Origin of the sequence: Neobacillus sp. NPDC097160 (genome assembly GCF_044762155.1) — a bacterium.
Lineage (GTDB): Bacteria > Bacillota > Bacilli > Bacillales > Cytobacillaceae > Neobacillus.
Window position 1 is genome coordinate 402,111 of record NZ_JBIWDU010000002.1, and the last position, 50,900, is coordinate 453,010.

Annotated in this window: 52 protein-coding genes (1 of these 52 only partly in view); 12 read left to right on the plus strand and 40 right to left on the minus strand. The window is 37.6% G+C overall.

The genetic code is table 11. The features are described 5' to 3' along the window. A protein-coding gene (locus ACIQXV_RS03995) for an alkaline phosphatase PhoX (protein ID WP_402956211.1) crosses the window boundary here: on the minus strand, nucleotides 1-2,213 show its 5' portion. Its footprint begins 271 nt before the window's first position; the window shows 2,213 of its 2,484 coding nt (coding positions 1-2,213); it begins with the start codon at nucleotides 2,211-2,213; its stop codon lies beyond the left edge, outside the window. 216 nt (nucleotides 2,214-2,429) lie between these two features. Here ACIQXV_RS03995 and ACIQXV_RS04000 point away from each other — a divergent pair, with 216 nt between their 5' ends. Next, nucleotides 2,430-3,629: a CynX/NimT family MFS transporter gene (locus tag ACIQXV_RS04000; RefSeq protein ID WP_402956213.1), complete on the plus strand. Its 1,200-nt coding sequence runs from the start codon at nucleotides 2,430-2,432 to the stop codon at nucleotides 3,627-3,629. 151 nt (nucleotides 3,630-3,780) lie between these two features. Here ACIQXV_RS04000 and ACIQXV_RS04005 read toward each other — a convergent pair whose 3' ends face one another. Further along, nucleotides 3,781-4,239 carry a GNAT family N-acetyltransferase gene (locus ACIQXV_RS04005; RefSeq protein WP_402956215.1) on the minus strand — a complete coding sequence of 153 codons (459 nt, stop codon included), beginning with the start codon at nucleotides 4,237-4,239 and terminating at the stop codon, nucleotides 3,781-3,783. A gap of 176 nt (nucleotides 4,240-4,415) precedes the next feature. Between ACIQXV_RS04005 and ACIQXV_RS04010 the strand changes: the two genes are divergently transcribed. Continuing rightward, the gene (locus ACIQXV_RS04010) at nucleotides 4,416-5,330 is read left to right on the plus strand and encodes a phosphotransferase (protein ID WP_402956216.1); all 915 of its coding nucleotides are present in this window, start codon (nucleotides 4,416-4,418) and stop codon (nucleotides 5,328-5,330) included. A 388-nt stretch (nucleotides 5,331-5,718) separates the two neighbouring features. On the opposite strand, the gene ACIQXV_RS04015 is transcribed toward ACIQXV_RS04010, so the two are convergent. Further along, a complete protein-coding gene (locus ACIQXV_RS04015; protein ID WP_402956218.1) occupies nucleotides 5,719-7,023 on the minus strand; it encodes an alkaline phosphatase in 1,305 nt (434 codons plus the stop codon). Between the two features lie 209 nt (nucleotides 7,024-7,232). Here ACIQXV_RS04015 and ACIQXV_RS04020 point away from each other — a divergent pair, with 209 nt between their 5' ends. Then, nucleotides 7,233-7,805, plus strand: a complete 573-nt coding sequence (locus ACIQXV_RS04020) for an HAD-IA family hydrolase (RefSeq protein WP_402956220.1) — start codon at nucleotides 7,233-7,235, stop codon at nucleotides 7,803-7,805. A gap of 80 nt (nucleotides 7,806-7,885) precedes the next feature. On the opposite strand, the gene ACIQXV_RS04025 is transcribed toward ACIQXV_RS04020, so the two are convergent. The 3 genes from ACIQXV_RS04025 to ACIQXV_RS04035 are packed head-to-tail and all read right to left on the minus strand — an operon-like array spanning nucleotide 7,886 to nucleotide 9,353. Continuing rightward, on the minus strand, nucleotides 7,886-8,185 hold the full coding sequence (locus ACIQXV_RS04025) for an RNA polymerase alpha subunit C-terminal domain-containing protein (RefSeq protein ID WP_402956222.1): 300 nt from the start codon (nucleotides 8,183-8,185) through the stop codon (nucleotides 7,886-7,888). Between the two features lie 49 nt (nucleotides 8,186-8,234). After that, nucleotides 8,235-8,690, minus strand: a complete 456-nt coding sequence (locus ACIQXV_RS04030; RefSeq protein WP_402956224.1) for a GNAT family N-acetyltransferase — start codon at nucleotides 8,688-8,690, stop codon at nucleotides 8,235-8,237. Nucleotides 8,691-8,735: 45 nt separating this feature from the next. Further along, nucleotides 8,736-9,353 carry an NUDIX hydrolase gene (locus tag ACIQXV_RS04035; protein ID WP_402956226.1) on the minus strand — a complete coding sequence of 206 codons (618 nt, stop codon included), beginning with the start codon at nucleotides 9,351-9,353 and terminating at the stop codon, nucleotides 8,736-8,738. 751 nt (nucleotides 9,354-10,104) lie between these two features. On the opposite strand from ACIQXV_RS04035, the gene thrS reads away from it, so the two are divergent. Beyond that, nucleotides 10,105-11,316, plus strand: a complete 1,212-nt coding sequence (thrS, locus tag ACIQXV_RS04040; RefSeq protein WP_402956227.1) for a threonine--tRNA ligase — start codon at nucleotides 10,105-10,107, stop codon at nucleotides 11,314-11,316. A gap of 159 nt (nucleotides 11,317-11,475) precedes the next feature. Here thrS and ACIQXV_RS04045 read toward each other — a convergent pair whose 3' ends face one another. The 5 genes from ACIQXV_RS04045 to ACIQXV_RS04065 all read right to left on the minus strand — a co-directional run bounded on the left by ACIQXV_RS04045 (nucleotide 11,476) and on the right by ACIQXV_RS04065 (nucleotide 15,245). Next, entirely contained in the window at nucleotides 11,476-12,048 is a 573-nt protein-coding gene (locus tag ACIQXV_RS04045; RefSeq protein WP_402956339.1) for a nucleotidyltransferase family protein, read from the minus strand. 25 nt (nucleotides 12,049-12,073) lie between these two features. Beyond that, complete coding sequence (locus ACIQXV_RS04050; protein WP_402956229.1) at nucleotides 12,074-12,850, minus strand: CPBP family intramembrane glutamic endopeptidase; 777 nt, start codon at nucleotides 12,848-12,850, stop codon at nucleotides 12,074-12,076. A gap of 35 nt (nucleotides 12,851-12,885) precedes the next feature. Then, on the minus strand, nucleotides 12,886-13,980 hold the full coding sequence (locus ACIQXV_RS04055) for a metallophosphoesterase (RefSeq protein ID WP_402956230.1): 1,095 nt from the start codon (nucleotides 13,978-13,980) through the stop codon (nucleotides 12,886-12,888). A 191-nt stretch (nucleotides 13,981-14,171) separates the two neighbouring features. Then, nucleotides 14,172-14,759 (minus strand): GNAT family N-acetyltransferase, encoded by a 588-nt coding sequence (locus tag ACIQXV_RS04060; RefSeq protein ID WP_402956232.1) that lies wholly within the window; start codon nucleotides 14,757-14,759, stop codon nucleotides 14,172-14,174. Nucleotides 14,760-14,783: 24 nt separating this feature from the next. Further along, the gene (locus ACIQXV_RS04065) at nucleotides 14,784-15,245 is read right to left on the minus strand and encodes a GNAT family N-acetyltransferase (RefSeq protein WP_402956234.1); all 462 of its coding nucleotides are present in this window, start codon (nucleotides 15,243-15,245) and stop codon (nucleotides 14,784-14,786) included. A gap of 202 nt (nucleotides 15,246-15,447) precedes the next feature. Here ACIQXV_RS04065 and ACIQXV_RS04070 point away from each other — a divergent pair, with 202 nt between their 5' ends. Then, on the plus strand, nucleotides 15,448-15,675 hold the full coding sequence (locus ACIQXV_RS04070; protein ID WP_402956236.1) for a spore germination protein: 228 nt from the start codon (nucleotides 15,448-15,450) through the stop codon (nucleotides 15,673-15,675). A gap of 139 nt (nucleotides 15,676-15,814) precedes the next feature. Here ACIQXV_RS04070 and ACIQXV_RS04075 read toward each other — a convergent pair whose 3' ends face one another. Both ACIQXV_RS04075 and ACIQXV_RS04080 read right to left on the minus strand, forming a co-directional pair. Continuing rightward, a complete protein-coding gene (locus tag ACIQXV_RS04075; protein ID WP_402956238.1) occupies nucleotides 15,815-16,399 on the minus strand; it encodes a general stress protein in 585 nt (194 codons plus the stop codon). A 484-nt stretch (nucleotides 16,400-16,883) separates the two neighbouring features. Beyond that, a complete protein-coding gene (locus ACIQXV_RS04080; protein WP_402956240.1) occupies nucleotides 16,884-17,429 on the minus strand; it encodes a GNAT family N-acetyltransferase in 546 nt (181 codons plus the stop codon). A 182-nt stretch (nucleotides 17,430-17,611) separates the two neighbouring features. Between ACIQXV_RS04080 and ACIQXV_RS04085 the strand changes: the two genes are divergently transcribed. Then, nucleotides 17,612-17,737: a hypothetical protein gene (locus ACIQXV_RS04085; RefSeq protein WP_402956344.1), complete on the plus strand. Its 126-nt coding sequence runs from the start codon at nucleotides 17,612-17,614 to the stop codon at nucleotides 17,735-17,737. A 130-nt stretch (nucleotides 17,738-17,867) separates the two neighbouring features. Here ACIQXV_RS04085 and cysK read toward each other — a convergent pair whose 3' ends face one another. The 4 genes from cysK to ACIQXV_RS04105 form a co-directional block, all read right to left on the minus strand. Beyond that, nucleotides 17,868-18,791: a cysteine synthase A gene (gene cysK / locus ACIQXV_RS04090; RefSeq protein ID WP_402956242.1), complete on the minus strand. Its 924-nt coding sequence runs from the start codon at nucleotides 18,789-18,791 to the stop codon at nucleotides 17,868-17,870. 154 nt (nucleotides 18,792-18,945) lie between these two features. After that, on the minus strand, nucleotides 18,946-19,944 hold the full coding sequence (locus ACIQXV_RS04095; RefSeq protein WP_402956244.1) for an aliphatic sulfonate ABC transporter substrate-binding protein: 999 nt from the start codon (nucleotides 19,942-19,944) through the stop codon (nucleotides 18,946-18,948). 14 nt (nucleotides 19,945-19,958) lie between these two features. Further along, nucleotides 19,959-20,720, minus strand: coding sequence for an ABC transporter permease (locus ACIQXV_RS04100; RefSeq protein ID WP_402956246.1), 762 nt, complete (start codon nucleotides 20,718-20,720; stop codon nucleotides 19,959-19,961). Beyond that, the gene (locus ACIQXV_RS04105; RefSeq protein WP_402956248.1) at nucleotides 20,704-21,489 is read right to left on the minus strand and encodes an ABC transporter ATP-binding protein; all 786 of its coding nucleotides are present in this window, start codon (nucleotides 21,487-21,489) and stop codon (nucleotides 20,704-20,706) included. The genes ACIQXV_RS04100 and ACIQXV_RS04105 overlap by 17 nt, the downstream gene beginning before the upstream one ends. A 257-nt stretch (nucleotides 21,490-21,746) precedes the next feature. Here ACIQXV_RS04105 and ACIQXV_RS04110 point away from each other — a divergent pair, with 257 nt between their 5' ends. Next, nucleotides 21,747-21,944: a hypothetical protein gene (locus ACIQXV_RS04110; protein ID WP_402956250.1), complete on the plus strand. Its 198-nt coding sequence runs from the start codon at nucleotides 21,747-21,749 to the stop codon at nucleotides 21,942-21,944. A gap of 689 nt (nucleotides 21,945-22,633) precedes the next feature. On the opposite strand, the gene ACIQXV_RS04115 is transcribed toward ACIQXV_RS04110, so the two are convergent. The 13 genes from ACIQXV_RS04115 to ACIQXV_RS04175 all read right to left on the minus strand — a co-directional run bounded on the left by ACIQXV_RS04115 (nucleotide 22,634) and on the right by ACIQXV_RS04175 (nucleotide 36,013). Continuing rightward, nucleotides 22,634-23,377 carry an amino acid ABC transporter ATP-binding protein gene (locus ACIQXV_RS04115; protein ID WP_402956251.1) on the minus strand — a complete coding sequence of 248 codons (744 nt, stop codon included), beginning with the start codon at nucleotides 23,375-23,377 and terminating at the stop codon, nucleotides 22,634-22,636. A 12-nt stretch (nucleotides 23,378-23,389) separates the two neighbouring features. Continuing rightward, entirely contained in the window at nucleotides 23,390-24,073 is a 684-nt protein-coding gene (locus ACIQXV_RS04120; protein WP_402956253.1) for an amino acid ABC transporter permease, read from the minus strand. 11 nt (nucleotides 24,074-24,084) lie between these two features. Continuing rightward, nucleotides 24,085-24,903 carry an amino acid ABC transporter substrate-binding protein gene (locus ACIQXV_RS04125; RefSeq protein WP_402956254.1) on the minus strand — a complete coding sequence of 273 codons (819 nt, stop codon included), beginning with the start codon at nucleotides 24,901-24,903 and terminating at the stop codon, nucleotides 24,085-24,087. Nucleotides 24,904-24,970: 67 nt separating this feature from the next. Then, on the minus strand, nucleotides 24,971-26,416 hold the full coding sequence (locus ACIQXV_RS04130; protein ID WP_402956256.1) for a sigma-54 interaction domain-containing protein: 1,446 nt from the start codon (nucleotides 26,414-26,416) through the stop codon (nucleotides 24,971-24,973). A 133-nt stretch (nucleotides 26,417-26,549) separates the two neighbouring features. Continuing rightward, entirely contained in the window at nucleotides 26,550-27,728 is a 1,179-nt protein-coding gene (locus tag ACIQXV_RS04135) for a MalY/PatB family protein (protein ID WP_402956258.1), read from the minus strand. A 45-nt stretch (nucleotides 27,729-27,773) separates the two neighbouring features. Further along, complete coding sequence (locus ACIQXV_RS04140; RefSeq protein ID WP_402956260.1) at nucleotides 27,774-28,937, minus strand: trans-sulfuration enzyme family protein; 1,164 nt, start codon at nucleotides 28,935-28,937, stop codon at nucleotides 27,774-27,776. Nucleotides 28,938-29,132: 195 nt separating this feature from the next. Further along, nucleotides 29,133-29,474, minus strand: a complete 342-nt coding sequence (locus ACIQXV_RS04145; protein ID WP_402956262.1) for a thioredoxin family protein — start codon at nucleotides 29,472-29,474, stop codon at nucleotides 29,133-29,135. Between the two features lie 14 nt (nucleotides 29,475-29,488). Beyond that, nucleotides 29,489-30,454: a thioredoxin-disulfide reductase gene (gene trxB / locus ACIQXV_RS04150; RefSeq protein WP_402956264.1), complete on the minus strand. Its 966-nt coding sequence runs from the start codon at nucleotides 30,452-30,454 to the stop codon at nucleotides 29,489-29,491. Between the two features lie 200 nt (nucleotides 30,455-30,654). Continuing rightward, nucleotides 30,655-32,130 (minus strand): Na+/H+ antiporter NhaC, encoded by a 1,476-nt coding sequence (nhaC, locus tag ACIQXV_RS04155; protein WP_402956266.1) that lies wholly within the window; start codon nucleotides 32,128-32,130, stop codon nucleotides 30,655-30,657. 27 nt (nucleotides 32,131-32,157) lie between these two features. Then, nucleotides 32,158-33,330 (minus strand): MalY/PatB family protein, encoded by a 1,173-nt coding sequence (locus tag ACIQXV_RS04160; RefSeq protein WP_402956268.1) that lies wholly within the window; start codon nucleotides 33,328-33,330, stop codon nucleotides 32,158-32,160. A 132-nt stretch (nucleotides 33,331-33,462) separates the two neighbouring features. Continuing rightward, the gene (locus ACIQXV_RS04165; protein ID WP_402956270.1) at nucleotides 33,463-34,443 is read right to left on the minus strand and encodes a 1-aminocyclopropane-1-carboxylate deaminase/D-cysteine desulfhydrase; all 981 of its coding nucleotides are present in this window, start codon (nucleotides 34,441-34,443) and stop codon (nucleotides 33,463-33,465) included. A gap of 16 nt (nucleotides 34,444-34,459) precedes the next feature. After that, nucleotides 34,460-35,632, minus strand: a complete 1,173-nt coding sequence (locus ACIQXV_RS04170; RefSeq protein WP_402956272.1) for a trans-sulfuration enzyme family protein — start codon at nucleotides 35,630-35,632, stop codon at nucleotides 34,460-34,462. 15 nt (nucleotides 35,633-35,647) lie between these two features. Further along, entirely contained in the window at nucleotides 35,648-36,013 is a 366-nt protein-coding gene (locus tag ACIQXV_RS04175; protein ID WP_402956274.1) for a RidA family protein, read from the minus strand. A 323-nt stretch (nucleotides 36,014-36,336) separates the two neighbouring features. Between ACIQXV_RS04175 and ACIQXV_RS04180 the strand changes: the two genes are divergently transcribed. Next, nucleotides 36,337-37,053: a helix-turn-helix transcriptional regulator gene (locus ACIQXV_RS04180; RefSeq protein ID WP_402956276.1), complete on the plus strand. Its 717-nt coding sequence runs from the start codon at nucleotides 36,337-36,339 to the stop codon at nucleotides 37,051-37,053. Nucleotides 37,054-37,316: 263 nt separating this feature from the next. Here ACIQXV_RS04180 and ACIQXV_RS04185 read toward each other — a convergent pair whose 3' ends face one another. After that, nucleotides 37,317-37,826 carry a DoxX family protein gene (locus ACIQXV_RS04185; RefSeq protein ID WP_402956277.1) on the minus strand — a complete coding sequence of 170 codons (510 nt, stop codon included), beginning with the start codon at nucleotides 37,824-37,826 and terminating at the stop codon, nucleotides 37,317-37,319. Between the two features lie 361 nt (nucleotides 37,827-38,187). Here ACIQXV_RS04185 and ACIQXV_RS04190 point away from each other — a divergent pair, with 361 nt between their 5' ends. Further along, nucleotides 38,188-39,882, plus strand: a complete 1,695-nt coding sequence (locus tag ACIQXV_RS04190) for a ribonuclease J (protein ID WP_402956279.1) — start codon at nucleotides 38,188-38,190, stop codon at nucleotides 39,880-39,882. Nucleotides 39,883-40,017: 135 nt separating this feature from the next. On the opposite strand, the gene ACIQXV_RS04195 is transcribed toward ACIQXV_RS04190, so the two are convergent. Beyond that, complete coding sequence (locus ACIQXV_RS04195; RefSeq protein ID WP_402956281.1) at nucleotides 40,018-40,572, minus strand: HD domain-containing protein; 555 nt, start codon at nucleotides 40,570-40,572, stop codon at nucleotides 40,018-40,020. A gap of 496 nt (nucleotides 40,573-41,068) precedes the next feature. Further along, nucleotides 41,069-41,578 carry a DoxX family protein gene (locus ACIQXV_RS04200; RefSeq protein ID WP_402956283.1) on the minus strand — a complete coding sequence of 170 codons (510 nt, stop codon included), beginning with the start codon at nucleotides 41,576-41,578 and terminating at the stop codon, nucleotides 41,069-41,071. Nucleotides 41,579-42,087: 509 nt separating this feature from the next. Between ACIQXV_RS04200 and ACIQXV_RS04205 the strand changes: the two genes are divergently transcribed. Continuing rightward, entirely contained in the window at nucleotides 42,088-42,369 is a 282-nt protein-coding gene (locus ACIQXV_RS04205) for a CD3324 family protein (RefSeq protein ID WP_402956285.1), read from the plus strand. 204 nt (nucleotides 42,370-42,573) lie between these two features. Next, on the plus strand, nucleotides 42,574-43,230 hold the full coding sequence (locus tag ACIQXV_RS04210) for a FusB/FusC family EF-G-binding protein (RefSeq protein ID WP_402956287.1): 657 nt from the start codon (nucleotides 42,574-42,576) through the stop codon (nucleotides 43,228-43,230). Nucleotides 43,231-43,342: 112 nt separating this feature from the next. Here the strand turns inward: ACIQXV_RS04210 and ACIQXV_RS04215 are convergent, their stop codons facing one another. The 4 genes from ACIQXV_RS04215 to ACIQXV_RS04230 form a co-directional block, all read right to left on the minus strand. Beyond that, nucleotides 43,343-43,852, minus strand: a complete 510-nt coding sequence (locus ACIQXV_RS04215; RefSeq protein ID WP_402956289.1) for a DoxX family protein — start codon at nucleotides 43,850-43,852, stop codon at nucleotides 43,343-43,345. Nucleotides 43,853-44,599: 747 nt separating this feature from the next. Next, complete coding sequence (locus tag ACIQXV_RS04220) at nucleotides 44,600-45,085, minus strand: DUF2690 domain-containing protein (RefSeq protein WP_402956291.1); 486 nt, start codon at nucleotides 45,083-45,085, stop codon at nucleotides 44,600-44,602. A gap of 377 nt (nucleotides 45,086-45,462) precedes the next feature. Then, nucleotides 45,463-46,854: an MFS transporter gene (locus tag ACIQXV_RS04225; protein WP_402956292.1), complete on the minus strand. Its 1,392-nt coding sequence runs from the start codon at nucleotides 46,852-46,854 to the stop codon at nucleotides 45,463-45,465. 244 nt (nucleotides 46,855-47,098) lie between these two features. Further along, nucleotides 47,099-47,671, minus strand: coding sequence for a cysteine hydrolase family protein (locus tag ACIQXV_RS04230; RefSeq protein WP_402956294.1), 573 nt, complete (start codon nucleotides 47,669-47,671; stop codon nucleotides 47,099-47,101). A gap of 113 nt (nucleotides 47,672-47,784) precedes the next feature. Between ACIQXV_RS04230 and ACIQXV_RS04235 the strand changes: the two genes are divergently transcribed. Next, a complete protein-coding gene (locus tag ACIQXV_RS04235) occupies nucleotides 47,785-48,393 on the plus strand; it encodes a TetR/AcrR family transcriptional regulator (protein WP_402956296.1) in 609 nt (202 codons plus the stop codon). 519 nt (nucleotides 48,394-48,912) lie between these two features. On the opposite strand, the gene ACIQXV_RS04240 is transcribed toward ACIQXV_RS04235, so the two are convergent. The 3 genes from ACIQXV_RS04240 to ACIQXV_RS04250 form a co-directional block, all read right to left on the minus strand. Then, nucleotides 48,913-49,377 carry a hypothetical protein gene (locus ACIQXV_RS04240; RefSeq protein WP_402956298.1) on the minus strand — a complete coding sequence of 155 codons (465 nt, stop codon included), beginning with the start codon at nucleotides 49,375-49,377 and terminating at the stop codon, nucleotides 48,913-48,915. 374 nt (nucleotides 49,378-49,751) lie between these two features. Beyond that, a complete protein-coding gene (locus ACIQXV_RS04245) occupies nucleotides 49,752-50,171 on the minus strand; it encodes a GNAT family N-acetyltransferase (protein WP_402956300.1) in 420 nt (139 codons plus the stop codon). A gap of 276 nt (nucleotides 50,172-50,447) precedes the next feature. Beyond that, nucleotides 50,448-50,705 (minus strand): hypothetical protein, encoded by a 258-nt coding sequence (locus tag ACIQXV_RS04250; RefSeq protein WP_402956302.1) that lies wholly within the window; start codon nucleotides 50,703-50,705, stop codon nucleotides 50,448-50,450. Nucleotides 50,706-50,900 lie beyond the last annotated feature (195 nt).

The window sequence follows — 50,900 nt, forward strand, 5'->3', positions numbered from 1 at the left end:
TCTGTTCCGTCTTTCACCCAGCCGGTTTTCATTTCACCTGATGTTGCAAGGTAATACCAATTTGCTCCATCCTTCACCCAGCCGCTCTTCATTTCACCCGATGATGCAAGATAGTACCATTTCGATCCATCCTTCACCCAGTCGGTCTCCATTTCACCGGATGATGCAAGATAGTACCATTTTGTTCCATCTTTCAACCAGCCGGTTTTCATTTCGCCGGAATCCTCAAGGAAGTACCACTTTGGCCCAACCTTTACCCAACCAGTTTGCATCACACCATTTTCATCGTAGAAGAACCATTTACCGGAAGTGAAATGCCAGCCAACATGAAGATCATTTAACTGTGGCATTCCAGCAATATAACCGATACCACCTTTTTTCAAGATGCCGATTCCCTCTTCCATTGCCTTCTCTAATGCTTGTTTATCAACTGCTGTTCCTTGGAAATTTTTAAGTTCATCCCCAGGATGCTGATAGTTGCTTAAAATATAAGAGAATCCATTAAAGTTATCAAGAACTCGTAATCCTGTTGCTTCTGCTCCAACAGGTACTGAAAGCACACGGGACAACTCTTTTGTATCGATGTTATAGCCCCAAACAAAGTTATTGGTATGCTCCACGCCATCTTCACCAATGAATAAGGTTCTCATTGTTTCCGAGTAGCTTAAGTTATCTGGTTTAGAAACTTTATTTGGATTTGCTTTATTGCCGTATGCATCTGGGGCAGATAAATCCTCACCCACAACAAGTGCTTTCATTGTAGAGGCAACATAACTACTATTAATGGTATTGCCATCCTTATCTTTTTGCCCGCCAGTTAGGCTCAATTCATAAGTTCCACCTGCAAGAATCTGTGGTAAGCGGATATCATCAACAGGATCTGCCATCTTAGTATCTTCAAGCATCCCTTTTCCGATTTCAGACATGGCCATATAGACTTTCTTATCTTTCGCGTTTACCGCTAAACCTTCCATTTTACGGAATTCAGCTGTTGCCCCTTTTAGAGCTGCATAACGACGGGATTCTAAGAACGCCGCTGCCTTTTCCATCCCTGGTTTTACTTTTAGATATTCTACTTTTGCTCCGCTAGAATCGGTTTTAACGGCCGTATAGCCTTCTGTTGGCTGGCTGGCTGTTTCAAAAATATCACTGAATTTTGTTCCATTGTCAATAATCGCTCTGACTTCATCGTCAGTCGCATGGCCAAGCTTGATCCATTCAAGATTTCCTGCTCCGCCATTTTCTGTACTCGTTTGTCCAAATTTAGCAGCATATAGAGTTCCTGCAGATAAGTCTTTTTCTTTGTCAGCAACATACATGAACGAGACGGTGTAGTTTCCATCATCGCCAAAGAATGCTGTTTTATTATCCGGCATTACCTCCATCATTTCATGGGAGAAACGGCCAGTACTATAATGTTTTACGACACTTGAATCACCATTTGGCTGTACCGTCACTTCAGGAATCCAACCATAATTATATGGATTTCCTTTCGTTTCATCACCAAAGTATAGCTTAGCAAAACCTTTCACATTCGTTGAATCTTTATCTGTCCCTATTTCTGCTTCAAATTGACGAGCATTTGGCTCATATTCTTCCGATCCTAAATGGGTTCCCCAAGGAGAGGTAGAGCCATTACATGGAATCCAAAGTCCATTTACGAGGGAAAAGTCAACCTTCTTGGCTTCTTTTATCGATAATTCGCCATTCTTTTTATCTTGATTTAATGAAGTTAAGGTCATCGAGGCCGGAACTACTCCGTAAGCCGAATTCCCTGCACTATCAAGTGTTTGATATTCAAAATGGGATACTAGGAATAGATTTCCGCCAACATTCATTAAACTATTAGAATCTGGTGCATCGGAAATATAGTATGATTCTTGTCCTGGGATGCTTTTATCCATGATCGGATTCCCTTTAGCGTCGATTGGGGTACCTGCAGGGATTTTCACCCCTTTATTTGTCACAATTTTTTCATCAGAAAGGTATAGCTGTTTATATGAAAGTGGGAAATTCTTTGTTGCTCCATTACTATAGGTAACATCCATTGACGCACCTGTGTATGTTTGTACCATTTCTTCGATGGTAGCTGGAGCTTTCATGGAATTAAATTTGATAGAATTGATTGTGAGGTCCTTCCCTGCCGCTGCTGCAGGAGTTACTGCTGGAATCATTAAACTAAGTGCTAATACAGCTGTTAATCGCTTTTTCATGTCTTAATTTCCTCCCCCAATTTAGATTACCTCTCTATTAAAACCCAAGAATATTAAGCTAAGGTTAATAGGATGTTGAGGGGATGTGAAGAATTGTAAATTTTACAAACATTTTTCGAAGTGTATATTGTCGAATTACCGTTTGGGGAACAGTGACTGTCAATGTTTGAAATGATATACTTTAAGAACTTTGTTTATTAGAGAGGAGTTTTATTTGTGGAGTTACAAAAATCAAATGCTCAAACAAAATCGACATATACATTTTTACTGGTAACAGGGATTATCCTTGTCGCATTTAATTTGCGTCCAGCCATTACATCATTAGGTCCTTTAGTTGGTAATATTCAAGAAGATGTTGGGCTGGCACATTGGAGTGCAGGCCTATTAATGAGTCTGCCCTTAATCGTTTTTGCGATTATGTCACCTATCGTTCCCAAAATTGCTAATCGAATAACAAATGAGAGGACATTACTCGTTGGTTTGATCTTACTTTTTATCGGTATAGGGATCCGTTCCATTCCAATGACGTTTTTTCTTTATACTGGAACCCTTTTTATTGGGGCAGGTATCGCCATTGGAAATGTTCTTTTGCCAGCCGTTGTAAAGGATAAATTTCCACAGAAATTCGGTCTCATGACAAGTGTTTATTCAACCTCAATGGGATTGATTGCATCACTGGCATCAGGAGTTAGTGTTCCTCTAGCAGATGGGTTAAACCTCGGCTGGCAGGGAGCCCTAATCGTCTGGGGGATACCGGTAGTAGCAGCTATCTTGGTGTGGGCTTTTCTACTCAAATTTAATCAAGGAAGTCAAAAAGGAATAAAAAGAGTTAGTTCTACCTCTAGTCACATCTGGCGTTCGCCGCTCGCCTGGCAAATCGCGATATTTATGGGATTTCAGTCCTTTTTATTTTATGTAACCATTTCTTGGTTACCTGAAATCTTACATAGTCATGGAATGAGTATGGAAACAGCAGGCTGGATGCTTTCATTTACCCAAATAGTGGGGCTGCCCGCTTCTTTCTTGATTCCTGTCATGTCGGGCCGTTTCCGTTCACAAACTTGGATTGCCTTCATGGTAACGGTGTGCTCACTCGTTGGATTTGTTGGCTTACTGCTAGGGTCAGCCTTTTACATTATCATCATCAGTATTATATTAATTGGGATTGGATTAGGAGGAACCTTTCCATTAGCGCTAAGCTATATTGGACTTCGGGCTAGGAATGCCAGCCAGGCTGCAGAGTTATCTGGAATGGCACAATCATCCGGTTATATTCTTGCAGCAGTAGGCCCTTTGTTTATTGGATATTTATTTGACAAGACCCATATGTGGACAGTACCACTTATCACACTCATCGTCATTTCTGTAGTCGTGATGATTTTTGGGATGTTGTCGGGTCGCAATCGGTTTGTCTAAGGATCCCATATCTAAAAGCCCGTTCTTTTTACCTTAGAGACACTTCTACATCATTTGCGGGCATTATAAGCCCGTTCTTTTTCATTATAAGGTTTCTTAAGGACATTTTTGAGCATCTGACCGCTAGTTTTGTCCTTAAGAAAGCCCTTTACTACTGGTATGGAAATTGGCGAACTTTTTGCATGAGTCGCTCGGGATTACTAATCTCTTCAAAGCCAAATTTTTTATATAATGAATGCGCATCGTTTGTTGCTAGCATGAACCTGCGGACCTCTTTTAGTTCATGATGGTTACAAATAATATCCATTAGCCATTTCGATAATCCTAATTTGCGATATTCTGGTAAAATAAACACATCCGACAGATAAGCAAAAGTAGCTAGATCTGATACCACTCTGGCAAATCCAACTTGTTGACTACCTCCATGATCAACCTCGCCTTTATAAACACCAAAACATAAGGCAGTATGTTCAATTGACTTTATTACTGTTTCCTTTGGAATCCCCTTTGACCAGTAAGCTTCTTGACTTAAAAAATTGTGTATTAACTCCACATCTAAATATTCTTTTTTAGTAGAAATGGAGAATCCTTTTGATTTCCAAATATCCATTGCAAATCCCCTACCTTTTTTGAGTTACTTTTTACTCAAACTGTTTTATACTTTTTCTAAAGATTCGTTCATTCAATTCTAAATATTCATTATTTTACCACATTATTTGTTACGATGTTCAATATAAATGGCAATGATATTATAATAATTGAAGGTATAAAATGGAGGTGGATGAAATGAGTCAGCCTTGGTCTCCTGAGCAGGTAATTTCGGAAAAGAGAGCGAGTATGATCATTGAGAACCAATTTCCAGAGTTTAAGCCAGTAACAGTGAAGGTATTGGGTGAAGGGTTTGATAATTCCGTTTTTCTCATAAATGATCGATATGTTTTTCGTTTTCCTAGAAGAGAAATTGCTGCACAGTTAATTCAAACTGAAAATCGGCTCCTTCCTGTGTTAGCTCCCTTGCTGCCAATTCCTGTTCCAAGTCTACAATTTCAAGGAATTCCAGAAGATCATTATCCGTGGCCATTTGGAGGATACACCATCTTATCAGGAATAACACCCACTAATTTGACACTCGAACAGCGAATGTCTTCGGTAGAACCTTTGGCTCAATTTTTACGAACACTGCATAATTTTCCAATAACAGATGCAGAAAAGCTCCAAGTTCCTTATGACCAACTGGGGCGGATCAATATCACTAAAAGAAAACCAATGCTGGAAGCAAATATCGAATCAGCCAGGGAGAAAGGTTTAATCGACCTAGATGCAGTGGAGCAGCTGCAATTATTTCTTTCATCCATAAAGAAACCTTTAGAGGATGAAACCAAAACACTCGTTCATGGTGATTTACATATTCGCAATATGCTTGTAAATGAAGATGGCATAGTTTCAGCAGTAATTGATTGGGGCGATACGCATATTGGACACCCGGCGGTCGATTTATCGATTATTTATAGTTTTCTTCCTGCGGAAGGCAGGGAAGCCTTTTTCACAATATATGGTGATGTTCAACCTGAAATTAAAAAGATCGCAAGGTTCAAAGCAATATATACAACCCTCATACTCCTTTTATATGCTGATGATCAAAAGGATGATGAATTAGTAAACGAATGTCGTTCAACATTGCTTTTAGCATTAAACGGATGAACTTTTTGCGAACAGTACCAGTCACTGTTCGCCTATTTCATTTTCACAGGAAATTTGACAATAAATTTACAAATAGAAAATAAAGAGTTAACAAATTTCATATATACTTAGTTTATAAAAAATCAAATCCTAAAGGAGTTGTTATCGATGAGAGATTTCATGATTCGACTCGTTATTTTGATTCCTTGTTGTACACTTCTTTGTCCTTAATAACCACATAGGCTAATGATGCGATTATACTACATTCCACTTTTGTTCCCCCGGATCACTCTTTTCCCCATTAATCAAATATCCTATAAGAAGAAAATACACCATCCACATTCAGATGGTGCCCCTAGTTTCTATTTATGCTCTCTAGGTTATTAGTTGGTCTCGATTTCAATGTTTTTTAATCCATTATTTGAAAAAGAATCCTTGGAATATCACTGTTTTCCATTCTACCGCTAAACAAATGTCTATTTAGGCCATATGCATACACGGGTACATCCTCACCTGTGTGCCCTTTAGTTGTCCAGCCCGTACTGGAATAGTGATTGATGATGTTAATGAGTGTTTGCTTGGTGTCTTCTACGTCCATTTCTAGCGTTGATTGGATGGATTTCAAGTCCTCTTCATGAAGTGGAAAGGGCATATGATGCTTTAATATGGTCATATCTTTTGTATCATGCAATCTTCTAGCAATCACAGAAGGTGTGGAGGTAATGGATTTAATGACACCTGGATTCCATTTATAATTATCATTTCGATCGATGCTCATTCCCCCAGTTGAGTGATCAGCTGTTGCAATGACAATCGTATCCTCACGATCGGAAGCGAACTGAATCGCGGCTTTAAAGGCTGCTTCAAAGTCTTTAACCTCACTCATAGCCCCTACAATATCATTATCATGCCCCGCCCAATCAATTTGACTTCCTTCCACTAAAAGAAAAAAACCATTTGGATTCTGCTTTAAGCGCTGAAGGGCCGCTTTCGTCATTTGGGAAAGGGAAGGAACAGTCGACTCACGATCAATTTGTTTCGGCAGTTCAATCGGTGCAAATAAACCTAGCAGCTGCTCCGTTCTATTCGTGACAAGCTCATGTAAGTTGCTCACATAACCAAAACGATTTTTTACAAACTCTTCGACTATATTTCGGTCATTCCGAACGAAATAGGATGTTCCACCCCCGAGCATCACATCTATTTTCTGTTTGCCTTCTATACGTTCATCGAGATAATCATCAGCAATTTGATCATATTGTTCCCGAGACTCCATATGCGCAGCAAACGCCGCCAATGTTGCGTGATTGATCTGACTTGTTCCTACAAGGCCAGTAGACTTACCACGAAATTTTGCATACTCTAATACTGTCGGAACAATTTGTTTATCAAAATTTAAACCAAGAGCTCCATTATAGGTTTTATACCCCGTCGCTAATGCAGTACCAGCTGCGGCGGAATCCGTAATATTACTTTCACTATCCAATGAATAGGTTGATTGGGTGCCGACAAAGTATTGATCAAATATAGTGGGATTCATGAATCCTTTTTGGGAAGCATGATTGAAGTAGCGAAGGCCGGTGGTATAAGAAAAACCCATACCATCTCCGATTAGAAAGATGACATTTTTCACTTTCCTCGTTCCATTGTATTTTAAAATAGGATGGAATGAATTCAGTTTATACTCATGTTGAAGGACGGTGGAATTTAACAATGTTTAAAAACACCCTTTCTTTTTAACGTAGTAATCAAAACTGAAACCACTTATTCACACTCCTTTTATAACATACAAAAAGAAGATTTTATTAGAAAATACAATAATTTTACAAAAATTATAAAAATTTTTAATATTCATCAGACTTAGAAATTGTAACTATATGTGGTAACATCTTTAGAGTAACTTTTTTGAAGGGTGAGATTTTGATGAATATATTGTGGGATTTCGATGGAACATTATTTGATACCTATCCGGCACTTGTTGAAGGGTTCGTGAACTTGAGTCAAAAAGACCTCGACCGTAGCGAAGTGTTAACATGGCTAAAAATTGATTCCAAAACTGCCTTTAAACACTATGGTATTAGCGAGGAGCAAAGAATAGAATACCAAAAATTACATAACCATTACTCAAAGCTGTACAGCAGGCCATTTGATCACCTAGAGGATGCATTAGCTGCTGGTAAAAACAATATTATTGTGACTCACCGAGATAAGGAATCCACCATTTATCTACTTGAAAAATTCCATTTGGCCACATACTTTAAAGAAATTGTTTCGGTTGAAGAACAAGGATTTACAAGAAAACCTCATCGTTCTTCCTATGAATATGTCCTGAAAAGCCATCATATTGATTTGGTCGTGGGTGACCGCGACTTGGATTTAATTCCTGCAAGAGAATTACAGATCAAAACTGTCGCCTTTCAAAATCGCAACATTGAAGCAGATTTTCATATTGACAGTTATGCGGATTTTATTACGATGGTTTTAAATCAACTTTAAGCAACGGAAAAGATCCCCTTTGTTCATGGCCACAAGGGGATCCAACCTTTTCCTGCTAAAAATTTTGAATTTATTTTTGTTTATTTTTCATTACAGAATGATAATCCATTTTCGTTCATAGCAGACTTAAGTTTCGGTAAAGAAGCAGGCCCCATTCCGTGAAATTGTAAAATTTCCTTTTCGCTATATTTTGCTAGCTCCTGTAAAGAAGTTATCCCATTGTTCTCCAATGCCCGTCTAGCTGGTGCTGACAGCAATGAAAGAAAACCATTTTCAGGTTTGCGCTCCTGCTCACAAGTCGGACAAGTTGGACAATCGCTGCTTTTATAATATTTGTGTCCTTGGTTGCAAGTCCTTAAATTCTTTTCTGAAGTTGCCATTATAAAATGTCTCCATTCCCTATGAATTTAACTAGAATTTCCCGCAAGTTTACCATTTGTTTGCAACCCATTCATATTGAATATCGGGTAAATTTTCTTCATTTTCATGTCCCCTGCCAATGATTTCAAATCCATGCTTTTCATAAAATCGTTGTGCATTCTTATTTATTTCAAACGTGTATAATGTTAATCTTCCACCTGATTGGGCCTTTACTTTTTCTAGTAATGTTTGACCTATACCGATTCCTTGATAGTCTTTATGAATATAAAGTTGGCTTATTTCCCTGTCATTATAGGCAGCCATGCCAACTACTTTTTCATCAATTAACGCTAAATCTATTTGATACTGTTCAAGTAATATATGATTTAAAAAATAGATGTGATTTTCAAAACTATGAATTTCTTTCTGACCGATAGCCTGTTCCTTACTATCTCGCCACATCCTCACTGTTTGTTCAGCATACTTCGGATTATACTGAGTAATAATGATCTTATGCTGCTCCACACCAATACCTCCCATCCGTAAAACTTTCTGCTTAATTAAATTCATTTAGTCAAAATAGACAGGTTCTTGTGGATTATGTAAATGCTTAAAGACCAATTTTATTTGTGATTCCGTGTTTCTGGCAATTGATAATGCCGGTAGTTCTTTTTCAGCAAAAAACTCAACTGCATTTGTTTCTATTCCTTTAGTGGCTTGCCCGCCAGTTATTTCACATTGGATAAACATCTTATAAACGTGATATGGAGAAGGTGGATGTGGATGGCACTTTTTATCAAGTACTCCTAATAATTTTATTGCTCTCACATCAAACCCTGATTCTTCCTTGACTTCTTTAACGGCAACTTCACTTGGAGTTAAGCCAATGTCACCCCAGCCTCCTGGCAATGACCAATTACCATCCGTATTTTCTCTGACCATTAAAATTTTTTGATCCCTAAATACAACAGCCCTAATATCCACTTTCGGTGTTGCATAACCAGTTTCATTTGCAAACAGATCCCTTAAAACCAGTTGATCCATCCCTGTATAGTGCGACAAGATTTCAACGCTTATGTTTCTGATTTGTTCAAATCTCTCCAAATCATAAACATCTTTAGAATACGTTAATCCCGCCTGGGAAATGGATTGCAGTTGTTTTGCCCATTCCAGCCATTTAGGCCCCATTCATCATCACCCCCATTCAATTATACCAAATATTACCTCACACCTTACAAGATCTCAAACAGTTCTAATTCAACATTAACAATACACAATCCTCACAATGAAAATTTATTTATATCTAATAAACATCTATTGACCATTCCAAATATTTGTATTAAAATTGACAACAATCATAAAACAGAAATCAAAATAAGCTATGAAAAGGACATGAATCATTCGTACATTTTCTTACTAGAGAACTGGGTCATTGGCTGGAAGCCCTGAAGAATATGCAAATGGTTTACCACCTTGGAGCTATTATCGGGAAATGGGGAAACCAGAGTATCTTTAATCGGTAAATCCGTTATCTTTTCGAGCAAAAAACATGCTTGATTGTATGTTTTTTGGAATTAGGGTGGTATCACGACCGCACTCGTCCCTTTTGTTGGGATGAGTGCGGTTTTTTTTTTCAAAAAATTATAAGTCACCGTGTTGAAAAGGACATGAATCATTCGTACAATTTCTTACCAGAGAACAGGGTCATCGGCTGGAAGCCCTTAAGAATACGCAAATGATTTACCACCTTGGAGCTATTATGGGGAAATGGGGCAACCCAAAGTATCTTTAATCGGTAAATCCGTTATCTTTTCGAGCAAAAAGCATCCTTGATCGGGTGTTTGTTGGAATTAGGGTGGTATCACGACCGCACTCGTCCCTATCATTGGGATGAGTGCGGTCTTTTTTTATACATTTTTAAAAATCAGGAGGAATTAGCATGTCAAATCAAATGGAAGCTGAAAAAAGAAATCATCGAAAGTTAGGTCAAGAGTTAGAACTGTTCACTTCAATGGAAGAGGCTCCCGGAATGCCTTTTTTCCTACCAAATGGAATGGTGATTCGGAATGAACTCGAAAATCTATGGAGAAAAAAACACCAAAGGGCAGGCTATCAAGAAATTAAAACACCGATTATGATGAAGCAGGAACTATGGGAACAATCGGGACATTGGGATCACTATCATGAAAATATGTACTTCTCCAATGTGGATGAACAAAATTATGCGATTAAACCGATGAATTGTCCTGGGGCTATATTAATTTTCAACTCTAAGCGGAGAAGTTATCGAGAATTGCCAATCCGTTTTGCAGAACTTGGCTTAGTACATCGACATGAACTTTCCGGTTCATTAAATGGACTTTTAAGGGTCCGTTCCTTTACTCAAGACGACGCCCATTTATTTGTTCGACTAGACCAGATTGAATCCGAAATTGATCAGGTTTTAACTTTATTAGATGAGTTCTACTCCCACTTTGGTTTTGAATATAAGGTGGAGCTTTCTACACGACCGGAAGAATACATGGGCTCTGAAGAAATTTGGGATCAAGCAGAGCTAGCGTTGGAATCTGTTTTAAAGGATAAAAAGATAAATTATCAACTAAACCCAGGTGACGGAGCTTTTTATGGTCCGAAGATTGATTTTCATATTTTAGATTCACTTGGACGCAGCTGGCAATGCGGGACTGTCCAATTAGATTTTCAAATGCCGCAAAAATTTAATTGTGCTTATGTCGGTGAAGATAATAAACCTCACTGTCCAGTCATGATTCATCGAGCCATCTTCGGTTCTGTTGAGCGTTTTATGGCCATTTTAATTGAACATTTTGCAGGGGAATTTCCACTTTGGTTGTCACCAGTTCAAGCAAAAATCATCCCTATTTCTGATTCACAGGCAGTTTATGCAAATGACGTGAAATCCCAATTAGAATCAGCAGGAATACGTGTAGAAATTGATTACAGGACAGAGAAAATGGGGTTGAAGATCAGAGAGGCAGAAAAGCAGAAAATCCCATACATGCTTGTTATTGGTGAAAAGGAGGTGGAGAACCAATCCTTGGCATTAAGGAAGCGCAAAGAGGGCAACCTTGGTGTGAAGAGTATTCCTGAAACAATTGAATTGTTTGGGAAGGAAATCAATAGCGGTAGGTAAACAATATCAAAAGCCTAAAAGAATCAGCGTTCTTTTGGGCTTTTCCTTAAAAACATCTCTCAAAATTAGTACATCTTTACAACTATTCGGCTCCATTAGCTCGACGAGGGAAATTGACCTTTGAAGGTAACTGTCTATTAAAGAAACACCTTCGTTAACTTACCAAGAACTATGAGTATGAAATACCTTTAATTTACTCCAGGTCGCCTGCCAATTCTTTTTTGCCATCCGTTCTTCGTATATTTCCACTCGTTCCTTAGTCTCTGTAAAAAAAGCTGTCGGCCTTACCTGTAAATGAACGACATCATAAATTCCACATGGCGCTGTTAGGATCACATTGTCTTTTTCATCCAGTTTTACTCCTAAAGCTGTCGCTGTTTCTGGAAACTTGGATATGGCATCAACCGAGGAAGAATAGGGAGGCATATTGCTTTTAATGTGCATCCTGGCTTCGTTCTTTATTGACCATGGAATGTTGGGAATTAGGGATGTTAGCTTTTTTTCCAGATTCTTTTCTACTAATTCATCCACATTTGTCGGGTCAAAATAGATTACATCAATATCAGGGAGTGGAGTTCTTTCACTGAAATGGTGTAATGTATCCCATATTTTTGAGCGAACAAATCCAGCACATATCCACCAATCAGGTAAATTCAATGATTTTGCTGCTTTTAATATTTCCATCATCCATTGATCTTCATTAATAAGAGCAATAATTTTTTCCTCATTCATCACAATACAATTACTCCTTATCTAATTACCTATTTTGATTATTGTAAAAAAGATCATTTCTACTGCCCTCTACATTCCGGATTAAAAATAATCTTGAATAAAAAACAACAAATAAAAGGAAAAACAACATGGTAATAATATATGTCCAGTCCGTGGTGTGATCGATAATTTTAAAGTCACTCATATTGCCAATTTGACTCTTAAAAAGAGAGACAGTGTTCCAACCCCAATGGCAGCCTATTGTGAACCAAAGGGACCTTGTTACTGCAAAAGGAATGGCATATGTTAACCCCATTAAGAAAAGCATAATCCATTGTGTATAGCCATCATCAATTCTCCAAATGTGATTCAGTACATAAACTACTGAGGAGATGACCACTAATACTGTCATTGATATTTTTTGCGGCAGGTATTTAAAGACATATCCACGCGTTAAAATATCTTCACTTGCCGATGAAAGGAACGTTAGTAAAATCATACCGAGGAGGGGAAGGATAATTTGTTGAATGGAAAAGATGCCTTCAAAGGATATTTCCCCTGTTATTACGGAAACGACCATACTTCCCCCATAAAATAATAGACCCAGTAAATAGCCAGTAAAAAGAGTTTTAGAGGAACCTGTATGTCGTTGCAGCCCAAAGGCCGAAATTCCATTTTCACCAAGCAATTTTGCCACAATATGAGCAATAACAAAAAAGAGGAGAAAGCAGCTCAAAATCAAAACAGGTTGATTACCTAAAACTTCTGACGTATGATATGCAGCAAACAATACTATAAAACCTATTAACGCTTTTAATTTCATATGGATACCCACTTTGTTATTATTAATAGCTGGGTTTAACCCAGAATGTCTTTCGCCACCCAGCCCACAACGCCATCTTTTTTTATCAAGCTATATCCCGTACAGTCATCGTCGATGATAGAGACGATATCTCCTTTATTTACGGAAATTTGCGCGCAGGATACATCTGTTTTTGCCATGAATTGCGTCGTCTCCTTTCTATGAATATATTCATTTTTAACATTACGCATTTGATGCGTTCCTGGGTGCTCACTTAATGTAAAATGCTCGCCTTTTTCAACTGGCACAATTTCATAGAATGGGTATGAAATTGTACCGAACATTTTTGGGTCACTCACAAAATCTTCTTCTACTTTACATAAAGGGTAATCATCAACATATGTGTAGGAATAAGCAGTTTCATTGTTCGTCCTATGAATAATCAAAGCATTTAATTGTCCGGTCTCTTTAACGTTGTTTCCACCGTCAATGGCAATTATTTTTCTCTCATGATGAATAATCGGATTATGTACCAATATATCGGTAGAGTAATTTCCCACGGGCCAGTGCCCAACCACCACATATTTACCGGAACGATGTGATTTTTCTAAAAAGGCTGGCAGAGAAATGGCGGTATCCCGATCGGTTTCTTTCCAAACGTCGATATCGGCTAATCCCGCATGGACAAAAATATACTCATCGGTTTCAATAGCCGTCGGTAATGCTGCCAGCCATTCCATTTCTTTAAAAAAGTGCTTTGTCAGGCATTCCTTGATTTCTTGGATCGTAGTTTCATCGGTTAGTTCCACTCCAATATGTTTCAGCCATTCCAGGAAGATGGAGTTCGGTCTCGCCCGTAGATAGCCCAGTAATTGCGGATTTTCGTTTAAAAGTTCTTCCACTAACGCTTCACAATTTCCTTCAATCACATGAACCTTTGGATTCGTTGCTGCAAGTTCCATCACATAGTTGACAACGCCCCTACTATTGCTGCCTTTTTCACACAGATCTCCATTAATAATTAAGTAATCCTTTTGGCAAAAATGAACTTTTTCTAATAGCGCCTTGAAAAGTTCTAATTCTCCATGGATATCAGAAATGACAATCACTCTTGATTCCTTTGGAATAGATATTTGTTTAATTTTGTGCATTGATATACCCCTTTAATCACCACAACCTCTAACTTGATTGTGACGCTTCTACTAGTTTGGTATTTTCCTCCAACTCATATTATTCATTTTATCTCAGGTGATTGCTTTTAGAAACGTTAAATTAAAAAGGGAGACTTCACTCTGTTTTTTAGTTTTAAATGGAACCCCAGTATGGCAGCCGTGATTCACGATCATTGTCGAACACTTTCATGAAGTTGTTCATAATCTTCTTTAAGAAGGCCATAAATCTCCAAATCAACAATCCCTTTTCCGGACCATAGTGTTGCTTGTCTCAATGTCCCTTCTTTCAAAAATCCATTTTTTAATAAAACCTTCTTTGAATTCACATTTAACGGCATTACCTCTGCCTGAATTCTGTTGACATTTACTTCTTTAAAGAAAAACTCCAACAACAATCTAACTGATTGCGTTGCAATTCCCTTTCCCCAATTGGATTCTGCTAAAAAATAGCCAATGGTGACCATATTTACTTTTTGATTAAAATCCTGTGCTTCTATTATTCCCACTAATTTTTCATTTTCATTATAAAATATTCCCCACTTCACTCTCGTTTTTTTAAGATAATCCCGTTCAAAGTGTCCAATCATTTTTTTCACAGTATCCTTATTGTGCTTAGGGATTATTCCGCAAAATTCAAACACTCGATCATTATTATAAATTTCAAATACCTCTTCTAGATTATTCTCTTCAATTTTATTAAGTGTTATATGATCAGACTTCAAAATAGGGAGGCCATTAAACACAGTTTCTAAGTTCATCTGTTTTCTTTCACCACTTTCACTTTATATTTCTTTTTCAAACATCACCATATCCAATGCCCTGATTCCGTTCTCGTATATGGGTGTTGGATAATTTTTAAAGAAATCCTTTTTAATTTCGGCCATCCTAAAGCCCAGCTTTTGATAAAATGCTAGATTAGCAATACTGGAATTGGCCGTTCCGACAATCATTTGATGTAGCCCCTTAATTTTATATAAATTGATAGACTCTTTAACTACTAATTTTCCTATTCCCTTACCGCGAAATTCTTCGATAATAGCAATATTTTTAAGTTCAACGATTCCGTTAGGGTGAAAAGTAAATAAGACAACTCCTACGGTTTGTCCTTTGTAGAGAATGGCGAACATCTCGCCGTCATTTATGTACTCTATTACGATTTCTTCGCTTTCATCTGCTAAAAGAAGATAGTCTAGAAATGCATTTCTTTTCTCCATTTCAATTTCCTTCAATTGAATTTCATGCATTTGCAGCCCTCCAATATTACATTACTTAATTCAACAATGTCTTCCTGATTTCCTTTAATCAAACTAAGATGGCGAACAGTGCCTGTCACTGTTCGCCATCCGTTTAGGCCGTGAATATTTTGGTACCATAATTTACTTTATAACACTTCCTTTAGGGATGTGGACAATCACATGCCTTTCTTCAAAATAAAATGGAGTAAGGATGGTGATTGAAATGGCATGTTCGATCAATATTAGCCAATTTAAGGTACAAGCACTTTCTAATAATGCTAACATTAATTTTGGTGCAGCCACTCATAACAGCCATACTGCCAATAGTTCCATAATCGGCGGGAATTTTAATTTTGGCGATGGTTGCTTAAACACATTCACAAATAGTAATCGAGGTAAAATAACAGTTTCAAATGAAAACTCAGCTCAAGATTCCTAGGTAAAGAAGCATGTTAAGTAGGAGTTTACCTAAGAAAGATATCTACTTTCAATAAAAATTTTAGCATGATTCCAAGAGCATAGACAAAAAAAGGACGCCAGCCCCAATTTGGGAAAGGCACCCTTGTACATTTCAATTATTAAAAACCTCTGTTGTGGTTCGAGCGAGGATTACCTGGATTATCGGAAGTGAGCGGAGAATTTGTCGGATCATTTGGTGTTAAAGTTCCGCCTGTTAGACTCTGATTTACATCTGTATCCAAATAGTCATCCCCAACACGGTTTTCACGGCGTTCAACAACGACAATGATTTTCCCTTCATTGACAAGTCCTTCATAACGGTCAGCATCTTCTTCAGGAAGGCCCATTCCAATTAAAGCTCCTGCCAATCCACCTGCCCCTGCTCCGACAGCAACACCAGTCAATGTTGCTGCTATTGGTCCCGCTGCTACAAGCGGCCCGATGCCAGGTATTGCAAGAGCACCTACTCCTGCCAACAGACCGACAAGGCCGCCAAGTGCGCCGCCTGTCGCTGCTCCCGCAACAAGACCTTCTTCAGTCTTTGTACCAGTAACATCATTAATTTGGTTTACCTCTTCTTTGTTTTTCCCAATTACCGAAATATCCTCAGCAGCATACCCCTGCCGTTTTAAGTCTTGAACAGCAACGATTGCCTCATTTTCAGTATCGTAAACTCCCACTAGGTGCTTTTCATGTTTATACATTTAAATTCCTCCTTTGGACGATAAGTTAATATACTAACTACCCGCACTAAGAGGGAATTAAACATTTATTTTACTACAAACACCCTCAGAACGATCAGGGATACTTTTATTATTGCAAGGATTTTAAAACATATCCTAGCAGTCTAAATATCTATGAAGCTCCCAAAGAATACAAAAGTTTTTATTCAAAAATACAAATCAATGGAAAGGAAATGTACTTAGTCTTGAGCAAAGATCCTTCTGGGAAAAATCGTACCTACCTACTGAGTATATTACCTCTCCATTCCCTATAGCTGCTCACTTAAAGGATGCATAAATGAAGGAAAAAGCAAATGGTCTGACTTTATATATTTCTTTTGGTGTTCCCATGTCTCCTGATCCTACTGAATTTGAAAGTAAAGATTAATTTGAAGATACGCAAATAAATAGACCGAAGGAACATGGTCCGGTCTATTTACTGGCTTCTAAAAAGGTAGAAAAATCCTTATCCATTAAACCTCCCCATCAAGATAGTATTATAGTAATTCCCGTCTGAAAGAACTTTGTCCCTTTTTAAAATACCCTCCACTTCAAAACCATATTTTTGATAAAGCTTTATTGCTTTGTCATTGGTTTCAAGGACATTCAACGTTATTTTTTTAATGCCATTTGCTTCTGCCCATTGAATGGATTCTTTTAAAAGGTTTTGTCCTATACGATATCCCCAAAACTCTTTTAATACACATACCCCAAATTCTACTTTATGAGAAGTTCGTTTCAACTTATTCCCTTCACATCTTGAAAAACCTATAATTCTTCCATTTATCTCGGCGACCAAAAATAGGTTATTCATACTTTCTGTATCAACTTTAATGATCTGTTTAAAACCTGTTTCGTCTATGTACGCCTCGCCTTTTTCTCTATCCAGATTTTCTGTTTCGCCATCAATCTGCACCCTTAGTTCCGATAAATTTTTCGCATCCTTTTCTACGGCAGACCTAACAGAATAACGTAAATCATGTATAAAAAATTCTTTTGGATTAAATCTCATTACCATTCACTCCTATCATTTCTTTCTAACTGTTAATTTATTTAGGCTTACTTAATTAGTTTGCTTAAAAATGAGCGATTTTTCCAGAAGCAGTTCTCTTACTCTAACAAAAAATAACCCTAAACAAAAAAATTTAATGCTAACCATCAAATGTAATGATTGTAAACGGAGGCACATTCTCGATGTCAAATGGATTGCTAGAAAATGATTTATTAGGAAAAAGAGCAGTGGTTATTGGCGGCAGTATTGCCGGTATGCTGGCAGCTCGAGTACTATCCGATTTCTTCGAAGAAGTAATGCAACATTAAAAGCTTTTCTTTTTCAACCGAGGAGTTAAACGGTGAAGGTCAAGACCACTATGCCCTTCACGAAAAAGCAACTAAATTAAGAAGCTTCCGAATGTCGGAAGCTTCTTTTATGATAAATCGCGAGATTCCATTAACCCGGAAATAGGTCAGATGATAGATATCGCTCTCCTGTATCCGGAGCCAAACATAGAACCCTTGCTGAAGATGGAAGGCCTTTAGCAATTTCAACAGCAAAATGGGCAGTGGATGCTCCCGATGCCCCGACAAAGATTCCTTCTTCCGCGGCAAGTCGGCGCGCCATAACTTCAGCATCTTCATCTTTAATGAGCAGGATTTCATCGAAAATGTCGCGGTTTAAGATTTTCGGTATAAACCCTGGACCTGTTCCGGGGATTTTATGAGGCCCTGGTTGACCACCTGATATGACCGGTGATCCGAATGGCTCGACCACATATATTTTTAAGTTCGGAATCGATTTCTTTAATTCTTCTCCTACACCGGTAACGGTACCGCCAGTTCCTGCCGTTACCACTAAAACATCCAACTTTCCTTCAAAAGCTTCCAATATCTCGACAGCAGTCGTTCCACGGTGGGCATCAGCATTTGCCGGATTCTCAAACTGCATGGGAATAAAACTGTCAGGAAGCTCACTTGCCAAACGGTTGGCCTCATCAATCGCTCCTTGCATCCGCAATTTTCCTGGAGTTAAATAAACTTCTGCTCCATAAGCCTTTAAGATTTTCACGCGCTCTTGAGTGGCATTGTCAGGCATGGTAATAATACAGCGATAGCCTTTCACGGCAGCTACCATGGCAATACCAATCCCCGTATTTCCAGATGTCGGTTCAATAATGGTACTTTTTCCAGGAATCAATTTCCCTGTTTCCTCCGCCCGCTCAATCATTTTCATCGCTGCACGGTCCTTCACACTGCCCCCAGGGTTAAAGGATTCAAGTTTTATGTATACTTCAGCACCAGATCGGTCTGGTATTTTATTAAGTTTGACAGTTGGGGTATTCCCTATTAAATCAAGAATGGAGTTATATAGTTTCATTTTCTTCACCTTTCAAGATCATTTTTACATGCATTCTTTTATTATCCAACCTTTAAGTAGAAAAATGCTCCTCTCAAAGGATAACATCTATTTTTGCTATAAAACAGAAGTAGGGATGCCTGAGTGAACCCACTCAGTATCCCTTCGCTCTTTGTTAATTAATGAATTGGGTATCGATTAATGCTTTAAAATCTGGCTTATCTTTTATAAATTTTAGTTCAATAGATGAATTTGCAAATTGTTGAATCACGTCTTGGTTTACCTCTTCAGTAAAGCGAATGTGTGTCCAAGCCGTATCCATTACGTCTTGGTCAAGTCCTTGCTTTGTAATCTCTTTAATGCTTTGAACAGTAATTTTCTTTGCTTCATCAGGGTTTTTATTGATAAAATCAATCGCTTCATTCTGTGCCTTCACAATTTTCGCAATTACTTCTTTGTCAGCTTTAATTTTCTTGCCACTTGCAACTAAAATTGTATTCGGTAATGTTTTACCGTAAGAAATTTTGGAGCTGTCGACAATAATTTTCGCGCCGGCCTCTTTTACTAATTGAGATGCCCATGGCTCTGGTACAGCGGCTAAATCAACTTTACCAGATTCAAACATACTTGCATATTGGGCAGGATTTCCGGTTACATGCTTCAATGTTCCCCCAATTCTAGCCGATGAAATGCCGTAGTCTTGCAGGAATGTTTCCATTTGGACATCATGTGTGCATCCGACACCAGGTGTGATAAACGATTTACCAGTGAAATCCTCAACAGAATTGATTCCACTTTGTTTACTTGCAACAATTGCTGTACCGCCTGATGATGCGCCTGCAATAATTTTAACATCTGCACCGTTTGTGAAGTTGTTCATAACTGGTCCAGGACCCACCAAACCGGCATCAATATCACCTGTTTTTAGTGCGGTCATAAAGGCGCCGCCATCCGGAAACGTTTTGTACTCAACTTTCACGTTTTTCCCTAATTCCTTTTCATAATACCCTTTTTCTCTCGCTACCATTGCAGGTGCATGATCGATATTTGGAAAATACCCAATCACGACTTTTTCAGAGCCCGTACTGCCGCTCGATTCGCTTGAACCGCAGCCAGCTAATAATCCCATACTAAGTAAAAATGACATACCGATGATTTTTGTCTTTTTATTCATCTTATTACTCCCCCTTATTTACTTGTTTCTAATCCCCAACGGCGAATGACATTCTGTTCGATTCGTTGGAAGAAAGTAATGTCCACAATCGTGCCAATGACACCGATAATAATCATAATACCGATGACCATACTCATATTTCCAAAATCGGATGCGTACTTAAGCGTATAACCCAACCCGGGCCCGGTACTCAAAATTTCTCCAGCCATCAGCGCGCGCCAGGCGAATGCCCAGCCCAGTCTAATCCCGGTAACAGCATATGGAACGGAAGCAGGAAGAATAACTTTTGCAAACAGATCGATTCCTCCTGATCCCATCGTTTGTGCAGCCCTGATATATAGAGGCGGTACATTCTTAATCCCAATCCTCATATTGATGGTAATGACTAGTGTAGCCCCAAGAATCACGATAAAAATAACAGAGCTTTCATTTAGACCAAACCACATAATGGCGATTGGCAGCCAGACAATACTTGGTACACTCTGCAGCGCTAAGATCAAGGTACCTAATGTTTCATCAGCTGTCTTATTTTTTGCTAACAGGATTCCTAAACAGAAGCCGATTATGATGGAAATAAGCAACCCAATGGCTAATCTTCGAAAACTTGCAACAATATCGTAAATGAGGGTTTTATCTTCAAAACCTGTACCTAGTGCTTTCACTACGTCAGTCGGTGCAGGCATAAGGGCCGGCGAAACATTCAATATCTTAACAGCAGCCTGCCAAATGATGAGTAAAAGGGCAAAGAAAATAATTCGTTTAATTGTTCGCTGCATAAGCTAGTTCCTCTTTTATCACTTTATCAATCTCTATTTTTAATAAGCCATTGATTTTTTCTTCTAAATTAGCCACTGCTTGGGGATGCGCACCACGCGGTCTTGGAATTTTCACATGGATATCTTCAAGTACAACACCTGGTCTCGTTCCCATGACAATAATTCTGTCTGATAGTTTGATAGACTCACTAATACTATGAGTGACAAAAAGAATTGTCTTTTTTGTATCTAACCAAATTTTCTCTAATTCATAATGAAGTCTTGAACGTGTCTGTTCATCAAGAGCACCAAACGGTTCATCCATTAGTAATACCTTGGGATTCATTGAGAGCGCTCTGGCAATGGAGACCCGTTGCTGCATTCCGCCAGATAGCTCATGCGGGGAATGTTTTGTATAGTTGCTTAGCTGGACCATTTGCAAATACTGATGGGCCACTTCCCTTGCATCATTTTTCTTCATTTCCTTGCGAAGCGGGAACATCACATTTTCTTCGACCGTCATCCAAGGAAATAAAGCTGCCTCTTGAAAAACCATCCCCCGGTCTTTCCCCGGTTTTTTGATTGGATTCCCATTGAGCAAAATCTCACCGCTCGTTGGCTTCGTTAATCCAGCAACAATCGATAACAAGGTGGATTTCCCACAACCTGAAGGTCCAAGAATCGAGACAAACTCCCCTTCTTTAATATCGAGATTTATATTCGTAAGAACATTACTAGTAACATTGTGATTAATAAATTGTTTGTTAATGTTATTTATTTGAAGAAACAAATAATCACCCACTTTACCTATAATTCACATTAATTTAATCGGATTAATACATATAATTATATATTTTCAAAAACTAAAGTCAACAAATTTTCAGAAAGTTTTATGCAATAAGGTTTTTTTATAAAAATATGTGAATGACGTATGTGTTAGCGTCTTTTTGTCATTTTTACATATATTAGAAAGGAAAGTACTAACTATTTAAAAGAAGGTGTTTACTAATCACAAAAATTCAAGATGTTTCCAATGTCCTCTCTCGGATGGATCATACTTTAGCACATAAATGGCTGGAAAACGATGTGATCAAAAAGAATCTAGCTATTAGTTACGATTATTGGTTAGAAGATACGGGTATACCCATGACATTGGAGGAATTTATCAACCAATATCTTGAAAATGCTCAATATCTCGGCGGGATATTTTCACCATATTTAAACATAAATGACCACGGTTATTAATCAACGTGGTTTTTTAGGCTTTTTTTGAGTGTGTGATGAAATCTTTGGGCAAAGTGCGACATACTCGTCTTTACGACTTGATGAAGACCATTTTGTTGACATTCGATCAGAGTTTTGGATTTCATTGACTTTATGAAGGCCATTTTGCTGGCATTCAACCAGAGTTTTGGTCTTCATTAACTTGATGAAGACCATTTTGCTGGCATTCGACCAGAGTTTTGGTCTTCATTAGCTTGCTGAAGGAGGTTACGGCACATTCCCCACCGCTTACGACATATTTTCAGCTGTTTATTACATATTTTGTGGAGCTTACGACATAAATCGGAACACTTACAACCAAATTTTAGATACTTACGACATTTACTGGAATTAAATTGGAAGTTTGATGAAATTCAGTATTTCACGTCGCACTTTCATCCAAATGCGCATTAATTGCATAAATAAAAAAAGGTGCCCGCTCCAGTTTCCAATTGATTGCAGCTGGAGTAGGCGCCTTTACCTATACTTTCACAAGCTTTGAATCCCTATTACCTCAACTATATAGTTCAGCAGCTTCATTAAAAATGGACGTATACGCATAAGCTCCTTTTTCATAAAAATAGGTCACCTATGGATCCATATCCTATTCAGTGACCATGCAAAACGATTTTGTTTTTATCAACTATCCTTCGAATATCATGAAAGTCATTTTACGAACAAAGTTTATTTAAAAATTGTAATGTACGTTCGTGCTGGGTATGTTCAAAAATTTGCTGTGGAGTACCCTCTTCGACAATGATCCCTTTATCAATAAAGACGACTTTATCCGCTGCTTCACGGGCAAAGTTCATTTCATGAGTGACCACAACCATGGTCATTCCTTCTTTCGCCAGTTCTTTCATCACCTTTAGAACTTCTCCTACTAATTCAGGATCTAACGCGGAAGTAGGTTCGTCAAAAAGCAGGACTTCTGGTTCCATTGCCATCGCCCGAGCAATTCCGACACGCTGCTGTTGCCCTCCAGATAGCTGGAATGGGTAATGGTTTGCACGTTCCTTTAAACCAACTTTGTCTAATAAGTTAAGAGCTTTAGCACGTGCCAGTTCCTTGCCCTGCTTACGAATGATCACAAGACCTTCCATGACATTTTCGAGTGCGGTCATATGAGGGAACAAATTATAACCCTGGAAGACCATTCCCGTTTGTTGACGGAACTTGATGACAGTATCCTTTGGAATTTGCTTTTTATCCTGAAATTCCAAGGAAAAATTACCGAGCTTGATCATTCCTTTTGTAGGTACTTCTAACAAATTCAAACAGCGTAACAAGGTTGTTTTCCCTGATCCTGAAGGGCCAATAATACATACTGTATTACCTTCCTCTATTCTCAAATCGATCCCTTTTAGTACCTCAATTTGTCCAAACTGCTTATGCAGATTATTGATCTCAATCATGTGTGTACCTCCTTAACCTGAAACATAACGATCTAGCCGCTTTTCCATACGCCCTTGTGCGCTTGAAAGAACTGTACTAAACATCAAATAAATTAATGCTGCGACACAATATAGAACTAAAGGCTCGTATGTTGTCGCAGTAATTTGCTGCGCTACCCTAAACATCTCGGTAACGGTAATGGTGGCTGCTAATGATGTGTCCTTTACTAAGCTGATAAAACTATTCGACAGAGGGGGAATAGAGACCCTGGTTGCTTGTGGAAGAATAATTCTCCTCAATGCTTGACGATAGCTCATCCCGATTGAATAGCCTGCCTCCCATTGACCTTTAGGAATTGATTGGATCGCTGCTCGAATAATCTCTGAATTATAAGCACCAACACTAATCGTAAAACCGATAATAGCTGATGGCAACGGTCCAATCGTAACCCCAATACTTGGAAGACCATAGAAAATAATAAACAATTGAACAAGCAGCGGCGTTCCCCTAACCACCCATACATAAAACCTTGCAATGGCATCAAGAACCTTAACTCCCGAGATTCTTGCCATTGCTGTAAGCAAGGCAAGTGCGAGCCCAAGGAAAAAAGAAATCAATGTCAATGGGACGGTAAAAACAATCCCTGCTTTTAACATCGGAATAAACGAACTAACAATGATGTCGATGATTCGCTGCATTCTTTCATCAGTAGCCATTAGAACACCCCTTATTTTGAAACATCCGTTTCAAAGTATTTTTGTGAGATGCTTAAATATGTTCCATCATTCTTCATAGCAGCAAGTGCTTTATTTATTGCCTCGACCAATTCTTTATTCTCTTTCCTTAGCATAATCCCCATTTTCGTGGGTTCATCAAGCTCTGCTGCAACTTTAAGAGGAGAATCAGGCTGTTGCTTTTTGTAATCAAGATAAGACAATCCATCGTTAATCGTCGCATCTACACGTTTTGAAACTAATAAATCTATAGCTTGATTAAATCCTTCGACACCCACAACCTCAGCACCGTTGGATTCAGCCATCTCTTTAAACATACTAGTCATTGACTGAGCTGACTTTTTCCCCTTCAAATCTGCAAATGATTTTATCGTGTCATCGTCTTTTCGAACAATTAAGTATGGTTTGGACACATTAGTTGGCTCTGAAAAATCGTATTTTTCCTGTCGGTCAGGACGAATGCCTACTTGGCATGCAATGATGTCAAATCGCTTCGCATCAAGTCCTGCAAAAATTCCGTCCCATGGAGTTTCAACAAATTCTGCTTTCACACCAAGCCTTTTTGCTACTTCTTCAGCGATTTCGATATCAAAACCAGTCAATTTTCCTGAAGCATCATGGTAGCTAAACGGTGCATAGGTTCCTTCCGTACCGATTTTAATTGTTCCATCTGCCTGAACTTTTTCTAGCAGAGTCTTAATCTCAGCCGTCTTTTCGGGTTTGGTCGTTGTTTGATCTTGCGTGCTTCCACATGCAGTTAACGCAATCGAAGCAAGTAACGACAGAGCAATAAGTTTAAATCTCATTTTCATAAAAAATATCCCCCTTTAATTTTGAAAAGAATTTGATCTAGAATAGGAATTTATTAATCCGTGTTCATTAAACTAAATGATATTTGTCTAGTTTCCTGTATAACGTAGAGAGACTAATCTGTAATTCTTGTGAAATTTTTTCTTTATCATTTCGATAGGGTTCAGCAAAATAAAAGGTTTGTAGAATATTTTTTTCATATTCTGAAATCATTTGTTCCAAACTTAATCCCCTTGTAAAACCGGTGAAATTCTCCTGTTTAGTAAGATATTCCGGTAAATCGTGATATTCAATTGTATCTGATTCAGCTAAATTAACCATATATTCCACAGCATTTTCCAGTTGTCTAATGTTTCCTGGCCAATCATATTGAGTTAACCATTGCTCTGCTAGTGGATCTAGCTGCAAATCGTGTCTGCCCAAAAGTCTGCAATGCTTCCTAATAAAATAGTTAAGAAATAACACAATGTCATCACTGCGTTCCCTTAATGGTTTCGTATATAGCGGTATCACATTGAGCCGGTAATACAAATCCTCTCGAAATCCGCCATTTTCCACCATATCCTCTAAATTTCTATGGGTAGCTGCAATCACTCTTACATTGATAGGAATACCTTTTTTTCCACCGATTCGTTCAATTGATCTTTCCTGTAAAACTCTTAATAATTTTGGTTGTAACGATAATGGCATATCACCTATTTCGTCTAGAAATATTGTCCCATTATGCGCATATTCAAATTTCCCAATATTCCCCTCGCGCCTTGAGCCTGTAAAAGCACCTCCCTCATAACCAAACAACTCGCTTTCCAACAGATTTTCAGGTATGGCTGCACAATTTATTGCCACAAAAGGATATTTCACGCGGCTACCTTCATAATGAATAGCTTGTGCCAGTAATTCTTTCCCTGTCCCACTTTCACCTCTGATCAGAACAGTTGAGGGACTATTGGTAATGCGTCTGGCCTTTTTAATTAAATCTTGTAATCCTGAATATTGACCGATAATATTCTCGAATGAAATTTTCTTTTCTGAGACCGGGAAATCCACATGAACTTTACATTCTGATTCTCGGTTATAATCTAGCACTATCAATTTATTTTCTAGCAGAGAACTCATATTTTGTAAAAACTTGATCAGCATCTCAGAGTTTCTCATCATCCTTTCTTTCTGTTCGGAGGAAAAACCCGTGATGCCAATAACCCCTATAGGTCTATTCCGGATCATAATGGGAAAACCTAAGGTTGCCGAAATCTTACACTGCGAGAAAAATTTACAACTCATACACTGTGACTCATTTTTAATAACATCATGAATCATAGCGGGTTTCCCCGTTTCCATAATCATTCTTAATAAGGAGCCATCCGGTGCAGGCTCCCCCACCCGGTTTCGATATGCCCCAGTTCCACTAATTCTCACGCCTTTTTCATTAAGTATTGTTACATCAAATCGAAGTACCTCCATAATATTTTCTGAGAATGTTTGGACAAATTCTTGAATAGTAGAAAATTGTGTCATACTGCCCCCCCATTTCAACATTTAGGTTGGCCTAATTCCGTTATTACACTTCATAACGACCAATTTAATTATTGAAAATATTCAAATTTATCTATATTTACTTATTATTCAGATAATTATTTTCACTCCTTTCCTATGCTTTACACAAAAAATTAACTGCCCCCTCAATTTGACGTAAGCATTTTTCCAAAATGGAACGGGGGCACCCAATATTCATTCGCATAAAACCTTCGCCGTCTACTCCAAAAATGTATCCTTCATTCATAGCAACTCCGGCTTTGTTTAGCATAAACTCATCAAGTTCTTTTGGTTTAAGCCCTAATTCACGACAATCCAACCACACTAAAAACGTACTTTCCGGCCTAATTACTTTTATATGTGGAATGTTCTCTTGAAAGTAATGAATAACAAAATCTACGTTTCCTTGTAAATAATCGATCAGCTGCTCTAACCATTCTTCACCGTATCGGTAGGCACTCTCAGCTGCTATTATTCCGAATGCATTGGGAGAGCTAATACACTGATTGTTTATAGACTGGTTAAAAATATCACGAATTTCTTCGCTCGGAATAATGTTGCAAGAAGTTTGTAAACCCGCTATATTGAATGTTTTGCTGGGTGCTATACAAGTTATAGAATGATTGGCAAATTCTTCGGATATAGAGGCAAATGGCAAATGTTTGTATCCTCTATATACAAGATCGCAATGAATTTCGTCTGAAATGACTAAAATGTTGTTTTTGATGCAAATCTCTCCCAGCATCGTTAACTCTTCTAGACTCCAAACTCTTCCCACCGGATTGTGCGGATTGCAAAGTACTAAGATTTTAACAGTGGAATCTATTTTTGCTTCCAAATCATCAAAATCTAGCGAATATCGGCTATTTTTTAATTTGAGCGGGTTTGTTACCACTTCTCTTCCAAGCGACTTGATGATTTGGGAGAACGGATGATAAACGGGAGTTTGGATTATAACTTTATCTCCTTGCTGTGTGAATGAATTGATACTCAAGGAAAGTGCCGAGAGTATACCTGGACTGGGAGCAATCCATTTTTTATCAATCTGCCAATGATGTCTTCTATTTACCCAATCAACAATAGCCTCATAAAATGAATCAGGTCTGCTTGTATAGCCAAATATGCCGTGCTTCACTCTTCGATTTAAAGCTTCTATGACAGGAGGAGGCGATTTAAAATCCATATCTGCTATCCACATTGGAATCGCATCATTTACACCAAAGCGTTTTTGAAGATCATCCCACTTTTCACATGCAGTATTGGCACGGTTTATAACCTGGTCGAAATCATACATTATCTCCGTAACCTCCATTTATACTATTTTTACCCGCTTTCCTCCTCATCTGCTATTTAATGCTATTTCAAGGTCCTTCCAAATATCTTCAACATCTTCGATCCCAACTGAAAAACGAACAAGTCCATCGTCTAGACCTGCTTTTTCTCTTTCCTCATTCGGTATTATAGCGTGTGTCATCGAAGCGGGATGTTGTATAAGTGTCCCTACGTCCCCCAAGGAAACAGCTAAAGTAATCAGTTCCACAGAGTTCATCAGTTTCACACCGGCTTCGTACCCTCCCTTTAAGACAAAAGAAATCATGGCGCCGGGACCTTTCATTTGTTTCTCCATAATCTCGTTATCTTCGAAACTCGCTAAACCTGGAAAATAAACCCTTTCAATTTCGCTATGTTTTTCCAGCCGTTCCGCCAATATTTTTGCGTTTTCCTGCGAGCGATCCATACGAATATGTAATGTACGGATTCCTTGATAAAGAAGCCAGGCATCCATTGGGGAAAGTGTTGCGCCCATATTCTTCTGCACTTCTTTTCTCATCGGATCAATAATTCCTTTTCTGGAGATCACGAGTCCACCGATCAGATATCCATGACCGGATAAATATTTGGTTGCACTGTGGACAACAATATCAATTCCGCAAAGAATCGGATTTTGCAAATATGGGGATAAAAATGTATTATCGACTATCGTCAATGCTCCACTTTTTTGGGCAGCCGCTGCGACACTCTTCATATCCACTAAGGAAAGTGTCGGATTGGAAGGGGTTTCAAAATAGACTACTTTTGTTCGATCAGTCATGTGCGGTTCTAGCTCTTCCCCTGTTTTAAACGGGACAAAGGTAACATCAATTCCAAATTTCTTTACCGTTGTAGTTAGAAATGCATGTGTCGCCCCGTACAACGCGGTATGTGCCACAACATGATCTCCTGCTTGTAAAACTCCCAGCAGACATCCCGTTATGGCAGCCATTCCGGATGAGAACGCCAAACAACTTTCACCAAATTCCATCTCCGCTACCTTTTCTTCTAGCTCACGTGCATTTGGGTTTCCTAGGCGTGAATACATAAATCCCGGGTCTTCACCCGCGAAGCGTTTTGCTCCTATTTCCGCATTATCAAAAACAAACGTTGACGTCATATAAACAGGGGAGATGTGTGAGCCATGCGCCGGATCTTTCTTTACTTTTACTAGCTTCGATGAATAGTTCATTATTATTACCTCCTTGCTGGAAGATACAGACCGCGATTTCTCCTCGGTTTGCGACTAGTACTTTTTGGAAACGTTTTGTTGCTTTCACCCACTGTTCCTCTTATTCTTTCACTGTAAGATTCCTGGATATTTGGAAGCGGCGCCGAAATCCTTTTGGTTTGGCGCCCTTCCAATTAACTACAAGTAAAGGATTTTCTATTCTAATTTTCCGCTTACCTCTACGACTTGATTAAGAAATTGTTCAACCTCTTCCTGGCTTTTTCCGAATTTACTTACAAAGCGATTCAGTTCCTTTCCATCTTGAAAAGCAATAAAACTTGGGATTCCGTAAACATCTAACTCATTTAATAGCTCCGGAAAATCATCTCGATTTACTGCGATCATATCAACTTTTTCTTTATATACTTCCTCCAAAGTTGGCAGGAATAAATCAGTATGCTGACAGTCTGGGCAATATTCAGCAAAAAATTTAGCCATAACTGGTTTTGTTGATAAAATCGCCTCATCAAACTCTTGTTTTGTTTTAATCTCTCTCATTATTAAAACCCTCCCTATATTTTGTTCTCAATGATAGATTGATTGGTTCCACTACATAATTCACTTGCATCAAGATATCTTTCACAATCCAGAGCAGCCATACAACCACTTCCTGCAGCCGTAATGGCTTGGCGGTATTTATGATCTTGCACATCCCCGCAGGCAAATACACCGGGAATATTTGTATGGGTAGTACCAGGATTCACGATGATATATCCCATATCGTCCGTTTTGATTTGATTGTCTAAAAATGCTGTGTTCGGTTTATGCCCGATTGCAATGAAAATACCATCAGATTCCAAAATTTCTTGTTTTCCAGTTTTGCTGTTTGTTACTCTCAAGCCAGCAACATGTCGCTCTCCTGCCATCACTTCTTCAGGAATGTAATTTAAACTCCAAGTAATTTTAGGATTGTTTTTGGCACGATCTTGCATAATTTTGGAAGCGCGAAGCTCCTCTCTACGGTGAACGACGCGCACCTCCGAAGCAAACTTCGTTAAAAAATTGGCTTCTTCCATGGCTGAATCTCCACCGCCGACAACGATAATTTTCTTTCCTCTAAAGAAAAATCCATCACATGTTGCACAGGTGCTTACCCCACGGCCAAGATTTTCCCTTTCCCCTGGAATATCCAAAAGTTTCGCAGAAGCTCCCGTTGAAATAATTAACGATTGCGTTTTGAGCTCCCCTATTCCTTCCACCGTTAAGGTAAAAGGGTTATTGGAAAAGTCGACTTTTTTAACCCATCCTCTTTTAAACTTTGCTCCAAAAGACTCAGCTTGTTTTCGCATATTCTGCATCAACTCTCGACCCATAATCCCTTCAGGAAAACCAGGAAAATTCTCAACATCTGTAGTCAATGTCAATTGACCCCCTGGTTCAGGCCCTTCAATGACTAAAGGACTTATGTTTGCACGTGCTAAATAGATTGCTGCTGTTAACCCAGCAGGGCCAGTCCCTAGAATAATGGCTTTATACATCACTTACCCCCTTATCACTTAGTTATGAATATTAACTTGCAATATTCATGCCAATAATTAATTCCTTGTAAAATCACTATTTTTTCAGCCATTTATAGGTTAATCAGTCCTATTTTCTATCAAGTTTGCGAAAAATTTTTTCAAGATTAAGAAAATTAATCACAAAGGGGCTTCTTTAATAATTGTCTTGCTTCCATTGTTTAGACCGCTTTAGTTGCCGGTTCAACATTCTCAAGTTTCTCTGGCTTTAACTTTTTAATTGCAAATCCAGTGAAGCCATAAATTAAATCAAATAATGGTACAAAGAAGGCGAGAAAGACATATGGGAAATATGCATATGGTGATACTGCCAACATCTGTGAGCAATAGATGGCGTTGGAATTCCATGGGATAACCGGTGCGCCCATCGTCCCAACATCCTCGATATTACGTGAAAGATTTTCTGGTGCCAAATTATTATTTTTAAAGACATTTCTCATAAGTGAACCCGCTACAATCGCAGTTAATAACATTGATGAGCCAACCATATTTGTGATTAATGCGATCAACATCGTCGCTAGTGTTATTTTAAATACAGATCCGTGGGTTCGTTTGACTAATGGCTCTACTAAAGTGCCTAGAATGCCGGATTGTTCTAGCATGCCCGTAACACACATGGCTAGTAGGACAACAAGGAATGAGCTCATTAAACTGTAGAGTCCGCCTCTGCTCAGGATGGTATCAACTAACTCACTACCAGATTTAACCGTAAATCCATTGGTCATGAAGTCAAACATTTTGGCTAAACCAAAACCTTGAGTAAAAACAGCAACGGCAAGGCCGCTAAACACACCCATTAACAGCGAAACAATTGATGGGATGCCTTTCACAAGCATCACCAGTACAATTAGGAGAGGAATCAATGAAATCCAGGATAAATCGAAATGCTTTGATATTGCGCTTGTTATTTCTTGAATCTGCTGCATATTCGATCCTTCTTTTCCATACTTTAAACCTAAAATGATAAATATTATTGCTGTTAGAAAATACGCTGGGACAGTTGACCATAACATATGTTTAACGTGTGACATTACTTTAGAACCAGCAACAGTGGCTGCTAAAATGGTACTATCAGACAGTGGTGACAACTTATCACCGAAGAAGGAACCACAAATGATGGCGCCTGCTGTCATTGCCTGGGGAAGGCCAAGTGCGTTACCAACTGTCATTAAGGCTAAACCAACGGTACCCAAAGTCCCCCACGAGGTACCGGTTGCAAGAGATGTTGCTGATGTAAGGAGCAAGGCAGTGATTAAAAAGTATTGCGGCGAAATTATTTCTAACCCCCAATACATAACATAAGGGATTGTGCCAGAAGCCATCCAGGTAGCGATCATCACGCCAACTACTAAAATAATCGTATTCGGTTCAAAAGACTGTTTTCCCATTTCCCAAGCCATATTTTGAACCTCATTATATTTGTATCCCAGTTTCATCACTAGCAGGCTCACAACAATCCATAACAACAAGAACATTAATTCCAGGGATGCACCGAAACCAAGTGTTCCCGCAAGCAGTAAGCCAAAAAATAGTAGGACAGAAAACATTGCATAATTAAATGACACCGGAAATTTATAGGACTTTTCTTCCCATTCAGCAGCAATTGCATTTCCTTGTCTATTAGGTTTATTCCCCATATATAAAACCTCACAATTTAATTTGTTTTAAAAACCAGACTTGTCATAGTTTACCTTAATCTGTTTTAATGCACGTTCTAGTAAGGACCTTGTACAAGCAATGTTTACTCTTACAAAATGCCCACTATCTTTTCCATAGGACTCCCCAGCATTCACCCTGATTCCGGAATCTTCAAAAAATTTGGTCAAGCCTTCACTATTTAAACCTAACTCTTCACAGTCGACCCATAATAAATAGGAACAATCAGGATACTGAACTTTTAACTTTGGTAGATGTTTGTTGATATATTCAATAGAAAAATCAATATTGCTTTGTAAATAGTCATTTAATTCCATCACATAATAATCGCACTCATTATAGGCAGTTATTAAAGCCTCAACCCCTAAATAGTTATAATCAAAATGATACTTTTTATAGATATCATCAAAGGCTTTCTTTAAATTTCTGTTTTTTACAATCACATAAGCACTAAAGAAAGATGCTAAATTAAAGGTTTTGCTTGGAGAGTTCATTACCACAACATTTTGATCTTCTTCCTCACAAATTTCTAAAAAGGAGTGAAAAGGCAGCCCCTTGTGAATCATATCGCTATGAATTTCATCACTAATGATAATCACATGATTCTCGCGGCATAAATCGTACATTTTCTGCATTTCCTCTTTTGTCCATACCCGCCCAACTGGATTTGCTGGATTACATACAAGGAGTATTTTCACATCAGGCATCTTTAGTTTGTCTTCTAAATCTTCAAAATCAATATGATAATCCCCTTCGCGAAAAATTAACGGGTTGTCGATTGCTTTTCTCTTAAAGTTTTCAATTACCCTTTTAAATGTGGCATAGACTGGGGTCTGAATCACTACTTTGTCTCCGGGATTGGTATAGGCATCTAAAAACATCCATAAAGCTCCTGTCATTAATCCGGGGGCATAACTAATTTGGTCTTTCCTAATATCGATTTTATGATGGCGACCATACCAACCTTTTATAGCATCAGTAAATCGATCATGCGGAAAATGTCCATACCCGAATACCCCAAAGTCTACTTTTCCCCTTACAGCATCTAATACTTCACTTGGCGCCCTATAATCAGTATCGGCAATGCCTAGTGGAATCAAAGTGCCGCTCTTTCCCTCATTATCCCACTTATCCGAATCGGTTCCGATTCTATTTATAGTTTCATCAAAGTTGTGTCTCATAAATTTCTCCTCATTTTTTTAAAATTAATTACGTATGCGTTTACATTTTTACGCGAACCAATTTCATTTAAACTAATTACTTTTGTGTCTGGTCATGGATGTCTTTTTGACATGTCCATGAACAGACACTTTTTACATAGAATCAAATAACATATTCATCTTTTCATCCGTCCAGCCAAAAATTCCACCCGTATGAATAAACAATATGTTTTGGCTTTCCTGAAGGTTTCCATTTTTAAGTTCATGGTACAAACCATACATTGATTTCCCAGTATACACGGGGTCAAGAATAATTCCTTCTTCTTGGGCAAATTTCTCTATAAATTTCAGTTCATCCATTTGGCTTTTGCCATAACCTAATCCAATATAACAATCAATAATGTTAATTTCCTCAGCTGAAAAGCGGAAATGACTGTCTCTATATTGATTTATATCTTCTAAAACATGGACTATATCACGGGCTGCTTGTTCCCTCTGATTTAATACACTCATTCCAATAATAGTTTTATTTCTTTTGGATTCTTTATTTCCATAAAATAATCCAGCGTATGTCCCACCTGAGCCATTTGTAACCACGATCGTATCAAATTCAATTCCCAACTGCTCTTCTTGATTCAATATTTCGTAGTAGGCATCTAAATACCCTAAAGCCCCCATGCCATTGGACCCGCCCATCGGAATAACATAGGGGTTATGACCTGAATCTATCAATTCTTCCTTTAAATCTTTGATGATTGAAGGGAGATTTTGATACTGCTGTTCATCTAGCATCTTAATTTTGGAACCCACTAATTTATTAAAAAATAGATTTCCTTCCGTCTTACCTTTTTCGCCTTCTTTTAAAATTAATAAGGAATTCATTTTATATTTTGCTGCCATTACAGCAGTTGCTCTAGCATGGTTTGATTGAATCCCGCCATTTGTAATTAGATAATCGCATTTTTTTTTCTGAGCGTCGTTTAACAAATATTCAAGCTTTCTAAGCTTGTTCCCTGATGTTGCCATTCCAGTTTGATCATCACGTTTTATGAAAACTGTTTTATCGAAGTCTTTACTGAAAAAATGTACTTTTTCAATTTTGGTTGGTAAGTTAGCTATCATTATTTTATCCATTTCTTCTTTCCGTCCCTTAAATTACCCTTTTCTTCTGACAACTCTCCAATTTTACATGATCTAATGCCTTAATTAAATCATTTAAAAGGTCATGTTTATCTTCAATTCCACAACTTAGTCGAATTAATCCTTCCGTCACCCCTAAATCAAGTCTTTCCTTTTCAGGGATTACAGCATGTGACATTGTGAAAGGGTAAGATAATATTGATTCTACTCCGCCTAAACTAACAGCGACTATAGGAAACGTTACATTTTCAAAAAAGGTTTTCACATTTTCATAGCTGCCTAAATCAAATGTCAATACAGCTCCTCCACTACTTGCCTGTGCAAAATGGACATCTTTCCCTTTATGATTGACCAGGCTTGGGTAATAGACTGCTTTCACTTTCCTTTGCTTTTGAAGTTCTTTTGCAATAAAAGCCGCATTCTCTACTTCCTTTTCCATTCGAATATTCATTGTCTTTATTCCTCTTAAAACCAACCAGCAATCATATGGATCCAGCATACTGCCAAACATTTTTTGTGTTTTGTAAATTGTTTTAGCAATTTCCTCATCACTTGTCACCACTAATCCAGCAGTAACATCACTATGGCCATTTATAAATTTCGTCGCACTATGAATAACAATATCAACACCAAGTTTTATTGGATTTTGATAGATTGGCGTCATAAATGTATTGTCAATTATAGTAAGAATATTGTGCTGTTTTGCTAGCTTCACAACACCTTTTATGTCTGTAATAGTTAACAGAGGATTAGAAGGTGTTTCGATATAAAAACCTTTTGTATTTTCTTTGATTGCTTTTCCCCAGGTAGAAAGATCCGTTTCATCAACGAAAGTATACTCAATTCCATACTTTGGAAACATTTCCGTTACTAGTTGATAGGCTCCTCCATAAATATCCTTGCAAAGAACTACGTGATCGCCATGTGAAAAATTAAGTAGCACTGCAGAGATCGCTGCCATACCTGAAGAAAAGGCATATCCGTATTTAGCAAATTCCAAACAAGCAATCGTTTCCTCAAGTGCTTGTCTAGTGGGATTGCCAAATCGGGTATATGTAAACTCTTGTGATTCTGCAAATTGAGATTGGTGAAATGTGGAAGCTTGATAAATAGGTACGGATGAGCTGCCAGTATATTTATCTAGTAATGGACCACCGTGAATTAATTTTGTATCTAATTGCATCTCCGCATCTCCTTTTTATTTATCAAGTGCTGCAATAACCTCAGTCTCCACTAAGGCCTTTTTTGGAAGTTCCTTAACAGCAACAGCCGTTCTTGCTGGGTAAGGAGAAACAAAAAATTCCTTATATACTTCATTCATAGCACTGAAATCATTCATATCGATTAAATAGACAGTCGTTTTGATGACATCATCCATCGAGCAGCCATTTTCTTCAAGAATTGCTTTTACATTTAATAGAGATTGTCTGGTTTGATCTTTAATGTTATCGCCAGGAAATTCGTTTGTTTCTGGGTCAATTGGAAGCTGTCCGGAAGTATAAATCAAATTTCCTGCTTTACGGTATGCCGAATAAGGACCAATGGCCTCTGGATACTTTTTCATTTAAAGCACCTCTTTATAATTTTTTATTATCATGATAATATTATATTATCGAGATAATCTAATTGCAATAAATTTTTATAATGTTGAGAAAATTTTTTAAACCGTAAGTAATCTAAAAAAAGTGTTTACATTTTTGTAGAATTGTTTGTCCACAATCCCTGAGTTATACTATTATCCATATATGAATCCTTGGTATTATTTTCTGGAAAATTTATTCAAGTATTGTTAAACTTTAAGATAGAAGGATTAAATATTTTTACCTGTTTCCATATTGATTTTTTTACGGGAAATTAAAGTCTATAAATGTTTATGGGGAGTTTACTATGAATAAGAAAGTTAAGAAAAAGGAAGTTATTGAACACTACAAAAAATTGGTGGAATTTTTGGGTATAGTCCTTGGAGAAAACTATGAAGTGATTTTACACATTATTGAGAAAGGCAATTCTTATGTCGGAGCCATCGCAAATAATCATATTAGTGGTCGAACAGTCAATGCACCGTTAACAGGACTTGCTCTTAAAATGATGAAAGACAAAAAGTATCATGATAATGACTATGTAACAAACTACAAAGGATTTACAAAATTAGGTGCAGAAGTTCGAGGTTCTACTTACTTTATCAAAGATGAAAATAATGAATTAATTGGAATGCTTTGTATCAATTTTGATTCTAGTAAACATAAGAAAATTGCCAATGATATTCTAGATTTAGTTCAGACTCAACTAAACATGATTAGCCCAAAAGTAGAAGAAATGGCTTTTTCGGAAATAGAAACAATCGAAGAACACAGTGATAATGAAATTATTGAATATTTTTCAGACTCTATTGAAGAGGTTGTAAACTCAATCGTCGACCCATCTCTTTTAAATCCGAATATTGTCCTAAAGCAGGAGCAAAAAATAGAGATCATAAAACAATTACACAAAAAAGGTATATTCCAATTAAAAGGTGCTGTATCTCAAGTCGCTGAGTTATTGAATATATCTGAACCTAGTGTATACAGATATTTAAAAATGATTGACAAGGATAAAAGCAAATAAAAAAATCATTATAGGTACTACGTGCATTGACTTTAAGGTAAAATAACCTCTCGGAATAAATGAAGTCTCTAAAGGAAATTTGTAAAAAAATCACTGAGAATTAAGACTATTTGACCACTTTTCTAGAGGAATCGATCCGGAAACATGCTTAAAAATAGAACCTTGCTAAATTGAAATTAGCAAGGTTCTGTTTTTGAAAGTTGGTGCTGATCCACACTGCGTTACTGCTTTATGCACTGGGATCAGGCACCAATTATTCGCAATTAAGCATGGGCTGTGTCTGTTTTATTATTACGTTTCGTTCCCATGAACTTGCGCACATATGGCATTGCATATCGGTCGACACCAAATTTGCCAGCATTTGCTCCTGCAACAAGTACGAAGAAGGCTAAAAGAATCATTTGTCCGTTTGTACTTACAGTGCCACTAAATAGGAAAGAGAAATTCATCACCATACCCATTAAAGTTGCAAAGTTAGTAAGAAGGCCTAGGATTAACGCAATTCCTACTAGCACTTCGCCCCATTGCACCAAGAAAGAGAACAAATCCGCGTTTGGCAAGGCAATATTCTCTAGAAATGCTGCCCACCAGCCTTGAACTGCTGGGTGTTCTCCAGTGCTAGAAGCAATCGCTCCTTTTAAGAAGCCACTTGCATCAAATCCGCCGCTTGTTAATTTTCCAATACCTGCATGTAAAAATTCATATCCTATATAAACTCGAATGATAGCTAAAATCCCTGCAACAATATTATTTTTTCTTAAAAGATTTAACATCTTACTCCATCTCCCTTTGGATTCTATAAAATAAAATTAAGTTTGTTCACTATTTCACATGTCACTTTACAAGATCTTGTTTGTTTCTTACTACACTTATATATTATCACCATTTCCAAGTTAAAAAAGGTACTTGTGATGTTATTCACATATTTGCAACAAAGTTTTGACGGTATTATGAACAGGGAAAGATGGCGCCTAACCCCCACTGCTGTATTAACGCTTTATTGCAATGGAGGTCAGGCGCCAATTTTCAGAAAGTTTTAAAGAATCATTCGGATAGCCATTTCTGATGTGGTACGTAAAAAAGAGTATTTTAACCCATAAAGAATTTTAAAAATGGAATACTAACATTATTTAAATGGGATTGGGAGGAATCAAATTGAGAACCAATGAAAATACATTATCTATTTTCGCTTTAGGCGGTATAAATGAAATCGGTAAAAACATGTATGTGATCCAATATGCAGATGATATTATCATTATCGACTGCGGCGGTAAATTTCCGGATGAAAGTTTATTAGGGATTGATTTAATTATTCCTGATATCACGTACTTAGAAGTCAATCAGGAAAAAATCCGTGCTTTAATCGTGACACACGGGCACGAAGATCATATTGGCGGAATTCCTTACTTTTTACGAAAAATAAATGTCCCCATTTATGCCACCCGGTTTACACTTGGATTAATTGAACTAAAATTAGAGGAGCATCGTCTTGCAAGAGATACCAAGCTCATACCAATAGATTCGGAATCTCAAATTGAGTTAGGAGAGATGAAAGTATCCTTTTTCAAAGTTAACCATAGTATTCCAGATTGTTTAGGGATAGTCTTTCATACACCTGAAGGAAATATTGTCCATACTGGAGACTTCAAATTCGATCTTACACCTGCCAATAACCAATATACAGACATTCATAAAATGGCGGCTATTGGTCAGCAAGGTGTCAAAGTTTTAATCTCTGAAAGTACAAATGCAGAACGTACTGGCCTTTCACCATCAGAGCGAATAGTAGGTAGCCATATGGACGAGGCTTTCTTAAAAGCGGATGGGAAAATCTTTATTTCAACCTTCGCTTCAAATGTAAATCGTGTTCAGCAAGTGGTCGAATCTTGTATGAAGACGAGGCGAAAGCTCGCTTTGCTTGGCAGAAGTATGGTCAATGTCGTCTCAGTAGCCATTGAACGTGGATACTTAACTGTTCCGGATGGGATGCTGATTGAGGCAAATGAAGTCGACAAATTAGCGCCCAATAAGGTGACCATTCTATGTACGGGGAGTCAGGGAGAGCCAATGGCAGCTCTTGCCCGTCTTGCCAGCGGAAATTATCGGGACATTTCCATTTACCCAGGAGACACCGTTATTTTAGCAGCATCCCCAATACCCGGGAATGAAAAAGATGTTTCACGTATCATCGACAACTTATTTCAACTTGGTGCTAAAGTGATATATGGGTCTGGCAGCTCGACAGGAATGCATGTTTCCGGACATGGATACCAGGAAGACTTAAAGCTCATGCTTACCCTAATGAAGCCAACCTATTTTATTCCCGTTCATGGTGAATTTAGAATGCTGCACCATCATCGTTTGCTCGCCGAATCGGTTGGAGTTGAGCCTGGAAACACATTTATTATGAAAAATGGGGATGTCGTTGATATCGAAAACTCCATTGCTCGTCAGACTCGGAAGATTCCGTCGGGGGATACATATGTTGACGGCATGGGTGTAGGCGATGTAGGGGAAATCGTGCTGAGAGACCGCAGACAACTTTCCGAAGATGGCATGCTCGTTATTGTTTTAACTTTAAGTAAAACAGAGAGAAAAATTATACAAGGCCCTGACACGATTACTCGTGGTTTCGTATACGTAAAAGATTCTGAAGATCTCCTAAGAGAGATTAACCGTCTCGTTAAAAAAACGGTTAATGACTTACAAACAGACAATAGTCGGCAGTGGAATGTAATCAAACAAAATATTAAAAAATCAGTAGGCCAATACTTATTCGCAAAGACAAAGAGAAAACCGATGATCCTCCCGATCATTATTGAAATTTAATAAGAAAAGCGCAAGCGCCCTGGTCAGCGGCGCTCGAAAAGTCAGACCTAACAAAAGCTTCCGCAAGGACAATACTTGACCCCCATTGCATAATTCTTTATTGCACCGGGGGCAAGCACAAATTTTTTATCTTTTTTAAACTTCTGTACCGCTGGGGCTAAACAATCGATCCACTTCCACCTTCAACTCATCTAATAACCTAAAGTTTGATTGGTAACCCAAGCTTTCAACCACGTTTCGATAGTACCACTCTTGATCCTGTTTACCGCGATTAAACCTTTCCCATACCATGTCACCGATTTGTTCAAAGTCATTTATGATGGACCGGATATTATGTAATTTGTCTGCACAGGCAACAGCCTTGATGTCTTTTGAAGCCGACGTTAAAATCTCAATAGTATGCTGTTTTCTTTTCTCCCAAGATAATGATTTATCCGGCTCTGAGCATCCCTCTACAATTCTTGCAACTCGCTGACCAAATTCCCGCTCAATATCTGCTAATGTAAGTGATGTATCTTCGACTGTATCATGTAAGATTCCTGCAGCAACGATCTCATCGCCATACCCCGCTTTCATTAACATCATCCCCACCGCAACTGGATGAGTAATATAAGGTATATCCGTATGTTTTCTATACTGGTCTGCATGTGCTCTGCTTGCAACCTGAAGGGCCTTTTCAATAACATTCATAATGGTTTCCTCCCTATCGGACCTTCCGTTTCATGGATTTAACATACAACATCGAATCATAGCTCAGGTTTATTAATTATTGTCTTTTCAAAAGACACTTTTTACATTTAATTTACATTTGAAAAACAAAGAGTTAATAAACTGCTATTATAATGAAGTTATAAAAAGTCATGCTAATGGAGGGTCCATGATGATCGAATTCATGATTCGACTGGTTATTCTTATTCCCGTTTGCATACTACTTTAACTTTAATCATTACTAACAAGCTACAAAGTAATTTCCAAAAGTTCACGGTCTACTAGCAAAAGATCCTACCACGACCATTTTAATCCCCTCTTTTTACGCAAACGATTCCAATTAGCAATATGTAAAATTGTACCATAGAATTAAGAGCTTTTATAAAGAAGGATATTCGATCCATTCATAAAGATAGTGCCTGACCCCCACTGCGTTACTGCATTATTGCAGTGGGGATCAGGCACCAATTTTTCGCTATTAAGCATGCGCTGTGTCTGTTTTATCATTACGTTTCGTTCCCATGAACTTGCGTACATATGGCATTGCATATCGGTCGACACCAAATTTGCCAGCATTTGCTCCTGCAACAAGTACGAAGAAGGCTAAAAGAATCATTTGTCCGTTTGTACTTACAGTGCCACTAAATAGGAAAGAGAAATTCATCACCATACCCATTAAAGTTGCAAAGTTAGTAAGAAGACCTAGGATTAACGCAATTCCGACTAGCACTTCGCCCCATTGCACTAAGAAGGAGAACATATCCGCGTTTGGCAAGGCAATATTCTCTAGAAATGCTGCCCACCAGCCTTGAACTGCTGGGTGTTCTCCAGTGCTAGAAGCAATCGCACCTTTCAAGAAGCCACTTGCATCAAATCCGCCGCTAGTTAATTTTCCAATACCTGCATGTAAAAATTGATATCCTATATAAATTCGAATGATTGCTAAAATCCCTGCAACAATATTATTTTTTCTTAAAAGATTTAACATCTTACTCCATCTCCCTTTGGATTCTATAAAATATTATTAAGTTTATTCACTATTTCACATGTCAATTTACAAGATCTTGTTTGTTTCTTACTACACTTATATATTATCACTATATCCAAGTTAAAAAAGGTACTTGTGATGTTATTCACATATTTGCAACAAAGTTTTGACGGTATTATGAACTGAACATAAAAAAGAGTTAGACCCTCGCTGCTTTATTGGAATAAAAAAACTAGTCACTAAGGTAAAGGGTCATTTATAATAATGTATAATCTCTTACCCAAAAAGGTAATGACATTACCTTACATTTCAGGAGGTGATGAGTCTTGGGAAATCAGTCTAGATTACCAGGGACTCCAGCCACTCATGCAAAGCCACTTATTGGAAAGGCGATACTTTGCATGGGGCGGACATTTATTATGAAAAATCGCCCAGCTATGCTCTTATTTCATTTCTAATATACGGCTTTGCACCTTATTTATCAAAAAAAAATAAGGGGCTGGCACATTATGAAATATGTAAACGCAAGCAACATATTACCTGAAAAGCTGATTGCAGAAATTCAAAAATATGTTCAAGGGGAAACCCTTTATATCCCCAAGCCGGAAAAAAACTACCGGAAATGGGGAAGTTGTTCAGGGGCGAGAAAGTCCCTTGATGAACGAAATGCCTCAATCAAACATTTATTTTCTATTGGAAAAAGCATCCACCAGTTAGCGGATGAGTATTTCCTATCCATCGAAACCATCAAAAAAATAGTTTACTCGCAGAAAAAAAGGGATGACTCATAAGGGATCTGCCCGCTTGGAACACAATATCAAGACTAGGTTCAACTACAATTGTCTAGAAATCGTATAATGAGGTTTGACTCTTTGCTTTGGAGTCAGCCTTTTTTCGTATGTATTGTTTATTTCTAAGTCATCTTCTCCATTTTATATAAAGGAAACTTTGTTTAAAATATAAGAGAGTAACGGAAGAAAATGAGGCGACCTATAATGAACGAAAAATTTATTAAGAATGAGCAATATAATTTTATAAAACGGCAAGTGGATTTAATAAAGGATATTTATAAAAAGAACTCTGACCCGAGTGTCATTAAGGCTTTCAGGGAACTGGCCAATGCTCAAATTCTTGATCTTTTTCCACATGCAGCTAGGGAACAAGTAGAAAAGCTAGACCTTTCAAGATGGAAAACGGATGCTGAGTTTGACCAATATGTTCAAGACTTAGCGAGATACTTAATCCCGTTTCCCAAACTGACCGAGCAACAAGTGAAAAAAATGTTTCCAAAAGCCAAGAAGCTAAAGGTCCCTAACTTATCGACAATTGATTTCGAGAAGATGACCTACCTAAGCTGGTCTGATATCAGCACCAACAAAAAGTTTATTATTTACGAGTTGAATGAGAAATTGATGGGAATTGAATGTAAATACTCGATTATTAATAAGGATAATTTATGTTCGTTCTGTAATCGTTTCGGCCAAGTAGCTTTTATTTCCACAATCACCAAAGCCAAAAAGTCAAATAACCCCGATTACTATAAAGCGATTGGAAACTACATCTGTCTGGACAGTGCTGAATGCAATAAAAAAATAACAAGTGTTGACTATTTGACCACATTTCTAGAGGAATCGAACCGTAAACATGCTTAAAAACAGAACCTTGCTAAATTGAAATTAGCAAGGTTCTGTTTTTGAAAGGTGGTGCTGATCCACACTGCGTTACTGCTTTATTGCACTGGGATCAGGCACCAATTTTTCGCTATTAAGCATGGGCTGTGTCTGTTTTATCATTACGTTTCGTTCCCATGAACTTGCGTACATATGGCACTGCATATCGATCTACACCAAATTTGCCAGCATTTGCTCCTGCAACTAGTACGAAGAAGGCTAAAAGAATCATTTGTCCGTTTGTACTTACTGTGCCACTGAATAGGAAAGAGAAATTCATCACCATACCCATTAAAGTTGCAAAGTTAGTAAGAAGGCCTAGGATTAACGCAATTCCGACTAGCACTTCGCCCCATTGCACTAAGAAAGAGAACAAATCCGCGTTTGGCAAGGCAATATTCTCTAGAAATGCTGCCCACCAGCCTTGAACTGCTGGGTGTTCTCCAGTACTAGAAGCAATCGCCCCTTTCAAGAAGCCACTTGCATCAAATCCGCCGCTTGTTAATTTTCCAATACCTGCATGTAAAAATTCATATCCGATATAAATTCGAATGATAGCTAAAATCCCTGCAACAATATTATTTTTTCTTAAAAGATTTAACATCTTACTCCATCTCCCTTTGGATTCTATAAAATACAATTAAGTTTGTTCACCATTTCACATGTTGTGTTACAAGATCTTGTTTGTTTCTTACTACACTTATATATTATCACCATTTCCAAGTTAAAAAAGGTATTTGTGATGTTATTCACATATTTGCAACAAAGTTTTGACGATATTATGAACTGGTCATAAAAAAGAGTCAAACCCTCGTTGCTTTAAAGTGATGGGTTCCCTTCTAGGGTGCAAAACATTAATTCACAAGTAAATTCACATCAAAAAATGCAAGTGGTTTCACTTGCGTTTTTTTACTTTGATTACAGCAAATGAAATGTACCGCTTTTACCGGCGATTGCCATAAAACTTATCACTTGTTGCCAACGCATTTTCCAGAATAGCGCCCTTTTCTTGAATAAACACAAAAAGCTCATATTAGCTGATTACAACGCCCCACAGTGCTACTTTCCAAACCTCGGTGAATTGTGAATGCCGACGGCTAGGGTCACGCTTTTCTTGTTGAACCCAGAACCTCTAAATAGTGCTGATTGTACATCGCGACTTTATTTTAAACAACGCATCTTTTTTACAAACATCGTGACTTTATTTCAAAGCTACATAAAGTCGTTTAAAAATCGAAGTCTTATTTAACAATAGCGCCCGATTATACAACAAGACAAAATATATATGGATTATCAGAGTTATAATTTCTAAATCTCATTTTGGCTAAAGGACGCAAAATTTCTTCGCAGATTAGTACCGATTAGTCGTTCCTGAGGCTATACCCCAATTGACATACCCTTTAGCCTTAGCTGTATACCCAGCACCATTATACACTTGAGCGGTATAACAGGAGGTTTGACCTTTCATTATCGCCCCGTTACCACCACCACTAGCACAAGTATATACCTTTCTGTAAGTACCACTACTAGTGTAACTATACACATTTGCATTCGCATAGTAAGCACCGTTATCGTACGGAGCGGCATGATAAAGGTTTATTTTACCCCAAGATGTTCGACACTTCGCACTCCATTTTAGCTCCGCTTTTCCATAAACATTATCGTATCTGTCAACAATATAACTATAGGATTTGGTGACTGCATCATTTGCACAACCTGTTGAAACAGGGTTTGAACCATCATAAGATAGGGCAAATGCTTTTTCAGCTGGTGAAACCGCAAATATCAGACCAAAGACAAAAGTAAATATCATCCCAATATTTAATAATTTTTTCATTATAACAACTCTCCTTTTTTCTAAACTTTACCATGTAAAAATTTGTATCACGATGGTCTAAGGGACTATTTTACATTTAAAAAACGACCATTTTTTAGACAGCTGTTGCTTTAGAATAAAGTTTGATCAAATTAATCCTAATAACTTCAATAAATGAACAAAAGAAAAGAGCGTGTTTTGAAAAAAGATTGATCAAAACACGCTCTTAATATATCCCGGTGAATCATTCTTTTGTAAAAAAGATTGATCATTTCTGTGATCCTTATTCCTTTAAAGCGCCCTTTAATGGAATAACTAAAATATGATTTTAATCACAAAATCAATAAATTTTTTCTGTTACTATAGCACCCATAGTAGAAGTGCATTATTTCGCAAGCTTATGTGTTTTTTCCAATTTTGCTCAAAGATCGATCTAATAGAGTAATCATAAGAATAAAACAAATGACTAAACTGAAAATTGCTAGATGATGGAGCCCCTTTGTAATAGCATCGGATTTTAAAAACAATCCGCTAGCAGCAGAAGATAGCATAGCTCCCATGTACATAAAGGTTCTTAACAAACCAGCTGAAGCGCCCATTTGTTCGGAAGAAGCCTGAAAATAGACAGCATTTTGGTTAGCCAAATTCAATAAACCTTGGGGTATTCCGAATAGTATAGCTATGACAACAAGATAAACAATACTGCTTGAATGATTTGTAAATAGCAACAGTGACATAGCAATAAACTGAACGATACTCCCTACAATCAATTTCATATGGATTGCCGGATTCTTTCCGGTTATTTTAGAAATGATGATTGACGTTAAAAACATCGGCAACAGCAACAGACCAGCATGTGATGGGGACAGCCCTCTACCTGTTTCTAACCATTGGGTATATCCGTAAAGGAGATTGTATGAGATCGTAGCTAAAAGTAAACCCCTGACATACGTTAATAATAAAGGGGTATTCCCACCGAATAATCGTAAATCGATAAAAGGATTTTTCCTTTTCAGCTCATAGCTAATAAACAGGACACCAGAGATGACTGCAATCATTAATAAATATACATTGTGCCAATTCGGACTCATCAAGAAAAGGAGAGCCGAAATTAAAGTGATTCCAAATAAAAGGATACCAATAAAATCAATGGAAGTCATTTTCTCCTCTTTTTTTAGGGAATCCCCTCCTCCCCTTGGAAAACGGAAGTAGCCTAAGAGCACACACGCTAATGACAAAGGAACATTTACGATAAATGTACTTTGCCAACCACCGATTTCAATGAGGAGCCCCCCTAAGGTAGGTCCAACAACGGCAATGGTTTGGGTAGCAATTGCTAATAATGTAAGAATACTCGTTGGATTATCCTTACCTGTTCGTTCTGCTTCACTACGGATAAGATACATTGAGGCAGGATAACCAGCGCAAGTTCCCAGACCAAGTAAAACTCTGGCAATCACTAACCACCAAATATTAGGGGAAAAGATGGCGATTAAGCTAGAGATGCCTACTAGTGATGTTGCGATTAAAAAAAGGAGTCTTGGACCAAAAATATCAATGAGCTTTCCTGCGACTGGCTGCCCAATTGCTGTAGCAAGATATAAAGCAGAAACAAGCCATGCTGTTTGGGAAGGGGGTACACCAAACGCTTGCCCAATAGGAATTAAAGCAACTGAAATGATCGAAGAGTTAATAGGATTTAGAATAGACCCTAAAACCATGGGAGCAATCAATTTTTGATTAAAATGATTTTTATTTGGAGCCTTCCTTTTGTTACTAAATATAGACAAATCTATTCCTTCCTTCATTTAATATTGAAAGGTTTTTAGATACTATAAAAAACAGCTGTGTAAATCATAAAAAAACCATCATGAGTGTCTGCTCCTAAAAGGTTCAAGATTTCAAATCTGTAACACCTGATGGAGATGACACTTGGAATCTGATTTTGCGAAGACCCGCCTCTTTTCCACAAAAAAACAAAAAGGGCAAACTAGAAGGGTCTATTTCACAGTAATGGAAACAGACCCTACTAGTTTAGTTCAATGTAGCAATCCAGGATTGGACCGTTAATACATCGGCATGATTTGGAAACACCTTCTCCATTAGAACTCGGTGAACCTCTGGATCTGGATCAAAACAAGCATCTTCTAGTACTTTAATTTCAAAGTCTTTGTCCGCTGCTTCTCTTAAAGTTGATAAAACTACCCCACTCGTAGAAATACCGCTAAGAACAAGTGTCTCAATTTGTTGAGCCCGTAGTAGTACTTCAAGATTACTTCCACAAAAAGAACTAAATCGATATTTCGTAATGACAGGTTCATTTCCTTCAGGTTGAACGGATTCATGAATTTGTGTTGCTTGATCATGAACGGTCATGGCACCGTATTTAGATATAGCTGAAAATGTCTTATTTCTTGGACTAATTTCAGGATATCCCTCGCTAAACCCCACTCTGACAAAAATAACTGGAAGAGAGTGTTCACGGGCTGTTTTTATTGCCTTTTGATAAGGAATTAACGCTTCATCTATATTTTCTCCTAAATGTGACACAATGCCGTTTTGTAAATCCATTATTAATAATGCGGTTTTCTTACCTTGATTTTGCATAAGTTGTAATTTCCTCCTTTTTCAATTAAAATTTAAACGGAGACCACTCCTTTTTATCTTAACCGGAGATATCTCCGGTTGTCAAGGTGTGATTAAATTTAGGATGTGATTACATGGAAAATGGTGGGTATATAACCCGTACTCGGTCTGAACGACGCGATGCTGCAAAGAATCGTCAGCTTATATTGAATACAGCCCATAGGCTTTTTGAGCAATATGGTGTTGAAGCGGTAAGTATGAATCAAATCGCCGTAGAAGCACAAATTGGTCCGGGAACACTCTATCGCCGTTATAGAAACAAAGGTGAATTATGTCTTGATTTAATTAAAGACAGCGTTGTTCTATTTTTCGAGGATATTGAAGACTACTTGAAGGAGAACGATAAAGTTCCGCCTAATCAAAGACTGAAAGAAGTACTAAGCTTTTTTATTTGTTTCCGTGAAAAAAAAGCACAATTACTTACAGGAGTGGAGGAAAGCAGGGCAACAAAACCACTAAACTCCCGAACCCAAAGCCCTTTATATGTTGAATTACATCAGATATTAGTTCAACTATTTGACGAAATGGCAGCAGATGGGCATACCCATTCCCAGAGTGTTTTTAAAGCAGATATGGTACTAATGGCTTTAAGCAGTGATTCGTATTTTTTCCAAAAGAATGTACGTGGTTTTTCTCCTGAGGAAATTTTGGAACTGCTCTATTCAACTTTTATTTCAAATTAATTTACCCATAAAAAAGGTTCCCATGAATAGGGAACCTTTTCTCATAGAATCCTCTTATTTTGTTGAACTAAACTGATCCGTTACTTTAAGTACATTTCTTCACAAGCTCTTCTAAATATCAACATAGATATCCATTTTTCTTAAAAGTTGTTGTTCAACAATCTGGCCCGTTTGTTGAATAAAAGCTAATAACGATTGTTCAACTAAACTGCCACGTTACTTCAATAAGAAAAGCCGCCAAAAAAGGCAGCTGGATCTTAAACTCTTGCACCCGTTAGTTTAAGTGAAAATCTTCACAATCTTTTTTTACCTTAACAAAATCTAATCCGTTGATGTGTAGGGGCATATCAAAAAGACGCCTTCTTACTAAAGAAAAGCGCCCGATTGTTGAAGATCATTACAAATACTAGGATACGTCATCCACTTTTTCAAGATAATTGGAAATTCCCAAAGCTATGTCACCGCATGCTTTGGAGCAATTAGATGAAGACTACCCCGAGAAGAGAGTCCTTTGCATAGTTATTTTTTTCGATACCTTTCCGGAATGGTTAAGCCATTTCTTTCATCATCCCAAGCTATTGAGCTTATCTTCCAACCACAGGGCATGCGAATGAACTGCATTGTTTTCATGCCCATTGTATCAAAAGCTTCGCCAGACAATACACCTATTTTTCGATACAGGCTGAAGCGATGAGCGATATTTCCGAAAATCTCTGTGATTTCGTACAATTCTTCTTCCTTGAAATTTATCAAGTTTCCTTCACTTAATAGTTTCTCACGGGGCTCGATAAACTGCTGAAGACTATAAATAATAGGAGCGCAATCTGTATTCTTAATGATCATTGCCTCTGGAATAAATAATTCGGTGAGGGCGCGTACATTCGGTTTATTTCCATTTTTATTAGTAAAAGCATCGAAAAATGAGGCGGTTAATCGATCTAGAATCGCTTTTATTTCAAGTTGATCTGTATCAAGAATTTTCAATGAAATTCACCATCCCTTAGTACTTTTTCCAACTAACTAATTATATCAGATTTTAGATTGAATTTTGGAAATAATCCAAAAGATTAATTTTGCTAATGTATCTAGTTTTTCACCCACATTGATTCATATATTACTTTTGAATATGTATCCGTATTATTAGCTCTCTTCTAAATTTCAACCTATAAATCCAATTTTCTTTAAAGGCATTACTCCACAATCTGTCCCGATTGTTGAATAAAAGCTAATGACTATTGTTCAACTAAACTGCCAGTTAGTACAACAAAAAAGGAGATCGCCGCAGCAACCCCACTATTTAACTCTTGCACCCCGTTAGCTTAACATCAAAAAAATAAAACAGGCCTCAATTATTTATTTTATTCATATTCCATAACCCAATATTTTTCTTCTGGTTTACCTTCTTCAACAACTTTCTTCCAACCATTATTCTCATAAAACTTCATCGCTTTTTGATTTTCAGATACACATTTCAATCTTAATGGTTTATTCATTTTTTCTATGGATGCATTAACCAATTGACCACCAACGCCTTTACCCAAGAAATCAGGGTGAACAAATAAATTATGTATAAAATTATCTGGCAAGTACAAAGACGCAAATCCAAGGATATGAGTATCTTCCTCTGCTAAAATTATATACTCTCCTACAGTATGCTTATCAAAGTCTTCTAAAGTCATTTCTTCTATATCTGCCCAATGAAAACTTTTACGACGAGATTCTAAGTATATCAGTCTTAAATCAGGGTAATCTAATTCACTTGCTACTCTAATATTCATATTTTCACTCTCACTTTCTTTTATATAAATAATAACATAATTTTCAATCTATATATTTTAGTTTTAAATCAAGGTTTTCCTTCTTACACTAAATTGCTCGTTAGTGGACGAATAAAAAGGCTGCATCAGCAACCCCTACTGTTCAACTAAAGCATGCGTTAGTTACTTAAGCTTATATCACGTTCCATATATACTTCTGCTTCACGTCCATCAACATTGGCATATTGATTATGACACTTTTAGTAAGATTGTTGTTTCAGAAATGGTGGGAAAAACTTAAATAATGACTTTATTCTTCTGTTTTTTCCTTAAAAATCCAACTAAAGCTAAAATCGATAGACCTATTATTACTGATACGATATGAAAAAACCATTTCTTTTCATCGGGAATATTGTCTTTTATAATTCCAAAACCTGCAATAAATGAATTTGCTCCAATTAAATAGTTCATTCCATGTCCAAATAATATGTACTTTCTATAAAAATGAAATGATGCAATCATAAAAAATACAAAAAATAATATTTCAAAAATCACAATTTTCCTCCCTAAATAGTTTTAATAGTTGAATTTTATCATACTAATTCCTTGCTTTTTGTTTGAAAAAATTACCATATCATATTGAACTAAACTGCCACGTTACTTCAATAAGAAAAGCCGCCAAATATCGCAGCTTCTTCAACTCTTGCCCCAGTTAGCTTAATAACAAGTTAGCTTTTAAACTCCATAAAG

Excerpts from the sequence above, each read along its gene's own strand:
- ACIQXV_RS04180 (WP_402956276.1), top strand. The coding sequence starts at position 36,337 with ATGAATAAGAAAGTTAAGAAAAAGGAAGTTATTGAACACTACAAAAAA.
- ACIQXV_RS04080 (WP_402956240.1), bottom strand. The coding sequence starts at position 17,429 with ATGAGATTTAATCCAAAAGAATTTTTTATACATGATTTACGTTATTCT.
- nhaC (WP_402956266.1), bottom strand. The coding sequence starts at position 32,130 with ATGGGGAATAAACCTAATAGACAAGGAAATGCAATTGCTGCTGAATGG.
- ACIQXV_RS04100 (WP_402956246.1), bottom strand. The coding sequence starts at position 20,720 with ATGCAGCGAACAATTAAACGAATTATTTTCTTTGCCCTTTTACTCATC.
- ACIQXV_RS04245 (WP_402956300.1), bottom strand. The coding sequence starts at position 50,171 with ATGAATATTAGAGTAGCAAGTGAATTAGATTACCCTGATTTAAGACTG.
- ACIQXV_RS04055 (WP_402956230.1), bottom strand. The coding sequence starts at position 13,980 with ATGCACAAAATTAAACAAATATCTATTCCAAAGGAATCAAGAGTGATT.
- ACIQXV_RS04215 (WP_402956289.1), bottom strand. The coding sequence starts at position 43,852 with ATGTTAAATCTTTTAAGAAAAAATAATATTGTTGCAGGGATTTTAGCT.
- thrS (WP_402956227.1), top strand. The coding sequence starts at position 10,105 with ATGTCAAATCAAATGGAAGCTGAAAAAAGAAATCATCGAAAGTTAGGT.
- ACIQXV_RS04235 (WP_402956296.1), top strand. The coding sequence starts at position 47,785 with ATGGAAAATGGTGGGTATATAACCCGTACTCGGTCTGAACGACGCGAT.
- ACIQXV_RS04020 (WP_402956220.1), top strand. The coding sequence starts at position 7,233 with ATGAATATATTGTGGGATTTCGATGGAACATTATTTGATACCTATCCG.
- ACIQXV_RS04060 (WP_402956232.1), bottom strand. The coding sequence starts at position 14,759 with ATGAACTTAGAAACTGTGTTTAATGGCCTCCCTATTTTGAAGTCTGAT.
- ACIQXV_RS04170 (WP_402956272.1), bottom strand. The coding sequence starts at position 35,632 with ATGCAATTAGATACAAAATTAATTCACGGTGGTCCATTACTAGATAAA.
- ACIQXV_RS04010 (WP_402956216.1), top strand. The coding sequence starts at position 4,416 with ATGAGTCAGCCTTGGTCTCCTGAGCAGGTAATTTCGGAAAAGAGAGCG.
- ACIQXV_RS04165 (WP_402956270.1), bottom strand. The coding sequence starts at position 34,443 with ATGGATAAAATAATGATAGCTAACTTACCAACCAAAATTGAAAAAGTA.
- ACIQXV_RS04145 (WP_402956262.1), bottom strand. The coding sequence starts at position 29,474 with ATGAGAGAGATTAAAACAAAACAAGAGTTTGATGAGGCGATTTTATCA.
- ACIQXV_RS04210 (WP_402956287.1), top strand. The coding sequence starts at position 42,574 with ATGAACGAAAAATTTATTAAGAATGAGCAATATAATTTTATAAAACGG.
- ACIQXV_RS04110 (WP_402956250.1), top strand. The coding sequence starts at position 21,747 with ATGGATCATACTTTAGCACATAAATGGCTGGAAAACGATGTGATCAAA.
- ACIQXV_RS04075 (WP_402956238.1), bottom strand. The coding sequence starts at position 16,399 with ATGTATAAACATGAAAAGCACCTAGTGGGAGTTTACGATACTGAAAAT.
- ACIQXV_RS04190 (WP_402956279.1), top strand. The coding sequence starts at position 38,188 with ATGGGATTGGGAGGAATCAAATTGAGAACCAATGAAAATACATTATCT.
- ACIQXV_RS04185 (WP_402956277.1), bottom strand. The coding sequence starts at position 37,826 with ATGTTAAATCTTTTAAGAAAAAATAATATTGTTGCAGGGATTTTAGCT.
- ACIQXV_RS04140 (WP_402956260.1), bottom strand. The coding sequence starts at position 28,937 with ATGAACTATTCATCGAAGCTAGTAAAAGTAAAGAAAGATCCGGCGCAT.
- ACIQXV_RS04095 (WP_402956244.1), bottom strand. The coding sequence starts at position 19,944 with ATGAATAAAAAGACAAAAATCATCGGTATGTCATTTTTACTTAGTATG.
- ACIQXV_RS04200 (WP_402956283.1), bottom strand. The coding sequence starts at position 41,578 with ATGTTAAATCTTTTAAGAAAAAATAATATTGTTGCAGGGATTTTAGCA.
- ACIQXV_RS04070 (WP_402956236.1), top strand. The coding sequence starts at position 15,448 with ATGGTGATTGAAATGGCATGTTCGATCAATATTAGCCAATTTAAGGTA.
- ACIQXV_RS04120 (WP_402956253.1), bottom strand. The coding sequence starts at position 24,073 with ATGGCTACTGATGAAAGAATGCAGCGAATCATCGACATCATTGTTAGT.
- ACIQXV_RS04050 (WP_402956229.1), bottom strand. The coding sequence starts at position 12,850 with ATGAAATTAAAAGCGTTAATAGGTTTTATAGTATTGTTTGCTGCATAT.
- ACIQXV_RS04135 (WP_402956258.1), bottom strand. The coding sequence starts at position 27,728 with ATGTATGATTTCGACCAGGTTATAAACCGTGCCAATACTGCATGTGAA.
- ACIQXV_RS04160 (WP_402956268.1), bottom strand. The coding sequence starts at position 33,330 with ATGAGACACAACTTTGATGAAACTATAAATAGAATCGGAACCGATTCG.
- ACIQXV_RS04065 (WP_402956234.1), bottom strand. The coding sequence starts at position 15,245 with ATGCATGAAATTCAATTGAAGGAAATTGAAATGGAGAAAAGAAATGCA.
- ACIQXV_RS04045 (WP_402956339.1), bottom strand. The coding sequence starts at position 12,048 with ATGAATGAGGAAAAAATTATTGCTCTTATTAATGAAGATCAATGGATG.
- ACIQXV_RS04025 (WP_402956222.1), bottom strand. The coding sequence starts at position 8,185 with ATGGCAACTTCAGAAAAGAATTTAAGGACTTGCAACCAAGGACACAAA.
- ACIQXV_RS04005 (WP_402956215.1), bottom strand. The coding sequence starts at position 4,239 with ATGGATATTTGGAAATCAAAAGGATTCTCCATTTCTACTAAAAAAGAA.
- cysK (WP_402956242.1), bottom strand. The coding sequence starts at position 18,791 with ATGAAACTATATAACTCCATTCTTGATTTAATAGGGAATACCCCAACT.
- ACIQXV_RS04220 (WP_402956291.1), bottom strand. The coding sequence starts at position 45,085 with ATGAAAAAATTATTAAATATTGGGATGATATTTACTTTTGTCTTTGGT.
- ACIQXV_RS04125 (WP_402956254.1), bottom strand. The coding sequence starts at position 24,903 with ATGAAAATGAGATTTAAACTTATTGCTCTGTCGTTACTTGCTTCGATT.
- ACIQXV_RS04085 (WP_402956344.1), top strand. The coding sequence starts at position 17,612 with ATGTCAAATGGATTGCTAGAAAATGATTTATTAGGAAAAAGAGCAGTG.
- ACIQXV_RS04205 (WP_402956285.1), top strand. The coding sequence starts at position 42,088 with ATGAAATATGTAAACGCAAGCAACATATTACCTGAAAAGCTGATTGCA.
- ACIQXV_RS04115 (WP_402956251.1), bottom strand. The coding sequence starts at position 23,377 with ATGATTGAGATCAATAATCTGCATAAGCAGTTTGGACAAATTGAGGTA.
- trxB (WP_402956264.1), bottom strand. The coding sequence starts at position 30,454 with ATGTATAAAGCCATTATTCTAGGGACTGGCCCTGCTGGGTTAACAGCA.
- ACIQXV_RS04130 (WP_402956256.1), bottom strand. The coding sequence starts at position 26,416 with ATGACACAATTTTCTACTATTCAAGAATTTGTCCAAACATTCTCAGAA.
- ACIQXV_RS04035 (WP_402956226.1), bottom strand. The coding sequence starts at position 9,353 with ATGGGGCCTAAATGGCTGGAATGGGCAAAACAACTGCAATCCATTTCC.
- ACIQXV_RS04175 (WP_402956274.1), bottom strand. The coding sequence starts at position 36,013 with ATGAAAAAGTATCCAGAGGCCATTGGTCCTTATTCGGCATACCGTAAA.
- ACIQXV_RS04195 (WP_402956281.1), bottom strand. The coding sequence starts at position 40,572 with ATGAATGTTATTGAAAAGGCCCTTCAGGTTGCAAGCAGAGCACATGCA.
- ACIQXV_RS04230 (WP_402956294.1), bottom strand. The coding sequence starts at position 47,671 with ATGCAAAATCAAGGTAAGAAAACCGCATTATTAATAATGGATTTACAA.